This is a genomic window from Bacillus sp. FSL R5-0439, from assembly GCF_038008805.1.
GTDB classification, from domain to species: domain Bacteria; phylum Bacillota; class Bacilli; order Bacillales; family Bacillaceae; genus Bacillus; species Bacillus safensis.
Window position 1 is genome coordinate 1 of record NZ_JBBOZW010000001.1, and the last position, 57671, is coordinate 57671.

Sequence of the window (57671 nt, forward strand, 5' to 3'; positions counted from 1 at the left end):
ATGGAAAATATTTTGGATCTGTGGAATAAAGCACTTCAGAAAATAGAGACAAAATTGAGCAAACCCAGTTTTGAGACATGGATGAAATCGACAAAAGCCCATTCTCTTCAGGGAGATACGCTTACAATTACGGCACCAAATGAATTTGCTAGAGATTGGCTCGAGTCAAGATATCTTCACTTAATTGCTGATACCATCTATGAACTAACAGGTGAAGAGCTCAGCATTAAATTTATTATTCCTCAAAATCAGGACGAAGAGGAAGCCATGCCAAAGTCTCCAATCAAAAAAATGTCTAAAGAAGAGCCTGTTGACATTCCACAAAATATGCTGAATCCAAAATATACATTTGATACTTTTGTTATTGGTTCAGGCAACCGTTTTGCTCATGCCGCTTCACTTGCAGTCGCGGAAGCACCAGCAAAAGCATATAACCCGCTTTTTATTTATGGGGGCGTTGGTTTAGGAAAGACTCACTTGATGCATGCGATTGGTCATTATGTGATCGACCATAATCCATCAGCCAAAGTGGTCTATCTATCATCTGAAAAATTTACTAATGAATTTATCAACTCAATCCGAGATAACAAAGCTGTCGACTTCCGTAACCGTTATCGGAATGTAGACGTGCTTTTGATAGATGATATTCAATTTTTAGCAGGAAAAGAACAAACTCAAGAAGAGTTTTTCCATACATTCAACACACTTCACGAAGAAAGTAAGCAAATCGTCATTTCTAGTGATCGGCCTCCGAAAGAAATTCCGACACTTGAAGACAGATTGCGCTCTCGATTTGAATGGGGCTTAATTACAGACATTACCCCGCCAGATCTAGAAACACGTATCGCAATTCTGCGCAAAAAAGCAAAAGCAGAAGGCTTAGATATTCCAAATGAAGTCATGCTTTATATTGCCAATCAAATCGACAGCAATATTCGTGAGCTGGAGGGTGCTTTAATTCGTGTCGTTGCTTACTCATCTTTAATTAATAAAGACATTAATGCAGATCTAGCAGCTGAGGCACTAAAGGACATCATTCCTTCATCGAAGCCAAAGGTCATTACAATTAAAGATATTCAAAGAATCGTAGGGCAGCAATTTAATATTCGATTAGAGGATTTCAAAGCGAAGAAACGTACGAAGTCAGTTGCTTATCCAAGACAAATTGCCATGTACCTCTCTAGAGAAATGACCGATTCCTCTCTGCCTAAAATCGGAGAAGAATTTGGCGGTCGTGATCATACGACTGTCATTCATGCTCATGAGAAGATTTCGAAATTAATCGTTGAAGATGAACAGCTTCAGCAGCATGTCAAAGAGATCAAAGAACAATTAAAATAACCAAGCTGATATAATGAGTACGGGAAAATGTGAATAACTAGAGCATAGTCATACACAGTCTGTCCACATGTGGATAGGCTGTCTTTCCTTTCTTTTTCTTGACTTATCCACATATTCACAAGCCCTACTATTACTTCTACGATTTTTATTAATAAAATATATATACATGTCATTAAGAAAATTTAGGAGGACCACTATGAAATTCACGATTCAGAAAGATCGTCTTGTCCAAAGTGTCCAAGATGTATTAAAGGCCGTATCCTCTAGAACAACGATTCCTATTTTGACAGGGATTAAAATTGTTGCGTCTGATGAAGGGGTTTCTCTAACAGGAAGCGATTCTGATATCTCAATTGAATCTTTCATTCCTCAAAGAGATGGAGATTTAGAGGTTATCACCATCGATCGTCCGGGAAGTATTGTACTTCAAGCCCGCTTCTTTAGTGAAATTGTAAAGAAACTACCTATGGCTACTGTCGAAATTGAAGTAGAACAAAATCACCTGACCATCATCCGCTCTGGTTCAGCAGAATTTAACTTAAACGGCTTAGATGCTGAAGAATATCCGCATCTTCCACAAATTGAAGAGCATCATGCATTTCAAATTCCGACAGATCTGCTTAAAAACTTGATTCGTCAAACTGTTTTTGCAGTGTCCACCTCAGAAACACGACCTATCTTGACAGGTGTAAACTGGAAAGTTGAAAAAGGTGAATTAATATGCACGGCGACGGATAGCCACCGTCTTGCTTTAAGAAAAGCGAAGTTAGATATTAACGAGGAAAGTTCGTATAATGTCGTGATTCCAGGGAAGAGTTTAACAGAGCTAAGTAAAATTCTTGATGATGGACAAGATCTTGTGAGCATCGTCATTACAGAAACACAAGTTCTTTTTAAAGCACAAAACGTCTTGTTCTTCTCAAGATTGCTGGATGGTAATTATCCAGATACAGCTCGTCTGATCCCGCAAGAAAGTAAAACAGATGTCGTGGTCAACACGAAAGAGTTCCTTCAAGCCATTGATCGTGCATCACTTTTGGCAAGAGAAGGACGTAATAATGTCGTGAAACTGTCAGCTGACCCTGAACAAAGCCTTGAAATCTCTTCTAATTCGCCTGAGATCGGTAAAGTGGTGGAGACGGTTCAAGCAGATGATATTAAAGGGGAAGATCTTAAAATCTCCTTCAGTCCAAAATATATGCTGGATGCGTTAAAAGTATTAGAGGGAACCGATATTCATGTAAGCTTCACTGGTGCAATGAGACCGTTCCTGCTGCGTACGCCGAATGATGATTCTATCTTGCAATTGATTCTTCCGGTAAGAACGTATTAATTCAATCTAAAATGGCTGCTGTGTGAGTGCACAGCAGCTTTTCTTCTCGTTTTCCATGCTTTCTTTTATCCCAGTTCGCTTTCCCCCTTTCCTTCTTGTCTTGTTTTTTAGTACAATTAGATATTAGTGATATTGAAAGAGGTCGATACAATGCCTAATCTTATAACCATTGAAACAGAAATGATTACATTAGGGCAGTTTTTGAAATTAGCCGAAGTCATCCAATCTGGCGGAATGGCGAAATGGTTTTTAAGTGAACATGAGGTGTTCATTAATCAAGAGCCAGATAATAGACGGGGACGCAAACTATACCCAGGAGATGTTGTCGAGATAGAAGGTTACGGCACATTTCAAGTTGTGAATTAGAAACGGGTGACAATACATGTACATTCAAAGTCTGGCGTTAACTTCATACCGAAATTATGAACACACCGAGCTTCAATTCGACAATAAGGTGAATGTCATGATCGGTGAGAATGCCCAAGGTAAAACGAACTTGATGGAAGCGATCTATGTATTGTCGATGGCAAAGTCTCATCGTACGTCAAATGATAAAGAACTTATCCGATGGGACCAAGACTATGCTAAAATAGAAGGTAGAGTCATTAAAAAAAATGGTCCACTCCCAATGCAGCTCGTGATCTCAAAAAAAGGGAAAAAGGGTAAGGTCAATCACATTGAACAACAGAAGCTCAGTCATTATGTTGGTGCGTTAAACACCATCATGTTTGCGCCAGAGGACTTAAGTCTTGTGAAGGGCAGCCCGCAAATCCGCAGAAGATTCCTCGACATGGAGATTGGACAAGTTTCTGCTGTCTACTTGCATGATTTATCGCTCTATCAAAAAATCCTCTCTCAGCGTAATCATTACTTGAAACAATTGCAGACAAGAAAGCAAACTGATCAAGCGATGCTGGAGATTTTAACAGAGCAGTTGATTGATGCGGCAGCGAAAGTTGTCAAAAGACGACTGACTTTTACGAAACAGCTCGAAAAATGGGCGCAGCCGCTGCATTTTGGGATTTCTAGAGAGCTAGAAACACTCACGCTCCAATACCAGACGGCAATAGAGGTATCAGAAGCGTCAGACTTGTCGAAAATAAAGAATAGCTATGAAGAATCGTTTCAGAAACTAAGAGAGAGAGAAATAGACCGAGGGGTGACACTGTGGGGACCTCACAGAGATGACCTGCTTTTCTTTGTAAATGGTCGGGATGTTCAGACATATGGCTCTCAAGGGCAGCAAAGAACAACAGCTCTTTCACTAAAGCTGGCAGAAATTGATCTGATACATGAAGAAATCGGAGAATATCCTATTCTTCTACTTGATGATGTGTTATCTGAACTTGATGATTACAGACAGTCTCATTTGCTCCATACCATTCAAGGACGTGTCCAGACCTTCGTCACCACAACAAGTGTTGAAGGTATCGATCACGCCACCCTGAAAGAAGCGGAAATTTTCAGAGTAGCCAGTGGAAAAGTAATTGACTGATAAATGAGGTGTGAGTCTTGTATATTCATTTAGGTGATGATTGTGTTGTTTCTACACGAGAGATTGTCGCAATTGTTGATTACAAAATGAGGTCGTCTTCTGTTGTAGAAGAGTTTCTACAAAAACAAGAGAAACAGATCATTTCGTTATCCCAAGGGACACCCAAATCCATTGTCGTCACAACTGAATCTGTTTATTACTCTCCTCTTTCCTCAAGCACGCTCAAAAAACGTGCTTCGTTTGTGATTGAAATTGAAGTCTAAAAGCTCAATTCATATAAATATATCGTTTAAGAAAAGTGTAGGTGAATGTACGTGGCAATGGAACAGCAACATAATAGTTATGATGAAAATCAGATACAGGTGCTTGAAGGACTAGAAGCTGTTAGAAAACGTCCAGGAATGTACATTGGGTCAACCAATGCAAAAGGACTTCACCATCTTGTATGGGAAATTGTCGACAACAGTATTGATGAGGCATTAGCTGGTTATTGTACAGACATTACAGTGCAAATTGAAAAAGATAACAGCATTACAGTAAAAGATAATGGCCGCGGGATTCCTGTTGGGATTCATGAGAAAATGGGGCGTCCTGCCGTAGAGGTCATTATGACTGTTCTTCACGCTGGTGGTAAATTCGACGGCAGCGGTTATAAAGTATCAGGCGGTCTGCATGGTGTAGGGGCATCTGTTGTAAATGCATTATCTACTACCTTAGACGTGACTGTATACCGTGACGGGAAAATTCATTATCAGCAGTTCAAACGCGGCGTTCCAGTGGGAGATTTAGAGGTTATTGGTGAAACAGATGTAACCGGGACAACCACTCACTTTGTGCCAGATCCAGAAATTTTCACGGAAACCATTGAATTTGATTACGATACACTTGCCAACCGTGTTCGTGAGTTGGCTTTCTTAACAAAAGGTGTAAACATCATCATTGAAGACTTGCGTGAAGGCAAAGAGCGGAGAAATGAATACTGCTACGAAGGCGGTATTAAGAGTTATGTAGAACATTTAAACCGCTCAAAAGAAGTTGTTCACGAAGAACCTGTTTATATCGAAGGTGAGAAAGACGGAATCACGGTGGAAGTGGCATTACAATACAACGATTCCTATACAAGCAATATCTATTCCTTCGCCAACAATATCAATACGTATGAAGGCGGAACACACGAAGCTGGCTTTAAAACCGGTCTAACGCGTGTCATCAATGATTATGCTCGTAAAAATGGCGTATTCAAAGATGGGGATGCGAATTTGAGCGGTGAAGATGTGCGAGAAGGCTTAACAGCCATTATCTCCATCAAACATCCAGACCCTCAATTCGAAGGACAAACGAAGACGAAGCTTGGGAACTCAGAAGCGAGAACCATCACTGACTCCCTCTTCTCTGAAGCACTTGAGAAATTCTTGCTTGAAAATCCTGATTCTGCGAAAAAAATTGTGGAAAAGGGACTGATGGCGGCTCGTGCAAGAATGGCGGCCAAAAAGGCTCGTGAGCTGACAAGACGTAAAAGTGCGCTGGAAGTCTCCAGCTTACCTGGGAAACTGGCAGACTGTTCTTCTAAAGATCCTTCCATCTCTGAACTCTATATTGTAGAGGGAGATTCTGCGGGCGGGTCTGCTAAACAAGGACGTGATCGTCACTTCCAAGCGATTTTACCGTTAAGAGGGAAAATCCTAAACGTAGAAAAAGCTCGTCTAGATAAAATTTTATCGAACAACGAGGTTCGTTCAATGATTACAGCGTTAGGAACTGGAATCGGAGAAGACTTTACTTTAGAGAAAGCACGCTATCACAAAATTGTGATCATGACAGATGCCGATGTGGATGGTGCACATATTCGAACGCTGCTCTTAACATTCTTCTATCGCTACATGCGTGAAATTATTGAAAACGGTTATGTGTATATTGCGCAGCCGCCTTTATATAAAGTGCAGCAAGGAAAACGTGTGGAGTACGTGTATAACGATAAACAGCTGGATGAGCTGTTAAAATCACTTCCTCAAACACCAAAGCCTGGACTTCAGCGTTATAAAGGTCTTGGAGAAATGAATGCTGCTCAGCTTTGGGAAACAACAATGGACCCTGATGCGAGAACACTTCTTCAAGTCACACTTGAGGATGCGATCGATGCTGATGAGACATTTGAAATGCTGATGGGAGATAAAGTAGAGCCGAGACGAAACTTTATCGAAGAAAATGCACAATACGTGAAAAACCTTGATATTTAGATAGATCCCTCCTGAGAACAACCTTATTTCTTGTTTGGAATAAGGTTGTTTTTCAAGAAATAGGGGCGTGTAACGAATGTCCTGGTTTTCCGTGTTTTCGTTGATTTTCTAGTAAATAAATGTGTATAAAGCCGAGATTATTGATATAATGGAGAATAGTCTTGTGAAGATAAATACATATTTTACTCCCACATAATTTATTTCATGTGATACGTAAAGGGAGGTTCTTATAGTGAGTGAACAACATACACCAAATGTACGCGAAGTAAATATTAGTCAAGAAATGCGTACGTCCTTTTTAGATTATGCAATGAGTGTTATTGTTTCGCGTGCATTACCAGATGTGCGAGATGGATTGAAGCCCGTGCATCGAAGAATTTTGTATGCGATGAATGACCTAGGTATGACAAGTGATAAACCATTTAAGAAATCTGCACGTATCGTTGGGGAAGTTATCGGTAAGTACCACCCTCACGGTGACAGCGCTGTATACGAAGCGATGGTTCGGATGGCGCAAGATTTCAACTATCGTAATATGCTGGTTGAAGGTCATGGAAACTTTGGTTCTGTCGATGGAGACGGTGCAGCGGCAATGCGTTATACTGAGGCGCGTCTATCTAAAATTTCAATGGAAATCCTGCGTGATATCACCAAGGATACGATTGATTATCAAGATAACTACGATGGCAGTGAAAGAGAACCAATCGTTATGCCAGCTCGATTCCCGAACTTATTAGTCAACGGGGCAACAGGTATCGCTGTAGGGATGGCCACCAACATTCCCCCTCACCAGCTAGGTGAAGTGATTGATGGGGTACTTGCGATTAGTCAAAACCCAGAAATGACAACACAGGAACTAATGGAGATCATTCCAGGACCAGATTTCCCAACTGCGGGACAAATCATAGGCCGAAGCGGAATTCGCAAAGCATATGAAACAGGCCGGGGCTCTATTACATTACGTGCAAATTCTATTATCGAAGAAACATCCAGCGGTAAGCAGCGGATTGTCATCAATGAAATTCCATATCAGGTCAACAAAGCCCGTTTGATCGAAAAAATCGCTGATCTTGTGCGCGATAAAAAGATTGATGGCATTACAGATCTGCGTGACGAGTCTGATCGTAATGGAATGCGGATTGTAATTGAACTGCGAAGAGACGCGAACGCCCACGTTCTATTAAACAATCTTTATAAACAAACGACACTCCAAACGTCATTTGGGATCAACTTATTGGCACTAGTTGATGGACAGCCGAAAGTCTTGTCCCTCAAACAATGTCTTGAATATTATCTAGAGCATCAAAAAGTGATCATTCGCAGAAGAACAGCATATGAACTTCGTAAAGCTGAAGCAAGAGCTCATATTCTAGAAGGTTTAAGAATCGCTCTTGACCATTTAGATGAAGTCATTGCATTAATTAGAAGCTCTCAAACTGCTGAAATTGCGAGAAATGGCTTAATGGAGAACTATAGCTTGTCCGAAAAACAAGCACAGGCCATTCTTGATATGCGTCTTCAGCGCTTAACTGGTTTGGAAAGAGAAAAGATAGAAGAAGAATACAAAGGACTTGTTGATTTGATTGCTGAGTTGAAAGCCATTTTAGCAGACAATGAGAAAGTTCTTGAAATCATTAGAGAAGAATTAACAGAAATCAAAGAACGTTTCAATGATACGCGCCGTACTGAAATTGTGACGGCAGGTATTGAAACAATTGAAGACGAAGATTTGATCCCTGTTGAGAATATTGTGATTACGCTGACTCATAATGGTTATATCAAGCGTCTGCCTGCATCAACATACCGCAGCCAAAAAAGAGGCGGTAAAGGTGTTCAGGGCATGGGAACCAATGAGGATGATTTCGTAGAACAGCTGATTTCAACATCTACCCATGATACGATCCTCTTCTTCTCTAATAAAGGGAAGGTCTATCGTGCGAAGGGATATGAAATTCCTGAATTCGGACGAACGGCGAAAGGGATTCCGATTATTAACCTGCTTGAAGTAGAAAAGGGAGAGTGGATTAATGCCATTATTCCAGTAAGCGAATTTGATGAAGATTCGTATCTCTTCTTTACAACAAGACACGGCGTATCAAAACGAACATCATTATCTCAGTTTGCCAACATTCGAAACAATGGACTTATCGCATTAAGTCTTCGTGACGAAGATGAACTGATGGCTGTCCGTTTAACCAATGGAGAAAAACAAATCATCATTGGTACGAAAAAAGGTATGCTGATTCGTTTTGACGAGACAGACGTTCGTGAAATGGGACGTACGGCGGCTGGCGTGAAAGGAATTACGCTTTCAGAGGATGACATCGTCGTTGGGATGGAAATCCTTGAGCCAGATGCAAACGTATTGATCGTAACCGAAAAAGGATATGGTAAGTTAACACCTGAAAAAGAATACCGTGTTCAAAGCCGGGGCGGTAAAGGTCTTAAAACATGTAAAATCACTGATAACAATGGTCCGCTTGTCGCAGTGAAGGCAACAAATGCTGAAGCTGAAGAGGACTTGATGATTATTACAGGAAGCGGCGTGATCATTCGTATGGCCGTTTCAGACATTTCAACAACAGGTCGAGTCACTCAAGGTGTCCGCCTGATTCGTCTTGGTGATGATGAACATGTCGCTACAGTGGCATTAGTTGAACAATCACAAGAAGATGATGAAGAGAATAGTGAAGAAAACGTAGAAACTATAGAGTCAGATCAAGAGCAATCTGAGTAAAAATAAAGCCGGTTCTTCACCGGCTTTATTTTTTTCTAAAAAAACATGAGTTTTTTTGAAATTTATAATGCTTTTTTCATAGATATGTGTTAATCTTTCAAAGGAGCAAAAAGAGGCTCTATTTTTTATCTCTTCTACAGTGGAAACTTCTTAAAAAAATAAAATGTTTTTTAAGAAAAATGTTGACTGTTGATAGAGATATATGATATATTTAAGTGGTCGCTTTGAGAGAGTGACACACAAGTTCTTTGAAAACTAAACAAGACAAAACGTACCTGTTAATTCGAGTTTTTATAAAAAAATCCTATGATACTTCATAGGTAGTCAGTCAAACGCTGACGAAAAACAAAACTTCGGTTTTGTACTTTTTCGGAGAGTTTGATCCTGGCTCAGGACGAACGCTGGCGGCGTGCCTAATACATGCAAGTCGAGCGGACAGAAGGGAGCTTGCTCCCGGATGTTAGCGGCGGACGGGTGAGTAACACGTGGGTAACCTGCCTGTAAGACTGGGATAACTCCGGGAAACCGGAGCTAATACCGGATAGTTCCTTGAACCGCATGGTTCAAGGATGAAAGACGGTTTCGGCTGTCACTTACAGATGGACCCGCGGCGCATTAGCTAGTTGGTGGGGTAATGGCTCACCAAGGCGACGATGCGTAGCCGACCTGAGAGGGTGATCGGCCACACTGGGACTGAGACACGGCCCAGACTCCTACGGGAGGCAGCAGTAGGGAATCTTCCGCAATGGACGAAAGTCTGACGGAGCAACGCCGCGTGAGTGATGAAGGTTTTCGGATCGTAAAGCTCTGTTGTTAGGGAAGAACAAGTGCGAGAGTAACTGCTCGCACCTTGACGGTACCTAACCAGAAAGCCACGGCTAACTACGTGCCAGCAGCCGCGGTAATACGTAGGTGGCAAGCGTTGTCCGGAATTATTGGGCGTAAAGGGCTCGCAGGCGGTTTCTTAAGTCTGATGTGAAAGCCCCCGGCTCAACCGGGGAGGGTCATTGGAAACTGGGAAACTTGAGTGCAGAAGAGGAGAGTGGAATTCCACGTGTAGCGGTGAAATGCGTAGAGATGTGGAGGAACACCAGTGGCGAAGGCGACTCTCTGGTCTGTAACTGACGCTGAGGAGCGAAAGCGTGGGGAGCGAACAGGATTAGATACCCTGGTAGTCCACGCCGTAAACGATGAGTGCTAAGTGTTAGGGGGTTTCCGCCCCTTAGTGCTGCAGCTAACGCATTAAGCACTCCGCCTGGGGAGTACGGTCGCAAGACTGAAACTCAAAGGAATTGACGGGGGCCCGCACAAGCGGTGGAGCATGTGGTTTAATTCGAAGCAACGCGAAGAACCTTACCAGGTCTTGACATCCTCTGACAACCCTAGAGATAGGGCTTTCCCTTCGGGGACAGAGTGACAGGTGGTGCATGGTTGTCGTCAGCTCGTGTCGTGAGATGTTGGGTTAAGTCCCGCAACGAGCGCAACCCTTGATCTTAGTTGCCAGCATTCAGTTGGGCACTCTAAGGTGACTGCCGGTGACAAACCGGAGGAAGGTGGGGATGACGTCAAATCATCATGCCCCTTATGACCTGGGCTACACACGTGCTACAATGGACAGAACAAAGGGCTGCAAGACCGCAAGGTTTAGCCAATCCCATAAATCTGTTCTCAGTTCGGATCGCAGTCTGCAACTCGACTGCGTGAAGCTGGAATCGCTAGTAATCGCGGATCAGCATGCCGCGGTGAATACGTTCCCGGGCCTTGTACACACCGCCCGTCACACCACGAGAGTTTGCAACACCCGAAGTCGGTGAGGTAACCTTTATGGAGCCAGCCGCCGAAGGTGGGGCAGATGATTGGGGTGAAGTCGTAACAAGGTAGCCGTATCGGAAGGTGCGGCTGGATCACCTCCTTTCTAAGGATATATGGAGCAGCGTGCGTTTTCGTCTTGTTTAGTTTTGAAGGAACTTGCAAAAGATCCTACAACATCATATCTTCGATATGAAAGATGGGCCTGTAGCTCAGCTGGTTAGAGCGCACGCCTGATAAGCGTGAGGTCGGTGGTTCGAGTCCACTCAGGCCCACCATCTTCTATTAAATCGGGGCCTTAGCTCAGCTGGGAGAGCGCCTGCCTTGCACGCAGGAGGTCAGCGGTTCGATCCCGCTAGGCTCCACCAACGTGTTCTTTGAAAACTAGATAACAATAAGTAATACATTCACATTGAATGCAATGCAAAGTTCATCACACATAGTGATTCTTTCTAAAGTAAGAAATGGTTAAGTTAGAAAGGGCGCACGGTGGATGCCTTGGCACTAGGAGCCGATGAAGGACGGGACGAACACCGATATGCTTCGGGGAGCTGTAAGCAAGCTTTGATCCGGAGATTTCCGAATGGGGAAACCCACTGCTCGTAATGGAGTAGTATCCATACTTGAATACATAGAGTATGAGAAGGCATACCCGGGGAACTGAAACATCTAAGTACCCGGAGGAAGAGAAAGCAAATGCGATTCCCTGAGTAGCGGCGAGCGAAACGGGAACAGCCCAAACCAAGAGGCTTGCCTCTTGGGGTTGTAGGACACTCTATACGGAGTTACAAAGGAACGATATAAGCGAAGAGGTCTGGAAAGGCCCGCCAAAGAAGGTAACAGCCCTGTAACTGAAATGTTGTTCTCTCCAGAGTGGATCCTGAGTACGGCGGAACACGTGAAATTCCGTCGGAATCCGGGAGGACCATCTCCCAAGGCTAAATACTCCCTAGTGACCGATAGTGAACCAGTACCGTGAGGGAAAGGTGAAAAGCACCCCGGAAGGGGAGTGAAATAGATCCTGAAACCGTGTGCCTACAAGTAGTCAGAGCCCGTTAACGGGTGATGGCGTGCCTTTTGTAGAATGAACCGGCGAGTTACGATCCCGTGCAAGGTTAAGCAGAAGATGCGGAGCCGCAGCGAAAGCGAGTCTGAATAGGGCGCATGAGTACGTGGTCGTAGACCCGAAACCAGGTGATCTACCCATGTCCAGGGTGAAGTTCAGGTAACACTGAATGGAGGCCCGAACCCACGCACGTTGAAAAGTGCGGGGATGAGGTGTGGGTAGGGGTGAAATGCCAATCGAACCTGGAGATAGCTGGTTCTCTCCGAAATAGCTTTAGGGCTAGCCTCAAGGTAAGAGTCTCGGAGGTAGAGCACTGATTGGACTAGGGGCCCCTACCGGGTTACCGAATTCAGTCAAACTCCGAATGCCGATGACTTATCCTTGGGAGTCAGACTGCGAGTGATAAGATCCGTAGTCGAAAGGGAAACAGCCCAGACCGCCAGCTAAGGTCCCAAAGTATACGTTAAGTGGAAAAGGATGTGGAGTTGCTTAGACAACCAGGATGTTGGCTTAGAAGCAGCCACCATTTAAAGAGTGCGTAATAGCTCACTGGTCGAGTGACTCTGCGCCGAAAATGTACCGGGGCTAAACGTATCACCGAAGCTGCGGACTGTTCTTACGAACAGTGGTAGGAGAGCGTTCTAAGGGCTGTGAAGCCAGACCGGAAGGACTGGTGGAGCGCTTAGAAGTGAGAATGCCGGTATGAGTAGCGAAAGACGGGTGAGAATCCCGTCCACCGAATGCCTAAGGTTTCCTGAGGAAGGCTCGTCCGCTCAGGGTTAGTCGGGACCTAAGCCGAGGCCGAAAGGCGTAGGCGATGGACAACAGGTTGATATTCCTGTACCACCTCCTCACCATTTGAGCAATGGGGGGACGCAGGAGGATAGGGTAAGCGCGGTATTGGATATCCGCGTCCAAGCAGTTAGGCTGGGAAATAGGCAAATCCGTTTCCCATAAAGGCTGAGCTGTGATGGCGAGCGAAATTTAGTAGCGAAGTTCCTGATTCCACACTGCCAAGAAAAGCCTCTAGCGAGGTGAGAGGTGCCCGTACCGCAAACCGACACAGGTAGGCGAGGAGAGAATCCTAAGGTGATCGAGAGAACTCTCGTTAAGGAACTCGGCAAAATGACCCCGTAACTTCGGGAGAAGGGGTGCTTCTTAGGGTGTTAAAGCCCCGAGAAGCCGCAGTGAATAGGCCCAGGCGACTGTTTAGCAAAAACACAGGTCTCTGCGAAGCCGTAAGGCGAAGTATAGGGGCTGACGCCTGCCCGGTGCTGGAAGGTTAAGAGGAGCGCTTAGCGTAAGCGAAGGTGCGAATTGAAGCCCCAGTAAACGGCGGCCGTAACTATAACGGTCCTAAGGTAGCGAAATTCCTTGTCGGGTAAGTTCCGACCCGCACGAAAGGCGCAACGATCTGGGCACTGTCTCAACGAGAGACTCGGTGAAATTATAGTACCTGTGAAGATGCAGGTTACCCGCGACAGGACGGAAAGACCCCGTGGAGCTTTACTGCAGCCTGATATTGAATGTTGGTACAGCTTGTACAGGATAGGTAGGAGCCTTGGAAACCGGAGCGCTAGCTTCGGTGGAGGCATCGGTGGGATACTACCCTGGCTGTATTGACCTTCTAACCCGCTGCCCTTATCGGGCAGGGAGACAGTGTCAGGTGGGCAGTTTGACTGGGGCGGTCGCCTCCTAAAATGTAACGGAGGCGCCCAAAGGTTCCCTCAGAATGGTTGGAAATCATTCGCAGAGTGTAAAGGCACAAGGGAGCTTGACTGCGAGACCTACAAGTCGAGCAGGGACGAAAGTCGGGCTTAGTGATCCGGTGGTTCCGCATGGAAGGGCCATCGCTCAACGGATAAAAGCTACCCCGGGGATAACAGGCTTATCTCCCCCAAGAGTCCACATCGACGGGGAGGTTTGGCACCTCGATGTCGGCTCATCGCATCCTGGGGCTGTAGTCGGTCCCAAGGGTTGGGCTGTTCGCCCATTAAAGCGGTACGCGAGCTGGGTTCAGAACGTCGTGAGACAGTTCGGTCCCTATCCGTCGCGGGCGCAGGAAATTTGAGAGGAGCTGTCCTTAGTACGAGAGGACCGGGATGGACGCACCGCTGGTGTACCAGTTGTTCTGCCAAGGGCATCGCTGGGTAGCTATGTGCGGACGGGATAAGTGCTGAAAGCATCTAAGCATGAAGCCCCCCTCAAGATGAGATTTCCCATTCCGCAAGGAAGTAAGATCCCTGAAAGATGATCAGGTTGATAGGTCTGAGGTGGAAGCGTGGTGACACGTGGAGCTGACAGATACTAATAGATCGAGGACTTAACCTATATTCTATTGTGAAGCATGAACATTGTTATCTAGTTTTGAGAGAACATTCTCTCCATCAGGTTTGGTGGCGATAGCGAAGAGGTCACACCCGTTCCCATACCGAACACGGAAGTTAAGCTCTTCAGCGCCGATGGTAGTTGGGGGTTTCCCCCTGTGAGAGTAGGACGCCGCCAAGCTTCTATCAGGATCAGTTCCATTTGGAACTGGTCTTTTTTGTTTTTTCTTCTAACAGCATCATGATGTAAGCTGGGAACTTCTCTTCTGCAATCTCCATGTAGCGTTCAATCATGACGTAATCGTCGCTAATGTATTGAGACAGCAGCTCGTACCACCATTCTGTTTCGTAGCGGGCAATCATACTAAGGTTATACATCAATAAGTAATGGCTGATGATCTCAGGAATCCCTAGAAAAGCATCTCGTGTTGACGGTATAAACCATTGATCCATTTCTAAATCATAATGAAGATGAGTAGCGAGTGCTGGGTTTTCTTCAAGAAATACATCAAACGTCAATTTCTTAGCCTCTCTCTGTTTGAGTTTCCAGCTTGTATGGAACTCAAAGTATTCAATAAAGCGTTCAGCAGACATGTTATAAAGTAATGGAATATGATCTTGAATCATCATTCCATTCGCCTTTTCCACTTTAACTAATGTCGCGGGCTGCTTTTGAAACTCAAGAATATGACTCATTTCAGGTATTTTGGACAGGAGATGGATCATTGTAAATCGCTCATCTTCAAGACCCTTTAAATGAAATAGATGCTTTAACACATGCATACATAGCCCGTTTCTTTGGATTTTCACTTCATCTTCGCTAAAGCGGTAATGCTGTTTCTTTCTCTTTCTCGATGTTACGCCATGGGCTAAAACAGAGGTTTGAGAAGGATAATGGGGATCAACTGTCAGCAAACATGCTTTTAATAGCTGTGCCATTCCATAAAACAATAAAATGGGTTTAAGTTCTAAAGGTGCATTCGCAGCCTGTTCATAAAACGTATGGCCATGTTTTAGAAAGTAAATAAATCGTTCACAGTTTTTATAGGCTTGCTGATTTGCATCTGGAATGTTCCGTTTCTCATATTGTTGAAATAGAAACTTTTGGGAAGTTTCTAGCGAGTAAAAACGTTTTAAATCCTTCCATCCTGAACTTTTCATCTTCTTCCTCAACTCTCTTTATATTTTCTAAAAATTGCAACTGTTTGTTGCTTCCTTGACATGCTGTTTGCTAGTTGATAATCTACATATAATATTTTGCCGAAAAGAGGGGGATTTACTAATGTGGGAAAGTAAATTTTCAAAAGAAGGTTTGACGTTTGACGATGTTTTGCTTGTTCCAGCAAAGTCTGAAGTACTTCCGCGTGATGTCGATTTATCAGTGGAGCTAACAAGTACATTAAAGCTAAACATTCCAATTATCAGTGCTGGAATGGATACAGTGACGGAATCACAAATGGCGATTGCAATGGCACGTCAAGGTGGTCTTGGTATTATTCATAAGAACATGTCCATTGAACAGCAAGCAGAACAGGTGGATAAAGTAAAACGTTCAGAGCGCGGCGTTATTACAAATCCATTCTTCTTAACACCAGAGCATCAAGTATTTGATGCAGAGCATTTAATGGGTAAATACCGTATTTCAGGTGTGCCGATTGTCAACAACGAACAAGACCAAAAGCTTGTTGGTATTATTACGAACCGTGACCTTCGTTTTATTTCGGATTATTCAATGAAGATTAGCGACGTGATGACAAAAGAGGAACTTGTGACAGCTTCTGTTGGTACAACGTTAGAAGAAGCTGAAAAAATCCTACAGCAATACAAGATTGAAAAATTACCTCTTTTAGATGACGAAGGAACGTTAAAAGGTCTTATCACAATCAAAGATATTGAAAAAGTGATTGAATTCCCTAACTCCTCTAAAGATGCACATGGCCGTTTAATTGTTGGTGCCGCTGTTGGTGTCACTGGCGATACAATGACACGTGTGAAAAAATTAGTCGAAGCCAATGTGGATGTTATTGTCATTGATACAGCACACGGTCATTCTCAAGGTGTTCTAAACACTGTATCGAAAATCCGTGAAACGTATCCTTCTCTTAACATCATTGCTGGTAATGTTGCAACGGCTGAAGCAACAAAAGCATTGTTTGAAGCAGGAGCAGATATTGTGAAAGTCGGTATCGGACCAGGATCTATTTGTACAACACGTGTTGTTGCAGGTGTTGGTGTACCACAAATCACAGCGATCTATGACTGTGCAACAGAAGCAAGAAAACATGGTAAAGCTATTATTGCAGATGGTGGAATTAAATATTCAGGTGATATCGTGAAAGCACTAGCATCTGGCGGACATGCTGTTATGCTGGGAAGCCTTCTAGCTGGTACATCTGAAAGCCCAGGAGAAACAGAAATTTTCCAAGGTAGACGCTTCAAAGTTTATCGTGGTATGGGTTCTGTTGCTGCAATGGAAAAAGGAAGTAAAGATCGTTACTTCCAAGAAGATAATAAAAAATTCGTTCCTGAAGGAATCGAAGGTCGTACACCATACAAAGGGCCAGTCGTTGATACAGTGTATCAACTAGTTGGTGGTATCCGTTCTGGTATGGGCTATTGTGGAACACAGGATTTACGCACTCTTAGAGAAGAAGCACAGTTTATTCGTATGACAGGTGCAGGACTTCGTGAGAGTCATCCACATGATGTACAAATTACGAAAGAATCACCAAACTACACAATTTCTTGATAAATTGTGACAATCAAATTACATTTGACAGGGTCTATGACTCTGTCTATTTTTTTTGTCTTTATTGTGATAAAATTTATACTGTTGTGTTGAAATAAGCCCTTGTGGATTACATATATATGAAAAACGTCGAAAAAAGATGAATACGGAGGTATGACGATTGAACAGCAAGATGTTGAAACAGCTTATGGTCTCTATCCTTGCATTGGCATTGATTGTTACAGCATTTACACCAATGTCCAAAGCAAAGGCTGCTGAAGATCCATTCAGTGTGAATGCGAAAGCAGCGATCCTTATTGAAGCTTCTACAGGTAAAATTCTTTATAGTAAAAACGCAGATCAAAGACTGCCTATTGCAAGTATGGCAAAAATGATGACCGAGTATCTATTACTAGAGGCGATTGCTGAAGGTAAAGTGAAATGGGATCAAAAGTATACGCCAGATGATTATGTATACGAAATTTCTCAGGACCGCAGTTTATCTAACGTTCCTTTGAGAAAAGATGGTTCGTATACAGTAAAAGAACTTTATCAAGCAACGGCTATTTATTCGGCAAATGCAGCAGCGATCGGTTTAGCAGAAGTGATCGCTGGATCAGAATCGAAGTTTGTTGAAAAAATGAACGCAAAAGCAAAAGAACTTGGTTTAACAAACTACAAATTCGTGAATGCAACTGGTCTTGAAAATAAAGACTTACATGGGCAACAGCCAAAAGGTACAGGTCCTGATGAAGAAAGTGAAGTATCGGCAAAAGATATGGCATTGCTTGCACAGCATCTCATCAAAGACCATCCAGAAATTCTTGAAACAGCAAGTATTGCGAAAACGAAGTTCAGAGAAGGCACTGACGATGAAATGGACATGCCTAACTGGAACTTCATGCTTAAAGGACTTGTGAAGGAATATAAAGGTGTAGACGGTCTGAAAACAGGATCAACAGATTCAGCCGGTTCTAGCTTCACAGGTACGGCAAAACAAGGTGACATGCGCGTCATTGCCGTCATCCTAAATGCAAAAGGTAATCTTCATACAGCACGTTTCGACGTGGCGAAAAAACTGTTCGACTATGCGTTTAAAAACTTCACGATGAAAGAAATGTACAAAAAAGGTCAACAAATCAAAGGACATGAAAACATCGCAGTTGATAAAGGCAAAGATAAAGAAGTACCTGTTGTGACGAAAGAAGCATTTTCTGTGCCAGTAAAAAATGGTGACGAAAAGAGCTATAAAGCAAAAGTAAATATTGAGAAAAAGAACCTAGAAGCTCCTATTAAAAAAGGAACGAAGGTTGGCATGCTGACGACTTCTTATTCTGGTGATGAGAAGGACTACGGCTATTTAAATAAAGACCAATCAGGTGTTGAGCTTGTGACGAAAACAGGCGATGAAAAAGCAAACTGGTTCATCCTAGCAATGCGCGGTGTAGGTGGATTCTTCGCTGGCATTTGGGGCGGAATCGTTGACACAGTAAAAGGTTGGTTCTAATAAAAAACTGCTCTCTATACATGAGAGCAGTTTTTTTATCGTTAAAAGAAGAGCGATTGCTTCTGATTTTGAGGAGTGGATAAAGCTTGCTGGAAAATATCACATAACTTTTTCACGCCTTCGGTCAGTGCTTTTTCATTCACATAGGAAAAGCTGAGGCGGATATAATTCTGCTTCGGCTCACCAGGGTAGCAGACAGAGCCAGGCAGAAAGGTGATTTGCTGCTTACGTGCCTCATGCAACAGTGCTCGTGTATCGACCCAGGAAGGAAAGCTAAGCCATAAATTGAGCCCGCCCTGTGGAATTTGCCACGTTACATCTTTCGGTGCGTGTTTCGTTAACACATCCATCATCAAATCGCGTCTCACTTTCAAGGCGGTTCTTAGCTTCTTCGTATGATCAATCATTTTCTTCGATGTCAGAAACGGCAATATGGCCTTTTGTGTGAGGAGAGGGCTGCCTAAGTCATTATTGGCCTTTGCAGCTAATAAACGGTTAAATATCGAGCCTGAGGCTGTGATAATCCCGATTCTGCATCCTGGCGCCAGTGTTTTACTTAATCCTCGCAAATAAATGACGTGTCCATCATGATCCAAGCTTTTAATAGGTGCTGGTGGCTTTTTTTCAAAATAAAGCTCGCGATAAGGGTCATCTTCTACAATGAGACAATCAATGCTTTGAGCCAGTAAGAGAAGCTGTTTTCTACGCTTCATCGACATACTGGCCCCTGTTGGACTGTGGAAAGTAGGAATCGTATAGATGAGTTTCGGTTTATATTTATCACAAATGCTTTGAAGCTGTTTCATGTTCATCCCTTCATGATCGACAGGGACAGTAATGATTCTTGCTCCTCTGCCCATAAAGACATCAATGGCCCCGGGGTATGTGGGTGCTTCCATGACCACCACATCATCCGGCCCAATAAACGTACGTGCCACCAAATCAAGCCCTTGCTGAGAACCACTTGTTACAAGGATATTTTCAGGTGTAGACGGCACATCCAACTTTTCTAAAAAAGACTGAATGACTTGTCGCAGCTGAAGGTCACCTTGTATCTCACCATACTTCGACATGATTTGGGGATGCCTGGCTAGTACATGCTGCATCTCTTTTTCTAAATACCGGTTGGGCAAAAGCCCTGGATCGATCATAGAGGAAGAAAGGTTAATGGCTTCTTCGACATAGTGATACTGAGCGAATTGAGACCGTGGTAAATAATCTGGAATCGACAACTGCCAATCGAAAGAGGTAGATGATGGAACTGGAATCTCTGCCTGCTCTTGCTGCTCATCCACAAAAGTTCCTTTACCTTGCACCGTCTTTAAATATCCGTCATCCTTTAATCGGGTGTATGCCTTTGCTGCCGTGACAAGACTCACATTGAGCTGCTTAGCTAAATCACGTACAGTTGGCAGCTTTTCTCCTTGCTGAAGCAAACCTGATTGAATGTGGTCAATGATTGAAAAGTAAATTTGATTTGAAAGAGATGTATCAGAGTGTCGATGGATATCAATATGCATGAAACCCCTCCATAGAATGCAACATTGTTATACATGAATTTTAATTGTTATAGTTGCATTATAGCATGTAAATCACACTTGAAAGAGAAAATGACATGTTTTTAGCTGGAAACCCTTTATATACAAGGGTTTATTCTTTTTTATCGGCTGTTTGAATTGTTATACTATTCTCTTTATTGTTATACTTTCTCGCTTGTATGATAAAGATGTTGAATTAATCGAATAGACAAATGGGAGGAAACTATTGTGAGCAATAAGGGAACTGAACGAGTGAAACGTGGAATGGCAGAAATGCAAAAGGGTGGCGTCATTATGGATGTCGTCAATGCGGAGCAGGCAAAAATTGCAGAAGAAGCAGGTGCGGTGGCAGTCATGGCACTAGAACGAGTACCAGCTGATATCCGTGCAGCAGGCGGTGTTGCCCGTATGGCAGACCCAAGAATCGTAGAGGAAGTACAAAATGCCGTAACGATTCCAGTCATGGCAAAAGCACGTATCGGCCACATCGTCGAGGCTCGTGTTCTTGAAGCACTTGGTGTTGATTATATCGATGAGAGTGAAGTGCTGACGCCCGCAGATGAAGAATTCCATTTAAATAAAAATGAATACACAGTACCTTTTGTCTGTGGATGCCGCGACTTAGGTGAGGCAACCCGCCGTATCGCAGAAGGCGCTTCTATGCTTCGTACAAAAGGAGAGCCAGGGACAGGCAACATTGTAGAAGCTGTTCGTCATATGAGAAAGGTCAATGCTCAGATTCGTAAAGTATCAGCCATGAGTGAAGATGAACTGATGACAGAAGCCAAAAACCTTGGCGCGCCTTATGAATTATTGCTGCAAATCAAAAGAGATGGCAAGCTGCCAGTTGTGAACTTTGCAGCTGGAGGCGTTGCAACACCAGCAGATGCTGCGTTAATGATGCAGCTTGGAGCAGACGGTGTATTTGTCGGATCTGGTATCTTCAAATCAGACAATCCAGCTAAATTCGCCAAAGCGATTGTTGAAGCAACAACTCATTACACTGATTATCGTCTCATTGCAGAACTTTCAAAAGAGCTTGGAACAGCTATGAAAGGAATTGAAATTTCAAATCTACTGCCAGAAGAACGTATGCAAGAGCGTGGCTGGTAATTAAGGGAGCGCAAACGAACATGCTGACAATTGGTGTACTAGGGCTTCAAGGAGCGGTGAGAGAGCATATTCAATCAATTGAAGCCTGCGGAGCAGAAGGAAAGATCATCAAACGAGTAGAAGAGCTAGAATCCGTTGACGGTTTGATTATCCCTGGTGGAGAAAGTACGACGATGAGAAGACTCATGGATACGTACCAATTCATTGATCCGATCAAAGCGTTCGCTGCTCAAGGGAAACCGATTTTCGGTACATGTGCCGGTTTGATTATGCTGGCAAAGCATATCGAGGATCGAGAAGATGCTCATCTTGGAGTGTTAAATGTATCTGTTGCACGGAACTCTTTTGGCAGACAGGTAGACAGCTTTGAAGCAGATTTAGAAGTAAAAGGACTGGATGCGCCGTTTACAGGGGTGTTCATCCGTGCGCCTCATATCATCAGCGCAGATGATAGCGTAGAAATCATGGCCGAATATGATGGCAGGATTGTGATGGCGAAGGAAAACAATATCCTAGGCTGCTCTTTTCATCCAGAGCTGACAGACGATCACCGGTTAACGCAGCTGTTTGTTGATATGGTGAAGTCCTACAAAACGAAGCTTGCTGTATAAAACGGTTGAAAAGAGATAAAACTTATAGTACATTAAAAACACAATCAAAGATCGAAAAAGCGTTGACGGGAAATAGTAAGAAGCCCCTCTTTCTCAGAGAGCCGATGGTTGGTGAGAATCGGTGAAAGATGCATTCTGAATCCATCCTTGAGCGAAATGCTGAAACAAGAGAAGTAAGCATTTACGGTGATACCGTTACAGAGGAAAGAGGGAAGCATGCTTCTGCATGTTTTCAATCAGGGTGGCAACGCGAGAGCTCTCGTCCCTTTCATGGGATGAGGGCTCTTTTTATTTTTCGATAAAAAAGGAGTGTTATACATGCTGGATATTAAACAACTGCGCACGGACTTTGATCAAATCAAAGAAAAATTAGCACACCGAGGCGAAGATTTAGCGGATTTTGATAAGTTTGGTGAGCTAGATCAAAAAAGAAGAGAATTAATCGGGAAAACAGAAGAATTAAAGAGCCGAAGAAATGAAGTATCACAGCAAGTAGCCGTTCTAAAAAGAGAAAAGAAAGATGCCGATCACATTATTCAAGAAATGCGAGAGGTAGGAGATGAGATCAAGAAGCTGGATGATGAGCTAAGAACAGTAGAAGAAAGCCTGCAGCACATCCTGTTCTCAATTCCAAATATCCCTCATGACTCTGTACCAGTTGGTGAAACAGAAGACGACAACGTGGAAGTGAGAAAATGGGGCGAACAGCCAGCTTTCTCATTTGAACCAAAACCACATTGGGACGTAGCTGATGAGCTCAACATCCTTGATTTTGAACGTGCAGGAAAAGTGACAGGAAGCCGTTTCGTTTTTTATAAAGGGCTTGGCGCACGCTTAGAGCGCGCATTGTATAATTTTATGCTTGATTTACATGTGGATGAGTTTGGTTTTACTGAAGTGCTTCCACCTTATATGGTCAACAGAGCGAGCATGACAGGAACTGGTCAGCTTCCAAAATTCGAAGAGGATGCCTTTAAAATTCGCGAAGAAGATTACTTCCTCATTCCAACAGCTGAAGTGCCGATTACCAACATGCATCGTGATGAAATCCTCGATGGTGAACAGCTGCCAATCAACTATGCAGCATTCAGTGCTTGCTTCAGATCAGAAGCTGGATCTGCCGGCAGAGATACACGAGGACTCATCCGTCAGCATCAATTTAACAAGGTAGAGCTCGTGAAATTTGTCAGACCAGAAGATTCTTATGAAGAATTAGAGAAACTAACAAATCAAGCAGAAAAAGTGCTTCAGCTATTGAACCTGCCATACCGTGTCATGAGCATGTGTACGGGAGATTTAGGCTTCACAGCTGCGAAAAAATACGATATCGAAGTATGGATTCCGAGCCAGAATACGTACCGTGAAATTTCTTCTTGCAGTAACTTCGAAGCATTCCAGGCAAGACGTGCAAACATTCGTTTCCGTCCGGAGCCTAAAGCGAAGCCAGAACATGTCCACACATTAAATGGATCTGGATTAGCGGTAGGAAGAACCGTAGCGGCTATTTTAGAAAACTATCAACAAGAGGATGGAACAGTAATCATTCCTGAAGTGCTGCGTCCTTACATGGGAAATAAAGAAGTGATGAAATAAGATGCCATCAAGGCATCTTATTCTTTTTACCAAAAGTCCTACAGTTTTCCTGAATTTAGCCGATAAAAAGAGTAAAAGCTTCTAGGAAAGAAGGAATAATCTTGAATAGGCTTGACTATTATGTTGAAATGGCTCAATTACTTAGAAAGGTACTAGATGAAAGTATTCTTTTCGGTATCACGGATACAGAGAAGGTACTTTGTTATTACCCGTCTAACACAATAGATTTTGGTATGAAAGTTGGGGACCCATTGAACCCAGAAGACCAAAATGTGGCGACGACATTAAGAGGACAAGAATATGACGGTTACTTACCAGAATCACTATATGGTTATGAAGTTGCTGTAAAAGGTTACCCGATTTTTGATGAAGATAGAAAAGTAATTGGCTCTTTTTTAGTGGCATTTACATATCATCGTGAAAAAAAATTAAGCGGTTATATGGAGCAAATCAATAAAGTAGCGAAAGAACTCCAAGGTGGAATTGAGCAAATTGCTGCACATTCACAAGAGCTGGCTGCCACAAGTTTAGAAATAAGCGAACAGGCAGGAAGAGCAGAAGAGAAATCTGCGAATATTGAAGAAGTCGTCAAAACCATTGGCGGGATTGCTAGACAAACAAATCTGCTAGGTTTAAATGCTGCAATTGAAGCCGCAAGAGCAGGTGAGAATGGAAAAGGGTTCGCTGTCGTGGCTGATGAAGTGCGTAAATTATCAGATGGCTCGAAGGAAGCGGCTGAAACCATTAATACATTTTTAAAAGAAATCCAAGACAGCATTGGCACTTTGTCTGAAAACATCTCACAAATCAGCAGCTCAACAAATGAACAAGCCGAACAAGTGACAGACTTTACGAAGATTATTGAATCATTAAATGAGTTTAAAGTAGAGATGAATCAGTTTATTGAAGAAATGAGACAGGATACGAAATAGATCAAGAGCAGCCATCAATGGCTGCTTCAGCGTGTAGACAAACCCTCGCATTCGGTGTCAGGTCTGCGCTTCGGTGCTCACGAATGTCAAATTCGCTCCGCTCCGGTGCTCGCCCTTCCTAGACTGCAAAGGTTTTCTATCACGCTGAAAAGAAGACAAAGGGCTAAAATCAAAATCATTTTAGCCCTTTGTCAACAATCTGGAGCAGCCATCAATGGCTGCTTTTTTATAGGCAAATATCATGCCGAAATCACAAATTGAAATTTTTTTTCGAAAAGATGTTGACTTCAAATAAAATGATATGGTATATTAATTCTTGTCGATACGGAGGAATACCCAAGTCCGGCTGAAGGGATCGGTCTTGAAAACCGACAGGGGTGTCAAAGCCCGCGGGGGTTCGAATCCCTCTTCCTCCGCCATATTGATTTTTTACCTTAGTTGAATTAAACGCAAGCATAAAAATTGGAAATTGTCAAACCGCTGCATTTCGCGAATGCAGCGGTTTTTTTTATTTTGTTTTAGAGCGATTTTTTTGAATAACAGAAGCTATTTCATGAAGAATGGGATCAAGTGAACTTTCATCATGAAGTAGGTCGTAATCTTCAATATTAATTTTAATCACTGGGCATAAATCAAATTGTTCGATCCACTCTGTGTATCGAGTGTACATTTCTTCCCAATAAGCCCGGTCAGTTTGAGTTTCCATTTCTCTGCCGCGTTCTTCAATACGATGTAAAATATGATCTAAATCCCCGTGCAGATAGATGAGGACATCAGGGTGAGGGAAGTAAGGTGTCATCACCATCGCCTCAAATAGGCTTGTATATGTTTCATAATCGACCTCAGACATCGTACCTTTGTCCGCATGCATTTTTGCAAAAATGCCAGTGTCCTCATAAATGGAACGATCTTGTACATATCCTCCGCCAGATTCAAAAATCCGCTTTTGCTCCTTAAAACGCTCAGCCAGGAAATAGACCTGTAAGTGGAAGCTCCATCTTTGGAAATCTGAATAAAAAGGCTCTAAATATGGGTTATCATCTACTTTTTCAAGAGACGTTTGAAACCCTAGCTTGTCTGCTATTGTTTTGGTCATAGTGGATTTGCCGACACCAACAGTCCCGGCAATTGTGATGACTGCGTCCTTTGGTATTTCGATCTTGTTCATAGCACTTGCTCCTTTATGTTCTGTACAATTTGCTGGTAATCTTGCTGTGAGGAAACGAAGTCTGTATGATCTCCTTCAATTGTAATGATAGGAAGCCCTGGCTCAGTCTGTTTTAAATGTTCAATGGCCAGCTCATAATCTTCAATGAGTGTTTTTAAATAAGCTGGGTCAATGTCTTCTTCAAAAGAGCGTCCTCTCATCTGTATTCTTTCAAGTAAGGTTGGAAGGCTGGCTTTTATATAGATCATGGCATTTGGTTTAGGAAGATCATCTGTTAGCAGGTGATAGATCTTTCTGTATTTATCCATGTGCTTTTTTGATAATGTTCTTTCTGCAAATATCATATTTTTATAGACATGATAATCAGTGACAACCGGCTGCTGTTTATTCACATAGTTTTCTTCAATTAATTCTAACTGTTTGAACCGATTGCATAAAAAGAACATCTCAAGCTGAAAGCTCCATTGTTCCATATCTTCATAAAATTTATCTAAGAATGGATTTTCTTCTACAATCTCTTTTACTAAAGGAAATTGAAATTCCTTTGCAAGCATTGTAGCCAAAGTTGTTTTTCCGGCTCCAATTGGGCCTTCCACTGCAATAAAAGGGGCAGGATACATAGGCGTTCTCCTCTATCTATAAAGTTAAAGTTGTCAAACCAATGTATATTGTACCATACCCCTTCTAATAGATAGAGTGAATGGATTACGATGTCGTTCTTTTTTCAATATTAAATTGATCTGATAATAAGAGCCAATTTTGTGGGAAAGATAGACCTAATTTCCAATAAGCGATTCCGTTCAAATTTAGCTCTTTAATGAGGTTGAATTTTGCTTGAATCGACCTAGCGTCTTCGAACCAGACTTCATGATCTTTGTTATTGGCATCTGTATAACGAAAATGAGGTGCTTGTGCTGTTTCGTCGTATAGGATAGAGACATTGTGCTGTCTAGCAAGTGCAATTGCTTGTTGAGGACTGACGGCTTTGGCGATCGGGCCGCCCTGGACGAAAGGAAGTGTCCAATCATAGCCATATAAATTCTGTCCCATTACAATTTTATTGGCTGGTATGACAGTTAGTGCATATTCAATGACTTGGCGGACAGGTCCAATTGGAGAGACAGCTTGTGCAGGGCCGCCGCTGTATCCCCATTCATAGGTCATCAACACAACATGATCGACGATCTTACCGATCGCTTCATAGTCATGGGCTTCATACCATTTGCCCTTTTGCTGACTACTTGTTTTTGGTGCAAGTGCAACAGATATTGTCCATCCTTCTTGATGGAAACGAGCTGTTGCCTCTCTTAAAAATTGAATATAAGCATCTTTATCAACAGGGCGTAAATATTCAAAATCAAAATGGATTTCCTTGAATTGATACTTCTTGGCAACACGAACAATTTCATTTAAAAATGCCGTTTTGACAGATTGATTAGTTAAAAGAATACGGCCAAGTTCATCACTGAATTTTTCATTCTCTAGATTCGTCACCACCATGGTTAATACAGTTCTGTTCTGAGCGGCAATCTGGGGTAGTTGGTCTAAAGGTGATTCTCGTAGCGTCCCATCTCTTTGTGCTTGAAAACTAAAGACGTCTAAATGGGTTAAGTATGGGGAGGCCTCTCTGGCTGCCTGCTTTAAGTTTTCACTGACTTGATTTCCACGTGGTTCAATATAAGCATTGGAATTAATGTTCCTTTTCGGTCTTTGTGGAATATAGAGCAAGAAGCGAATAGGTAGTATCGCTTCAGGTCGAATTCTGTTCACACGTGCCAACTCTTCCACTGAGATTTGAAACCGTCTACCAATTTGATATAGTGTGTCATTTTGTTTGACCTCATAAAATTGACCTCTAATTGGAATGACAATTGTTTGTCCAATGACGAGTTGATTTGGTGTTTCGATTTCGTTAGTACGGATGATTTCATTGACTGTCGTTTTAAAACGCATGGCAATATCGTTTAAAGTATCTCCTCTTTTGACAACATAAATTTGAATAGTCAACGCCCCCTTTGTTATTGCTAACAATTTATGAGGGTTATGGCTAAATCATGTTTGATTTTCATTCGTGATTTCCTTAGCGGTGGTGATTTTTGCTAGAAGGACGTTCTCCATCATCGTTAAAGCGTAGTCGTTATCCCTGTCGTCGTTTGAAGCGATACAATCTTTAGGTACAATTAGATTGTATTCTCGCATGTACGCGTCATTTGCAGTGAACAAAACGCATATGTTCCCGGCAATTCCAGTTAGAATAATGTCCTCAACACCTAATTCATTTAAGAGTGTCTCTAGTGCAGTACCGTAGAAGGCAGAATGCTTAGGTTTAATTAAGAAGTAATTATCTTTAGATGGTGTCATTTTCTCTAAAATAGGAGCGCTTCTTTCGTTTTTGCATGTTTCCAGAACAGCTTGGATATCAGCCTTCCAAAGTCCGTAGTGATCGTTGATATAAATGATTGGCCAATTTTCCTTGAAAGCATGTTCTTTAAGAGCTAAAATTTTATTGGTCATTTGCTCTGTTTTTTCTGCAAGCACATGTCCCATTTCAAAATCAAAATTATTAATCATATCGATAATAAGCAGCGCCTTTTGGTGCTTTGACAAATTAAGACCCCCTTTAAAAGATTGTGATAATATGTTAACCTCAATTTCCTTTTAAAAAACATGAAAAGAGAGCCGTGCCATGACGAAAGATGAACAGTTTATGCAAGAAGCCATTTCCGAAGCCTTAAAAGCAGAACAAATAGGAGAAGTGCCGATTGGTGCCATCATAGTTGTTGATGACCAAATCGTGAGCCGGGCTCATAATTTAAGGGAAAGTGAGCAGCGTTCAATTGCACATGCAGAATTACTTGCTATTGATGAAGCATGTAAAGCGACAGGGAGCTGGCGTTTAGAAGATGCTGTTCTTTACGTTACGCTTGAACCATGCCCAATGTGTGCAGGTGCTATTGTTCTTTCTAGAGTGAAAAAGGTTGTTTTTGGTGCATACGATCCAAAAGGTGGATGTGCAGGTACTTTAATGAATTTATTGGATGATGAACGGTTTAATCATCAGTCTGAGGTCATCGGTGGTGTACTTGAAAATGAGTGTGGTGAGCTGTTAAGTCAGTTCTTCCGAAACCTCCGTCAGCGAAAGAAACAAGCCAAAAGTAAATGAATGGATGTCGTTTGCAATTTGAGCTATAAGAAGGTATACTTATGTCTGCGTCACTAACAATTTAATATTCATTTTGCCGTGCTAAGCGGGGAGGTAGCGGTGCCCTGTACTCGCAATCCGCTCTAGCGAGGCCGAATCCCTTCTCGAGGTTCGTTTACTTCAAGGTCTGCCTTAAATAAGTGGTGTTGACGTCTGGGTCCTGCGCAATGGGAATTCATGAACCATGTCAGGTCCGGAAGGAAGCAGCATTAAGTGAAACCTCTCATGTGCCGCAGGGTTGCCTGGGCCGAGCTAACTGTTTAAGTAACGCTTGGGGTAGCGAATCGACAGAAGGTGCACGGTAAATCAATATTAAATGTAACTCATCTAGTTTATCTAGGTGAGTTTTTTGTTGCTGTTCAAAGGATAGCTCAACTGCTTTAGTTATACAAATAGATAAAAAGTCTTTTTGGCGCCATTTGTTTTTTTCACTAATTGTAACAGGAACTGGTGTTCTTTTTGGGGTTTCAGGTCTTTTCACAAAGCTAGAAAATACGTTTTTAATGCATGAAAAGTAGAAACTCTATAATTGAAATCATCTTTTTGGCATATTAGAAAATAAAGGTGTGCTTTTGAATTGATCGGTGCATCATGTATAATGAAAAGGATGATAAATGGAGGAGGGCGTATTTGTGAGTTATCAAGCTTTATATCGAGTGTTCAGACCTCAAGTTTTTGAGGATGTTGTTGGACAAGAACACATCACAAAAACGTTGCAAAATGCCCTTTTGCAGAAAAAGTTTTCTCATGCTTACTTATTTTCAGGTCCTAGAGGAACAGGTAAAACAAGTGCTGCCAAAATCTTTGCAAAGGCAGTGAACTGTGAAAAGTCACCTGTTAGTGAGCCGTGTAATGAATGTGATGCCTGTAAAGGAATTACAAATGGTTCAATTTCAGACGTGATTGAAATAGATGCTGCCTCGAATAACGGGGTAGATGAAATCCGAGATATACGTGATAAAGTGAAATTTGCTCCTTCGGCGGTTACATATAAGGTTTATATTATAGACGAAGTACATATGCTCTCTATCGGTGCATTTAATGCCCTCCTTAAAACGCTGGAAGAACCGCCTGCTCATTGTATCTTTATTTTGGCTACCACAGAGCCTCATAAGATTCCTCTTACCATCATATCTCGTTGTCAGCGATTTGATTTTAAACGAATCACGACCAAAGATATTGTTGGAAGAATGGAGAAAATTGTAGATGCAGAAGGCCTAAACGTACAGGAGGGCTCGCTCGAGATTATTGCTAGTGCAGCTGATGGCGGTATGCGTGATGCACTAAGTCTCTTAGATCAAGCGATCTCATTTAGTGGTGAACAATTGACAATTGATGATGCGCTGCTCATTACAGGTGCTGTATCTCAGCATTTCATTAGTCAGCTTGCTGAAGCAATTTTTGATCAAAATATTGCCACAGCGTTAGATACATTAAATGAATTGCTTCAGCAGGGGAAAGATGCTGCTAAATTAATAGAGGATATGATTTTTTACTTTAGAGATATGCTGCTTTATAAAACGGCACCAGATCTCGAGGGTGTCCTTGAAAAGGTAAAGGTCGACGAAAGTTTCGTGGCACTGTCAGATCGTGTGACACCTCAGTTTCTGTATGAAACAATTGAAGTCCTGAATAAAAGCCACCAAGAAATGAAATGGACAAATCATCCTAGGATTTTCTTTGAGGTAGCGGTTGTAAAGCTGTGTCAGTCAACAGCAGGATTGACACAAGGTCATGCTGACGCTGATTTAACGGCGCTAACAGATAAAATAAACAGGCTGGAACAGGAACTCTCAAGGCTAAGAGCCGAAGGGGTACCAATGTCTCCATCTCATAGCCCTCAAGAAAAAAAGGAAGCGCCTCGACCACAAACGAGTAACAAAAATGGCTATCGTGCTCCTGTCGGCCGAATTCATGAGATTCTAAAAGAAGCGAAACGGCCTGAGTTAGAAAAAATTAAAGGCAAATGGGGAGAGCTCCTTGCCCAGTTGAAACAGCAGAATAAAGTGTCTCACGCTGCGTTATTAACGGACAGTGAGCCAGTTGCGGCTGCTTCGCATGCCTTTGTTTTAAAATTCAAGTTTGAAATACATTGTAAAATGGTTGCTGAAGATAAAAGCGGTGTTCGAACCAATCTTGAACAACTGCTAGAGTCTATGTTAGGAAAAAGAGTGGAATTAGTTGGCGTTCCTGACGCTCAATGGGGTAAAATAAGAGAAGAATTTTTAAGAGATCATCAGCCGGATGAACAAGCAGATGGTCAGGGAACTTCTACTGAAGAGGATCCATTGATTGCGGAAGCAAAGAAATTAGTAGGAACCGATTTAATTGAAATTAAAGATTAATAAAAATGAAAGAGAGTGGTGTTCATATGCGCGGTGGAATGGGAAATATGCAAAAAATGATGAAACAAATGCAAAAAATGCAAAAGGATATGGCAAAGGCTCAAGAAGAGCTTGCAGAAAAAGTTCTTGAAGGTACAGCTGGTGGCGGTATGGTCACTGTAAAAGTAAATGGACAAAAAGAAGTCGTTGATGTAGCAATTAATGAAGAAGTTGTTGATCCAGAAGATATCGATATGCTTCAAGATCTTGTTCTTGCTGCGACAAACGATGCATTGAAAAAAGTCGATGAGCTAACGAATGAAACGATGGGTCAATTCACAAAAGGAATGAACATGCCAGGTTTATTCTAGGAGGAATAACTGAAGATGCAATATCCTGAACCAATATCAAAGCTGATTGACAGCTTTATGAAATTGCCAGGAATCGGACCAAAAACTGCGGTCCGTCTGGCTTTTTTTGTTCTTAGTATGCAGGAAGATGTCGTACTAGATTTTGCGAAGGCGCTTGTAAATGCAAAGCGTAATTTAACTTATTGTTCTGTATGCGGTCATATTACAGACCAAGATCCTTGCTATATTTGTGAAGATACAAGAAGAGATCAATCTGTTATCTGTGTAGTGCAGGATCCAAAAGATGTAATCGCAATGGAAAAAATGAAAGAATACAACGGCTTATATCATGTGCTTCATGGTGCCATTTCGCCAATGGACGGAATTGGTCCAGAGGATATTAAAATTCCTGACCTATTAAAAAGACTGCAAGACGATCAAGTGACAGAGGTGATCCTTGCAACCAATCCAAACATTGAAGGAGAAGCAACAGCCATGTATATCTCCAGATTGTTAAAACCATCAGGAATTAAACTCTCTCGCATTGCTCACGGACTTCCAGTAGGCGGAGATTTAGAGTATGCGGATGAAGTCACACTGTCTAAGGCTCTAGAAGGCAGACGTGAGATGTAGGAAGGAGAAGTACGGTACATGGGTTTTCTTCGCAGAAAATCAATTCGAAAAGAATTCGATGAGAAATTAATTCAACAGCTTTTTAAGCAAAAAGAAGAATGGAACAGACAAAAAAAGCTTGTCGCAAATAGCGTTGAGCCTTCACCGGACATTCTATTCGAATTAAAGCTTGCTCAAGCGAAGTACTTTTTCTATCTGAGAGAAGCGAAAAAGAGGAATTTACGTCTAAACAACTGGAAATAGCAGGTCTATTGTACATAATCTTCTCATATGCTTGTACTATTCATATGAAGAGGGGATGAGAGGATTATGGAACCTGTTATTGTGATTGGGTCAATTTTGCTGGCTGTGCTATTGTTGTTTATGTCAGGTGTGCAGGCGAATCCATTCAAATGGTTAGGGCTTATCGGAGTGAAGTTTGTGGCAGGCGCTCTTTTTTTATTTTGCCTCAACCTATTTGGCGAGAGTCTAGGATTACATGTCTCTATTAATCCTGTAACGAGTGGAATTAGTGGTTTATTGGGTATTCCAGGCGTAGCAGCTTTAATTGTAATTGAAAAGTTTATTATTTAATGAAAAATATTGTTGACTTTGATTCGGTAGGATGGTAAATTAGTATACGTCGCTGATGACGAAGAAACGAAAAAACATACTAACAAAAAAGTTGTTGACACTAACAACTTTGATGTGATAAGATGTTCTAGTCGCTTCTGAAGCGGTAAACAAGTTCTTTGAAAACTAAACAAGACAAAACGTACCTGTTAATTCGAGTTTTTATAAAAAAATCCTATGATACTTCATAGGTAGTCAGTCAAACGCTGACGAAAAACAAAACTTCGGTTTTGTACTTTTTCGGAGAGTTTGATCCTGGCTCAGGACGAACGCTGGCGGCGTGCCTAATACATGCAAGTCGAGCGGACAGAAGGGAGCTTGCTCCCGGATGTTAGCGGCGGACGGGTGAGTAACACGTGGGTAACCTGCCTGTAAGACTGGGATAACTCCGGGAAACCGGAGCTAATACCGGATAGTTCCTTGAACCGCATGGTTCAAGGATGAAAGACGGTTTCGGCTGTCACTTACAGATGGACCCGCGGCGCATTAGCTAGTTGGTGGGGTAATGGCTCACCAAGGCGACGATGCGTAGCCGACCTGAGAGGGTGATCGGCCACACTGGGACTGAGACACGGCCCAGACTCCTACGGGAGGCAGCAGTAGGGAATCTTCCGCAATGGACGAAAGTCTGACGGAGCAACGCCGCGTGAGTGATGAAGGTTTTCGGATCGTAAAGCTCTGTTGTTAGGGAAGAACAAGTGCGAGAGTAACTGCTCGCACCTTGACGGTACCTAACCAGAAAGCCACGGCTAACTACGTGCCAGCAGCCGCGGTAATACGTAGGTGGCAAGCGTTGTCCGGAATTATTGGGCGTAAAGGGCTCGCAGGCGGTTTCTTAAGTCTGATGTGAAAGCCCCCGGCTCAACCGGGGAGGGTCATTGGAAACTGGGAAACTTGAGTGCAGAAGAGGAGAGTGGAATTCCACGTGTAGCGGTGAAATGCGTAGAGATGTGGAGGAACACCAGTGGCGAAGGCGACTCTCTGGTCTGTAACTGACGCTGAGGAGCGAAAGCGTGGGGAGCGAACAGGATTAGATACCCTGGTAGTCCACGCCGTAAACGATGAGTGCTAAGTGTTAGGGGGTTTCCGCCCCTTAGTGCTGCAGCTAACGCATTAAGCACTCCGCCTGGGGAGTACGGTCGCAAGACTGAAACTCAAAGGAATTGACGGGGGCCCGCACAAGCGGTGGAGCATGTGGTTTAATTCGAAGCAACGCGAAGAACCTTACCAGGTCTTGACATCCTCTGACAACCCTAGAGATAGGGCTTTCCCTTCGGGGACAGAGTGACAGGTGGTGCATGGTTGTCGTCAGCTCGTGTCGTGAGATGTTGGGTTAAGTCCCGCAACGAGCGCAACCCTTGATCTTAGTTGCCAGCATTCAGTTGGGCACTCTAAGGTGACTGCCGGTGACAAACCGGAGGAAGGTGGGGATGACGTCAAATCATCATGCCCCTTATGACCTGGGCTACACACGTGCTACAATGGACAGAACAAAGGGCTGCAAGACCGCAAGGTTTAGCCAATCCCATAAATCTGTTCTCAGTTCGGATCGCAGTCTGCAACTCGACTGCGTGAAGCTGGAATCGCTAGTAATCGCGGATCAGCATGCCGCGGTGAATACGTTCCCGGGCCTTGTACACACCGCCCGTCACACCACGAGAGTTTGCAACACCCGAAGTCGGTGAGGTAACCTTTATGGAGCCAGCCGCCGAAGGTGGGGCAGATGATTGGGGTGAAGTCGTAACAAGGTAGCCGTATCGGAAGGTGCGGCTGGATCACCTCCTTTCTAAGGATATATGGAGCAGCGTGCGTTTTCGTCTTGTTTAGTTTTGAAGGAACTTGCAAAAGATCCTACAACATCATATCTTCGATATGAAAGATGGGCCTGTAGCTCAGCTGGTTAGAGCGCACGCCTGATAAGCGTGAGGTCGGTGGTTCGAGTCCACTCAGGCCCACCATCTTCTATTAAATCGGGGCCTTAGCTCAGCTGGGAGAGCGCCTGCCTTGCACGCAGGAGGTCAGCGGTTCGATCCCGCTAGGCTCCACCAACGTGTTCTTTGAAAACTAGATAACAATAAGTAATACATTCACATTGAATGCAATGCAAAGTTCATCACACATAGTGATTCTTTCTAAAGTAAGAAATGGTTAAGTTAGAAAGGGCGCACGGTGGATGCCTTGGCACTAGGAGCCGATGAAGGACGGGACGAACACCGATATGCTTCGGGGAGCTGTAAGCAAGCTTTGATCCGGAGATTTCCGAATGGGGAAACCCACTGCTCGTAATGGAGTAGTATCCATACTTGAATACATAGAGTATGAGAAGGCATACCCGGGGAACTGAAACATCTAAGTACCCGGAGGAAGAGAAAGCAAATGCGATTCCCTGAGTAGCGGCGAGCGAAACGGGAACAGCCCAAACCAAGAGGCTTGCCTCTTGGGGTTGTAGGACACTCTATACGGAGTTACAAAGGAACGATATAAGCGAAGAGGTCTGGAAAGGCCCGCCAAAGAAGGTAACAGCCCTGTAACTGAAATGTTGTTCTCTCCAGAGTGGATCCTGAGTACGGCGGAACACGTGAAATTCCGTCGGAATCCGGGAGGACCATCTCCCAAGGCTAAATACTCCCTAGTGACCGATAGTGAACCAGTACCGTGAGGGAAAGGTGAAAAGCACCCCGGAAGGGGAGTGAAATAGATCCTGAAACCGTGTGCCTACAAGTAGTCAGAGCCCGTTAACGGGTGATGGCGTGCCTTTTGTAGAATGAACCGGCGAGTTACGATCCCGTGCAAGGTTAAGCAGAAGATGCGGAGCCGCAGCGAAAGCGAGTCTGAATAGGGCGCATGAGTACGTGGTCGTAGACCCGAAACCAGGTGATCTACCCATGTCCAGGGTGAAGTTCAGGTAACACTGAATGGAGGCCCGAACCCACGCACGTTGAAAAGTGCGGGGATGAGGTGTGGGTAGGGGTGAAATGCCAATCGAACCTGGAGATAGCTGGTTCTCTCCGAAATAGCTTTAGGGCTAGCCTCAAGGTAAGAGTCTCGGAGGTAGAGCACTGATTGGACTAGGGGCCCCTACCGGGTTACCGAATTCAGTCAAACTCCGAATGCCGATGACTTATCCTTGGGAGTCAGACTGCGAGTGATAAGATCCGTAGTCGAAAGGGAAACAGCCCAGACCGCCAGCTAAGGTCCCAAAGTATACGTTAAGTGGAAAAGGATGTGGAGTTGCTTAGACAACCAGGATGTTGGCTTAGAAGCAGCCACCATTTAAAGAGTGCGTAATAGCTCACTGGTCGAGTGACTCTGCGCCGAAAATGTACCGGGGCTAAACGTATCACCGAAGCTGCGGACTGTTCTTACGAACAGTGGTAGGAGAGCGTTCTAAGGGCTGTGAAGCCAGACCGGAAGGACTGGTGGAGCGCTTAGAAGTGAGAATGCCGGTATGAGTAGCGAAAGACGGGTGAGAATCCCGTCCACCGAATGCCTAAGGTTTCCTGAGGAAGGCTCGTCCGCTCAGGGTTAGTCGGGACCTAAGCCGAGGCCGAAAGGCGTAGGCGATGGACAACAGGTTGATATTCCTGTACCACCTCCTCACCATTTGAGCAATGGGGGGACGCAGGAGGATAGGGTAAGCGCGGTATTGGATATCCGCGTCCAAGCAGTTAGGCTGGGAAATAGGCAAATCCGTTTCCCGTAAAGGCTGAGCTGTGATGGCGAGCGAAATTTAGTAGCGAAGTTCCTGATTCCACACTGCCAAGAAAAGCCTCTAGCGAGGTGAGAGGTGCCCGTACCGCAAACCGACACAGGTAGGCGAGGAGAGAATCCTAAGGTGATCGAGAGAACTCTCGTTAAGGAACTCGGCAAAATGACCCCGTAACTTCGGGAGAAGGGGTGCTTCTTAGGGTGTTAAAGCCCCGAGAAGCCGCAGTGAATAGGCCCAGGCGACTGTTTAGCAAAAACACAGGTCTCTGCGAAGCCGTAAGGCGAAGTATAGGGGCTGACGCCTGCCCGGTGCTGGAAGGTTAAGAGGAGCGCTTAGCGTAAGCGAAGGTGCGAATTGAAGCCCCAGTAAACGGCGGCCGTAACTATAACGGTCCTAAGGTAGCGAAATTCCTTGTCGGGTAAGTTCCGACCCGCACGAAAGGCGCAACGATCTGGGCACTGTCTCAACGAGAGACTCGGTGAAATTATAGTACCTGTGAAGATGCAGGTTACCCGCGACAGGACGGAAAGACCCCGTGGAGCTTTACTGCAGCCTGATATTGAATGTTGGTACAGCTTGTACAGGATAGGTAGGAGCCTTGGAAACCGGAGCGCTAGCTTCGGTGGAGGCATCGGTGGGATACTACCCTGGCTGTATTGACCTTCTAACCCGCTGCCCTTATCGGGCAGGGAGACAGTGTCAGGTGGGCAGTTTGACTGGGGCGGTCGCCTCCTAAAATGTAACGGAGGCGCCCAAAGGTTCCCTCAGAATGGTTGGAAATCATTCGCAGAGTGTAAAGGCACAAGGGAGCTTGACTGCGAGACCTACAAGTCGAGCAGGGACGAAAGTCGGGCTTAGTGATCCGGTGGTTCCGCATGGAAGGGCCATCGCTCAACGGATAAAAGCTACCCCGGGGATAACAGGCTTATCTCCCCCAAGAGTCCACATCGACGGGGAGGTTTGGCACCTCGATGTCGGCTCATCGCATCCTGGGGCTGTAGTCGGTCCCAAGGGTTGGGCTGTTCGCCCATTAAAGCGGTACGCGAGCTGGGTTCAGAACGTCGTGAGACAGTTCGGTCCCTATCCGTCGCGGGCGCAGGAAATTTGAGAGGAGCTGTCCTTAGTACGAGAGGACCGGGATGGACGCACCGCTGGTGTACCAGTTGTTCTGCCAAGGGCATCGCTGGGTAGCTATGTGCGGACGGGATAAGTGCTGAAAGCATCTAAGCATGAAGCCCCCCTCAAGATGAGATTTCCCATTCCGCAAGGAAGTAAGATCCCTGAAAGATGATCAGGTTGATAGGTCTGAGGTGGAAGCGTGGTGACACGTGGAGCTGACAGATACTAATAGATCGAGGACTTAACCTATATTCTAATGTGAAACATGAACATTGTTATCTAGTTTTGAGAGAACATTCTCTCCATCAGGTTTGGTGGCGATAGCGAAGAGGTCACACCCGTTCCCATACCGAACACGGAAGTTAAGCTCTTCAGCGCCGATGGTAGTTGGGGGGTTTCCCCCTGTGAGAGTAGGACGCCGCCAAGCTTCTATCAGGATCAGTTCCATTTGGAACTGGTCTTTTTTGTTTTTTAAGAAAAGGAACAAACACTCGATCTGACATGGATACATATACTAAACTACCATCTAAAACATTCTTAATTTTGTATACAATTGAAAGCGCTAGGGCATACTGAAGCTATAAGTGGAGGTGTCACAATGAGCAAAAAAGAGCGAGAAGCGATTTGTTTGATTTGTGAAGAGAAAAAAACAAAGGGAATTTATTTATATCATCAGTTTTTGTGCCGAGAATGTGAGCGAAAGTTAATTTCTACATCGACCTCGGATCCCAGCTATGCCGATTATGTTAGAAAGCTTAAAAATCTTCATACGCCGCCTTTGTATTCATAGACCATTAGATGGTCTTTTTTTATGAGCCATGAAGGATTGGGCCTGTTTTTTGGAACTTAGTTTGGACATCATCCGTAATTAATAATAAGATAAACAGAGAGCCTGATTATTCATAGGAGTCGATGAACATGAAATCAATTTTTTATACATTTATATGGGCCATCCTCTCTACTTTTTTTTCGCTTGTGATTTTAACCGTCAGTATTGGGGTTTTCCATCATCATGTTGGATTATCGATACTGTATGCGATGATAGGGTGGGGCGTGATGTTTGCAGGGAGCAGATGGGTTGCTTTCCAGTTGTTTTTAAAGAAACACGGACTGTCTCGTAGTGATTATGTATATATCAAACAGCATTTAAAAGAAGCAGGACAAAAGCTTGTACGTTTAAAGAAAGCTTTATTTGCTGTGAAAAACGTACAAACGATCAAACATAATTATGAAATTCTCAGACTTGCACGACGAATCTATACGATTACAAAAAAAGAGCCGAACCGGTTTTATGATGCACAGCGTTTTTATTTCGAAAGCTTGGATTCTGTTGTTGAACTAACTGAAAAATATGCACTATTGTATAATCAGCCTGATCGCAGTCATGAGCTGGAAATGACACTTAGCCAAACTCGAGTGACGCTGACAGAGCTGCAAAAGCAATTGACGAATGATTTGCAGCAAGTATTAGGAAGAGACATAGAAGCTCTTCATATTGAGCTTGAAGTGGCAGATAAAATGATAAAGAAATAATGAAAGGAGTCAAACGCAATGAAACCAGAAGATCACATCCGATCATCAACTGCTTCCACTACAGATCTTCAGTTTCGGGTGTTTGATACCTTATCTGATGAGGAGAAACAAGAAGCCATACAGCGTGCCGAGCAGATCCCTGACAATCCGCAAAAGCTGCTTTTCTATGGTACACGTGTTCAGGAACGATTATTGGAACAATCACAACAAATGATGAAATATGTTGAGAAAAAAGATATCGATCAAATAGGAGATGTGCTTGAGGCCTTTTTGCACCAGCTGCATATAGTAGAACCTGAGGATTTACTGCCAAAGAAGCAGGGCTTTTTTTTGAAATTGTTTCAGCGGGAGAAGCGTTCTACTCAGGAAATCATATCGCGTTTTCAACATGCAAAATCACAGATCGAGAGATTATCAGCAAGACTTCGTTATGCAAAAGGCGGATTAATCTCGGATCATATGTTATTAGAGCGTTTATTTGAAGAAAATCAAACTTATTTCCAAGAGATGACGATGCAGGTTGCAGCAGTTGAAGCGAAAATGACAACTTTAGAAAAGCAGATCATATCAGAAACGCAGCATATTGGTAATCGGACTATAGAGGAGAAATTGATGAGTCAGGAATTCAATGCAGAAGAGTATATGGAGAGGTTGAAGGAACGGAAATATGATTTGCTGTTAAGCCGGCAAATTGCGTTGCAATGTAATGCCCAAATTCGAATGATCCAGCATACGAATCATACATTGGCCAATCACATTCAATCAACTGTTTCTGCATCCATTCCTCTATGGATCAACCAAATGTCGATTGCGTTAACGCTTATTCAGCAGCGTGCCAATTCAGCTCTTCAGAATCGTATCCAAAAAACATACGAAAAGGTATCAAAGCAACAGGGAGAACTTCTTGAAGAAGCAGCTTTTGCACCTATAGATACGTTGAAAAAGGTTCAACGCCAATTAGCAGAAACCTTACAGGAAACGTTACAGGTGAAAGAGCATGGAAGCCAAGAGCGTGCTCAATTGAAAAACAGCATGTATGAGGCAGAACAGAAGCTGACAAATCACCAGCCAATAAAGGAATGAGAATCCATCTTTCGGTTCCCTTGTATGAACGTTATAATAGACATAAGATATCGAAAGTGAAAAGGATCGATTTGTTTGAAAACACCTTTATATACAGCATTAGTACAACATGCGGAAAAGAAACCTTATTCTTTCCACGTTCCAGGACATCACAATGGAGATGTCTTTTTTGATGAGGCACGGACTTATTATGACTCAATTCTTCAGCTGGATGTAACAGAGCTTGAAGGATTAGATGATCTTCATCATCCAACTGGTGTGATTCAAGAGGCTGAACATTTATTGGCAAAGCTATATGGATCAGATCAAAGCTTTTTCCTTGTGAATGGGACAACTGTCGGAAATTTAGCGATGGTGATGACAGCCTGTCGTGCGGGAGATGAGATTTTCGTCCAGCGAAATTGTCATAAGTCTGTTTACCATGCGATTGAGCTTGCAGGAGCAAGACCTATTATGGTAGAAGCTGAGATAGATCAACACCTGCATGTTCCAACACATGTGACGGATGAAACAGTCAAAAAAGCCATAGCCAAACATCCTAATTGCCGGGCGATCGTTTTGACTTATCCGAACTACTATGGTCATGCAGCTGATTTATCAAAACTGATTCACATGTGCCACGAAGCAGGCATGATCGTTTTGGTTGATGAGGCACATGGTGCACATTTTGTATTAGGCGGCGCTTTTCCTCCATCTGCTCTTTCCTATGGAGCTGACGTGGTGGTACAATCAGCACATAAAACCCTTCCAGCCATGACGATGGGTTCCTACCTTCATCTGCAGGGGGGACGAATGGATGCAAAACGTTTGAAAACATTCCTCACGATGCTTCAAAGCAGTTCTCCATCCTATCCAATTATGGCCTCATTAGATGTGGCAAGGGCCTATGTCGAGGAGATCAAGAAAAAAGGGATCTTGGATGGAATGATGAAAGGGCTGGCAGAGCTGAAAAATGAGTTCAACCGTATACCTCAGCTTGAAGTAGTCGAGTCTGAATTGCTTTCTAACGATCCATTAAAATGTGTGATTCGATCAACAAAAGGGCTGACGGGTTATGAACTGAAACGAGTGCTTGAATCAGTGGAGGTTCACCCAGAGCTTGCGGACGAACATCAGGTTTTACTTGTCTTTGGTTTAGGACAGAAGAAGGATATTTCTTTTAACCGAATAGAGCAGGCCCTTAATCAAAGCGATTCATTTCTCAAAGGAAAAGGTCATATCCAAAGAGAGGCACTGGCTATTGAGAACAATGAGCATAGACAGGATATAGAAGCCGTCCCATTTGAACATGCAGCAGGCCGGATTAGTGCAGAATCGGTTATACCATATCCACCGGGTATTCCTTTGATCGTTAAGGGAGAACGTATTGAAATCGATCAAATCGCGGCTTTAAGCCGTTTACTTGGACATCAGGTTCATGTTCAAGCGAGTCAGGTGATTCATCAGAGAAAATTATATGTTTATATAGAAGAGGAGACACTATGAGCGGTATGTTTATTACGTTTGAAGGGCCAGAGGGTGCCGGAAAAACGACAGTGATTCGAAAAGTGTATGAAGAAATGGAACGCCAAGGATATGCAGTGATGGCGACACGTGAGCCTGGCGGCATTGACATTGCAGAGCAGATTCGTGAAGTCATTTTAAATGAAAAAAACACAAAAATGGACGCGAAAACAGAAGCTTTGCTATATGCAGCGGCGAGAAGGCAGCATTTGGCTGAGAAGGTAGAACCGGCATTACAGCGCGGGCAGACAGTTTTATGTGATCGTTTTGTTGATAGCTCCCTTGCTTATCAAGGCTATGCGAGAGGGCTTGGGATTGAAGCAGTAAAATCAATTAATGATTTTGCTATCAATGGCACGATGCCACAAATGACCATTTATTTTTCTATTACACCTGAGGAAGGGCTAAAGCGAATTGATGCCAACCAGGGAAGAGAAAAGAATCGATTAGACATGGAGACGCTGAATTTCCACCAGCTGGTCAGAGAAGGCTATGAACTGCTTATTGCACAATCACCAGAACGATTCCGTGTAGTGGATGCATCTCAGCCGATGCAGGCTGTCTATGAAGAAGTCATTCAATTGATTCAGGACACATTAAAGCAAAATCAAATATGACCTAATTCCCAATCGTTGTTATAATATAGAGGAAGACATCGGCATGTCATCTGTGCCTAAAATAAAGGAGGCCAATCAAATGAAATTAATTGTTGCCGTTGTACAGGACCAAGATAGCAGCAAGTTGTTGAAAATATTGACTGAACATCATTTCGGCGTGACAAAATTAGCTTCAACTGGTGGGTTTTTAAAGTCTGGGAATACGACTTTTATTATTGGTTGTGATGATGTCCGAGTGGATAAAGCATTACAGCTTATAAAAGAAAATTGCCGTAAACGTGATCAAATGATTGCGCCTGTATCCCCAATGGGTGGAAATGCAGATTCATACGTACCATACCCTGTTGAGGTTGAAGTTGGCGGAGCTACTGTTTTTATTCTGCCAGTTGAACAATTTCATCAATTTTAAGGATGGGTTGCTGTGAAAATTAATCAAGATATGCGGCTGCGTCTAGAAAAGCGTGAACTTCAAGCATTGAAAGGAAACCAAACATCTGCTTCCTTTAAAGCTTCGATGGAGACGCAAAGCGGCAAACTGCGCTTAGAACAGCTGACGGTCATGCTCAGTGATATCGAAGTGTTCGGTAAAAAGCTAGCGAAGTCACGAAACCTAAAGGATTTGGCTAGGTTTAAAGGACTGGTGAAGCGCTTTGTGAAAGAGACAGTCGATAATGGATTAAATATAGAAACATCAAGGAGCTTTGACATTTATGGCAACACACGTACACTTGCTTTAGTCAAAGCCTTAGATGAGAAGCTGATTGAATTAACCGAGGAAATGATGGACCAAGAGAAACCATCTATTGATTTGCTTGAACGTATTGGAGAAATAAAAGGTTTATTGATTAACCTTTACACATAGAGAGTGATAACATGGCAATTAGCTGGGATGACATGAATGATTTGCAGCCGCGCGTCATGCGGCTGATTTTTAATAGTATTGAAAAAGACCGACTTGCGCATGCCTACTTATTTGAAGGGAAAAAAGGAACCGGTAAGCTGGATGCAGCGATGCTGATGGCTAAGAGCTTTTTTTGTTTGGAATCAGGAGTGAAACCATGTGAATCCTGTCAAAACTGCAAAAGGATTGCATCAGGAAACCATCCCGATTTACATCTTGTGCAGCCTGACGGACAATCAATTAAGAAGGCACAAGTGCAGGCACTGCAGGAGGAATTTACAAAAGCGGGTGTAGAATCTCACCGGAAAATGTATATTATTCTTCATGCGGACAAAATGACGGTCAATGCCGCGAACAGTTTATTGAAGTTCCTAGAGGAGCCCAATCGGGAAACGATGGCGGTTTTAATCACTGAGCAATCGCATAAAATGCTGGATACGATTATTTCAAGATGTCAGATGCTCAGCTTTCAGCCGCTGCAGCCACAATCCTTGGAGCAGCAGCTTTTACAAGAAGGCGTATCTCAGCATCTCGCAAGGCTTTTGTCGAATTTAACCAATAATTTAGCAGAAGCACTCGAATTAAGTCGAAATGATCAGTTTGCAGAGTCTAGAGCGAAAGTGATAAAATTGTATGAAGTCTTACACCAGCGAAAAGAACATGCATTTTTTTATATACAGGATCAATGGATGCCTTTTTTCAAAGAGAAAGACCTTCAAGAAACAGGTCTGGATATGCTTTTATTTATATATCGTGATGTATTGTCGATTCAAATAGGAAATGAAGATAAAGTCATTTATCAAGACTTATTCCAGACAATGAAGCAGCATGCGCTGCATTCCACACAGCAGATGGTGACCAGCCAGATCCTTGCTGTATTAGAAGCGAAAAAGAGACTTCAATCCAACGTGAATGCCCAAGGGCTGATGGAGCAATTGGTGTTGATGTTGCAGGAGGGATAAGCTTGTACAACGTAATTGGTGTTCGCTTTAAAAAAGCGGGCAAAATCTATTATTTCGATCCTAATGGATTTCATATAGAAAATGATAGTTGTGTCATTGTAGAAACAGTCAGAGGGGTTGAGTACGGACAAGTGGTCATCGCCAACAAAAAAGTAGATGAACACGATGTGGTTCTCCCTCTGCGTAAAGTCATTCGTGTAGCAGACGAACGAGACCGGCTCATCGTTGAGGAAAACAAAGAAGCAGCGATGACAGCCTTTGATACATGTCTTCAGAAGGTAAGTGAACATGGGCTGGAAATGAAACTGGTCGATGTTGAGTTTACATTTGACCGCAACAAGGTCATCTTCTACTTCACAGCAGATGGCAGAGTTGATTTCCGTGAGCTAGTGAAGGATCTTGCATCAATCTTCAAAACGAGAATTGAACTTCGCCAGATTGGTGTAAGAGACGAGGCAAAAATGCTTGGAGGCATTGGTCCTTGCGGGCGAATGCTCTGCTGTTCGACATTCTTAGGAGATTTTGAACCAGTGTCGATTAAGATGGCAAAGGATCAAAATCTATCGTTAAATCCTACAAAAATTTCAGGACTATGCGGCCGCTTGATGTGCTGCTTGAAATATGAGAATGATGAGTATGAAACAGCGAAGGAACAATTACCGGATATCGGCGAAACGATTCAGACGTCTAATGGCTCTGCAAAGGTAGTGGGGCTCAATATTTTAGAACGAATTTTGCAAGTTGAATTAACCGGGCAAGAAAAAGTGATAGAATATACATGGGAAGAATTATTACAAGAAGGCGTTGTATCTGCACAAACAACTGAGTAACGAGGTGTGCCACCTTGGATAAAAAGGAACTATTTGATACGGTGATTAATTTAGAAGAACAAATCGGTTCTCTTTATCGCCAGTTAGGTGATTTGAAAAATCATATCGGTGAAGTGATTGAAGAAAATCATCAGCTGCAGATGGAGAATCAGCACTTGCGTGAACGTCTGGATCAGTCCGATCGAGACAAATCGTCTGAGGCAGAGAATGATTCTGCCCAGAAGGCAAGTCATTCTGATATAGGAGAAGGTCATGATAACCTGGCCCGATTATATCAGGAGGGCTTCCATATTTGTAATGTACATTATGGGAGCATTCGTAAAGAGGGAGACTGTTTGTTCTGTCTGTCATTTTTAAATAAAAAATGAGAAAAGGCTTCCGCTGAATCGGAAGCCTTTTTCACAGGAAAAGAAAGGATACATCATGGTTTCGTTAAGAGAAGATGAACGTTTAGATTACCTGCTCGCCGAAGATATGAAGATTATTCAAAGTAAAACTGTGTTTGCCTTTTCATTGGACGCAGTGTTATTAGCTAAATTTGCTTATGTGCCAATCCAAAAAGGGGAAATCATTGACCTTTGTACCGGAAATGGCATTGTGCCATTGCTGCTTTCGACTCGATCTAAGGCCTCGATTACGGGTGTTGAAATTCAAGAACGGTTGTTTGATATGGCCAAAAGAAGTGTGGAGTATAATCAACTTGCGCACCAGATCGAATTGATTCATGGTGACTTGAATGATATGCCGGAACGCTACGGCAACCATAAAGTTGATGTGATTACATGTAACCCGCCATATTTTAAAACACCTTCTAAGGATGAAATCAATGAAAATGAATACTTGGCGATTGCCCGGCATGAAATTCATTGTACATTAGAAGATGTTATTCGTGTTTCTTCCACGCTGCTAAAGCAAGGGGGGAAACTGGCGATGGTTCATCGACCAGGACGGCTGCTTGAGATTGTGGAATTAATGAAGAAATACCGAATTGAGCCAAAACGTATTCAATTTGTTTATCCCAAACAAGGGAAAGAAGCCAATACCATCTTGGTAGAGGGCATAAAAGATGGAAAACCAGATCTGAAAATTCTCCCGCCTCTTTTTGTTTATAGAGAAGACCAGGAGTATACAGATGAAATCAGGACGATACTGTATGGAGAAGCATAATCATTACTTCTATGTATTAAAATGTGCAGATGGCAGCCTGTATGCGGGTTATACAAATGATTTACAAAAAAGATTGATGACCCACAATAGTGGAAAAGGAGCAAAGTATACAAGAGCGAGACGGCCGGTTGAGCTTTTTTATCATGAATGTTTTGCAACCAAAAGAGAAGCCATGCAGCAAGAATATCGTTTCAAAACGTGGACACGGAAAAAGAAAGACATGTATATAGAAGAAATGCGAATGGAAAAGGAGGCGGCACATGAAAAAGACACAGAAAAGCTTTGATGGTCAATCTGACATGGGCATTCTTTATCTCGTCCCAACCCCGATTGGAAATCTAGAAGATATGACGTTCCGAGCGATACAAACGTTAAAAGATGTAGACTATATTGCCGCAGAAGATACAAGGCAAACGAAAAAGCTTTGTCATGTATACGAAATTGATACACCCTTAACGAGTTATCATGAGCATAACAAAGACAGCAGTGGCCACAAGTTAATCGAATGGCTAAAAGAAGGAAAAAGTATCGCGCTCGTGAGTGATGCTGGTTTACCGACGATTTCAGATCCAGGGGCTGAAGTGGTACGAGATTTTACTAGCATCGGAGGCTATGTCATTCCGTTACCTGGCGCAAATGCTGCACTAACGGCACTCATTGCATCAGGAATCGCGCCTCAGCCATTTTTCTTTTATGGTTTTCTCGACCGTCAAAAAAAAGAAAAGAAAAAGCAGCTTGAAGCCTTGAAGAAACGCCAAGAAACGATCATTTTCTATGAAGCGCCTCATCGGTTAAAAGAAACGCTGACTTTGATGAAGGAAGTGTGGGGAAATCGGAACATCGCCATTACGAGAGAACTAACGAAAAAATTCGAAGAGTTTATTCGTGGGGATTTAGAATCTGTGCTGACATGGGCTGCGGAGAATCAAATTCGAGGTGAGTTCTGTCTTGTAGTGCAAGGAAATGATCAAGCTGAAGAAGAGCTGAATGAAGAAGCATGGTGGACGTCCTTATCTGAAAAAGAACATGTGATCCATTACATAGAGGAAGGATTAACGTCGAAGGAAGCCATTAAACGTACAGCTGTCGAACGTGGTGTGCCAAAGCGCACGATATACGATGCCTATCATATTGAACAATAAAGAAAGGTTCTTGCAAACGGTGCAAGAACCTTTTTATATGAAACTTATTTTTGTGATTGAAGTTGGTTTTGGATTTCGTTAATGATTTGCTCTGCACCTTCACGGCTAAGAACTAATTTACCATTAGCAAGTTTAAGGTTATCGTCTGATACTTCACCTGTTACTTGGCAAGTCATGTTTGGTTTATATTTTTTTAGGATAATTTTTTCATCATCAACATAAATTTCCAAAGCGTCTTTTTCAGCAATTCCTAGCGTACGGCGAAGTTCGATTGGAATCACCACGCGTCCTAATTCGTCAACTTTACGTACAATACCTGTAGATTTCATCTTCATTCTCCTCCCAAAAAGTTCTTATTACTAAAATAATATTATCTTCGTCATTATTCGACAAATTCCTTACATTCCTAGCATAACAAGGTTTCCATAAATCGTCAATCATTTTGTTTACTATTGTTTGTAAAATATGACTCTTAAAGTCAAAAGACCTTGAAACTACTGATGTATAAGGATTTTGTAGGCTTTTTCTATGAAAATATAAGAAATGACGAGTTCAGATTAACAAGACTTTTGCCCTAATTTAGCCAATTGTAAATCTGGAAATAGATTTCATACGACAATATTCGACAAAATGTCGACGGGTTTGTCGTTTTTTTCGAAAAACTCATCTTTTTCGATCATTTCATCTTGTTCTATGTATATATGCTTGATCTTAAAGGCTAAGATGGTATCATAGAGAAAGCACAAGTGCAAAATTAAATGAATTGATCTGACACATTTTCATGTAATGATGATAACCGCTCTCGTCCATTGGGCGGGAGTTTTTGACATTTACACACACGCAGGAGGTTCCGACATGCCAGAAAAGAAAAAAACGTTTTATCTGACAACACCTATTTACTATCCGAGCGGAAAATTACATATTGGACATGCTTATACGACAGTAGCAGGAGATGCTATGGCTCGTTATAAACGTCTTCAAGGCTATGATGTGATGTATTTAACGGGTACAGATGAGCACGGACAAAAAATTCAGCAAAAAGCTGAAGAACAAAATATCACACCAATCGAGTATTTAGATCCAGTCGTTGAAGACATTAAATCATTATGGAAGAAACTCGACATTTCGAATGATGACTTCATCCGTACAACAGAAAAAAGACATACGAAAATCATCGAGCAGGTATTCCAAAAACTTCTTGATCAAGGCGATATTTATTTAGATCAATATGAGGGCTGGTACAGTATTCCTGATGAGACATTCTATACGGAAACACAGCTTGTTGATGTTGAGCGTAATGAGAAAGGGGAAGTCATTGGCGGAAAAAGCCCTGACAGCGGACACCCTGTTGAATTAATTAAAGAGGAATCATATTTCTTCCGTATGAGTAAGTATGCGGATCGTTTGCTCGATTATTACGAAAAGAATCCATCGTTTATTCAGCCTGAATCAAGAAAGAATGAAATGATTAATAACTTCATTAAACCAGGTTTAGAGGATTTAGCCGTATCAAGAACAACCTTTGATTGGGGAATTAAAGTTCCTAACAATCCAAAACACGTCATTTATGTATGGATTGATGCGTTATTCAACTATTTAACTGCGATTGGCTATGGAACAGATCAAGATGAGAAATATAAAAAATATTGGCCTGCCAACGTACATCTCGTAGGAAAAGAAATTGTACGCTTCCATACGATTTATTGGCCGATTATGTTGATGGCATTAGATCTGCCTCTACCGAAGCAAATTTTCGCACACGGCTGGCTGCTCATGAAAGATGGCAAAATGTCTAAATCAAAAGGGAATGTGGTAGATCCGGTCACATTAATTGATCGCTATGGCCTCGATGCCCTCCGTTATTATCTGCTTCGCGAAGTACCATTTGGTGCGGATGGTGTGTTTACACCAGAAGGATTCGTGGAACGTGTAAACTATGACCTTGCCAATGATTTAGGTAACTTGCTTAATCGTACAGTTGCGATGGTCCAAAAATATTTTGACGGCACTTTAAGCAGCTATAAGGGCCCTGTTAATGAGTTTGATGAAGAGCTGAAAGCAGTCGCTGAGCAAACCGTCAAAGCCTATGAAGAGGCGATGGAAAACCTTGAATTCTCTGTGGCTCTTTCAAATGTTTGGACATTAATCAGCAGAACCAATAAATATATTGATCAAACAGCTCCATGGGTGCTGGCAAAGGATGAAACAAAACGAAAAGAATTGCATTCTGTTATGTATCATTTAGCAGAATCACTTCGAATCACAGCAGTCCTCTTAACGCCATTCCTAACGAAAACACCTGAGAAAATCTTCTTCCAGCTTGGAATTGAAGAAGAGAAGCTCAAAAGCTGGGATAGTATCCTATCATTTGGTGCAATTCAACATGCGACGGTACAAAAAGGCGAGCCTTTGTTCCCGCGTTTAGAGGTTGAAGAAGAAGTAGCCTACATTAAAGAAAAAATGCAGGGAAGTACACCTAAGGTAGAAGAAGAGAAAGTGGAAAGCGAAGAAACGGAATTACCTGAGCTGGAAGCTGAAATTGCATTTGATGATTTCTCGAAAGTCGATCTTCGAGTCGCACAGGTTTTGGAAGCAGCCCCAGTGAAAAAAGCGGATCGTCTTTTAAAGCTTCAGCTTGATTTTGGATTTGAAAAAAGACAAATCGTCTCAGGGATTGCCAAACACTATCAACCAGAAGAATTAGTAGGGAAAAAGCTCGTTTGCGTAGCGAATCTTACACCAGTTAAACTCAGAGGGGAAATTTCCCAGGGAATGATTTTAACTGGGGAAACAGGCGGGAAATTGCAGGTTCTTGAAGTAGATCAATCTCTAGCAAATGGAACAAAAATTTTATAAATCAACAAAGGTGTTCCACGTGTAACATTTCGTCGAACACCTTTTGTTTTTTAGGAGAATTGTCGAAAGGAGCAATCAACAATGTTATTTGATACACATGCCCACTTGAATGCAGAACAATATAAGGAAGACTTAGAGCAGGTGATCGAAAGAGCGAAAAGCGAAAAAGTTGAGAAAATCGTGGTGGTGGGGTTTGACCGTCCGACAATTACGAGAGCGATGGAATTAATTGAAGAGTATGATTTCATATATGCAGCTATTGGCTGGCATCCAGTCGATGCTATTGATATGACAGATGAGGATTTGGCTTGGATTAAAGATTTATCTCAACACGAAAAAGTGGTTGCGATTGGAGAAATGGGTCTGGATTACTATTGGGACAAGTCACCAAAAGATGTACAAAAGGAAGTCTTTAGACGCCAAATTGCTCTTGCGAAGGAAGTGAATCTTCCAATCGTTATTCATAACCGTGACGCAACGGAAGATGTCGTGACGATTTTAAAGGAAGAGGGAGCAGCTGAGGTCGGAGGTATTATGCACTGCTTTACGGGCAGCTTAGAAACTGCAAAAGCGTGTATGGATATGAATTTTTACATCTCATTCGGTGGACCCGTGACATTTAAAAATGCCAAAAAGCCAAAGGAAGTTGTAAAAGAGATACCAAGTGACCGGCTTTTGATTGAAACAGACTGCCCATACTTAACGCCAGTGCCATTTAGGGGGAAACGTAACGAGCCAAGTTATGTCAAATATATCGCAGAACAGATTGCGGAGCTGAGAGAAATCAGCTTTGAAGAGCTTGCCGAATTGACAACAAAAAATGCAAAAAAAGTTTTCCGTATAAACTGACAGTATATGATGTCAATCCTTGTTTAAGCTTGTCCAATTGTGAAACATAACGAAAAAGTTCTACACGTTTGCGCCTCCTCATAGGATAAGTTGTCGATAAGTCTTTCTTCCCTTCTTTCCATAAATCTCCCATAATAGGTTTACAATCGAGCATTTTTGTACAGTGGGTGGAAGGGTTGACAGGTTTTGAGATACTCTATATAATCTCTCCGAGGAGAAGGAGGCGTTTTTCATCGTACAAAAAATGAAAAATCTGTTTTCTGTTAAGCTAGGAAAAGGCAAGGTTTTATTACTAGTTGTTTGCTTGCTTTTAGCTGGAACTGGGACGGCTTACGGTGCGCATGAGCTCACTAAGCAGTCTATTACCATTTCAATCAATGGTAAAGAGAAGACAATTCGTACACATGAAGAGACAGTAGCACAGCTGCTTTCAGACCTTGGCATAAGGACCAAGGCGGAGGATCATATCTCTCCAAGTCTAAATACAAAGATTCAAGACAATATGAACATTGTGTATGATGCGGCTATACCGGTTCATCTGACCCTAGATGGGAAAGAGAAAACGATATGGACAACAGATCAGACGGTTGGAGCATTATTGAAGAATGAGAAGATAGATATCGGGAAGCACGATCAAGTCACTCCAGGAAAGAATGACAAGTTAACAAAGGATATGAAGCTTGTGGTTCAGCAGGCCTTCCAGGTCAGCTTAAATGATGGAGGAAAAGATAAAAAAGTGTGGACCACTTCGACTACGGTCGCTGACTTTTTAAAGCAACAAGAGCTGAAGCTCAAGAAGCACGATAAGATCAAGCCTGCGTTACATAGTAACCTTTCTAAAAAGAGCGCAGATATAAAGATCACTCGGGTGGAAAAAGTCACCGATGTAGTGGAAGAGAAAATTGCTTTTGATACCAAACATAAAAAGGACCATTCTCTTGAAAAAGGGAAAGAGAAGGTACTTAAAAAAGGTGAAGAAGGTAAATTGAAGAAGCACTATGCCATTGTGAAAGAAAACGGCAAAGTGGTGTCTAAAGAATTGATTAAAGAAGTGACCGAAAAAGATAGTAAGGACCGATTAGTGGCTATTGGTACACAAGTGACCAAAAAGGAGCCTACAGCGTCCCCTGTGGTTTCACGAAGCAATGAGTCTTCAGGAAAAGAATTTTATGTGGCGTCAACAGCCTATACAGCGAGCTGTGCTGGATGTACGGGCAGAACGTCTACAGGTTTTGATTTAAAAGCGAATCCGGGTGCAAAGGTCATAGCAGTTGATCCGAGTGTCATTCCGCTGGGCTCAAAAGTGTATGTGGAAGGCTATGGTTATGCCGTTGCATCAGACACTGGATCTGCTATAAAAGGGAATAAAATTGATGTGTTCGTCCCAAGTAAGTCGGCAGCTTATCAATGGGGAAATAAACGAGTGAAAATTAGAGTGCTCAAATAAACACATCAAATCATTTATATGAACAGAGGGCTTTGCGCACCCTCTGTTTTTTTGGTTATAATAGAAGCACTGTTTTCTAATTAATTAGACGCAAAAACAGCATGAAAGGTTTCGTTTTTTTAACCAAAAAATGTAGATTGTTTTTGCAAGCGGAGGAATACATGAAAATCAAAGAAATCATTGTGGTGGAGGGTCGTGATGACACTGCCAGAGTGAAGATGGCTGTGGATGCAGATACGATCGAAACAAACGGATCTGCCATTGGCGATACAGTCATTCAACAAGTGCGTCTTGCTCAGGAGACGAGAGGGGTCATTATTTTAACAGATCCTGATTTTCCTGGTGAGAAGATCCGTAAAACCATCGCAGAGGCGGTTCCTGGCTGTAAGCACGCTTTTTTGCCAAAGCATCTTGCGAAGGCGAAGCGGGATAAAGGAATTGGGGTCGAGCATGCTTCCTTGGACAGTATTCGGGAATGTCTTGCCCATGTCCATGAAGAAATGGAAGAATCGGAAAGTGACATTACATTAGACGACTTATTTGACGCAGGCCTTATCGGAGGCGAAGCATCGAAACGCCGCCGCGAACGACTAGGAGTGCTTTTAAATATAGGATATACCAATGCGAAGCAGCTGCAAAAGCGCCTTCACATGTTCCAAATAACCAAACATGATTTTATTGCGGCCTTAAAGACCGTCATGCAGGAGGAAGCCGATGAATAAAGATATTGCGACACCCGTCAGAACGAAGGAAATACTGAAGAAGTACGGTTTCTCTTTTAAAAAGAGCTTAGGGCAGAACTTCTTAATTGATACAAATATTTTAGATCGCATTGTCGATCACGCAGAGGTTACAGATGAGACCGGCGTCATTGAAATTGGGCCTGGTATCGGCGCATTGACAGAGCAGCTCGCTAAACGTGCAAAGAAAGTCACCGCTTTTGAAATTGATCAGCGTTTATTGCCTATTTTAAACGATACGCTTTCTCCATATGATAATGTCACGATTATTCATCAAGATGTATTAAAGGCGGATGTGAGAAAGGTCATCGAAGAAAATTTTGCTGACTGTAAAGAAGTGATGGTCGTAGCCAACCTTCCGTATTACGTGACAACACCGATTATTATGAAATTGCTTGAAGAAAACCTTCCATTGAAAGGGATCGTGGTCATGCTGCAAAAAGAAGTAGCAGATCGTATGGCAGCTATCCCTTCATCAAAGGAATACAATTCATTGTCTATCGCAGTTCAATTTTATACGGAAGCAAAAACGGTGATGGTTGTGCCTAAAACGGTTTTTGTTCCTCAGCCAAATGTTGATTCGGCTGTGATTAAGCTGACTGTTCGTGAAACGCCTGCTGTCTCAGTAGAAAATGATGCGTTTTTCTTTCAATTGATCCGAGCGAGCTTTGGCCAGCGCCGGAAAACATTGATGAATAATTTGATGAACAATTTTCCTGATGGAAAAAAACATAAAGCGATCATCGAGGAAGCTCTTCAAACAGCAGATATTGATGGAAAGCGCCGCGGAGAATCATTATCCATTGAGGAATTTGCCAGATTGTCGAATGTTTTACAAAAAGCCCTATCGTAAGGGCTTTTTTCTTTTGTTCTTCACCACTTCAACTGTTCGGGCATAGGCTAGAAAGAACAGCACATATGAAAGATGAATATGTTTAGGGCAAGACGATACCAACAGGATATGAGCCTGATTGTGGAGTGAAAAGCATGCAATTTCAAATAGGAGATATGGTGACGAGGGCATCCTATCAAATGGATATTATGTTTCGAATCATTCGAATTGATGAGACAGATCAGCACGAAGCCACTGCCATATTGCATGGGAATGAAGTGAGGCTGATTGCTGATGCTAAGATGTCGGATCTCGTCTTGATTCAAAAAGAGGAGCAGCTGACAAGGGAGAAGGACGACGAACGGAAGATTAATGAATCGCTCGACTTACTAAGACAGGATTATCAGCTGCTGCGTGAAAAACAAGAGTATTATACTTCTGGACAATATCAGCATCAGGAGCAGTATTTTCACATGCCTGGAAAGGTCCTTCATTTAGATGGAGATGCTTCATACTTAAAGAAATGCTTAGATGTATATGAACGAATTGGTGTGCCTGTATACGGAGTGCATTGTCATGAGAAGAAAATGCCAAGCGTGATCGACTCGTTACTTGATCAATATCGGCCTGATATTTTGGTCATTACAGGGCATGATGCGTATTCCAAGCAAAAGGGCGGCGTAAATGATATTGGTGCTTATCGCCATTCTCGTCATTTCGTTGAAACGGTTCAAAAAGCAAGAAAGAAAATTCCTCATTTAGATCAGCTTGTGATCTTTGCTGGTGCCTGTCAATCTCATTTCGAATCATTGATCCAAGCAGGTGCCAATTTTGCAAGCTCACCTTCACGTGTGAACATCCATGCGCTCGACCCCGTCTATATCGTTGCGAAGATCAGCTTCACTCCATTTGTAGATCGAATCAATGTGTGGGATGTGCTTCGTAATACATTAACAAGAGAAAAAGGTCTCGGAGGCATCGAGACGAAGGGTGTTTTAAGGGTAGGTATGCCATATAAAAAAGACCATGAATCGACATAACCCGACTGATTTCAGTCTGGTTTTTTTTATGTTCAAAAAGAAATTTCAAATGGATACATAATTCACCGGAATTTGAGAAAAATAGGGGGGAGAAAAGGTAGAAGTTTGTCAAAATTATTTTGTTGACAATGGCTCGTGTTGGTTGATATAATTTAATTTTTATTTGACAAAAATGGGCCGTTGTTGTATAATTATCTCAGTGAGGTGGATGCAATGGCGAAGACTTTGTCCGACATCAAAAGATCGCTTGATGGTAACTTAGGTAAACGTTTGACGTTAAAGGCTAACGGAGGCCGCCGTAAAACAATTGAGCGTTCGGGCATTTTAGCTGAAACGTACCCTTCTGTATTTGTGATTCAATTAGATCAAGATGAGAATTCGTTTGAAAGAGTTTCTTACAGTTATGCAGATATACTGACTGAGACGGTCGAATTAACGTTCGATGATGCCGCTAGCTCAGTCGCCTATTAATGGGCAGTGAACTTTTTGTTTACTGCTTTTTGTTTTGCCTTTTTTTCTGAATGGGAGTCTGACCATTTTTTGAAAGGGGTAAAAGAAAGGATTCGATACAAAATAAGAAAGCCACAAAAGCAGTGGCACTGATTCGAATTCTCGACTAAAGGGGCTGTTTCGTTTGGGTAGACGCCGAGGCATTATGTCAGATGAGTTCAAATACGAGCTGGCGAAGGATCTTGGATTTTATGATACCGTCAAAAATGGAGGCTGGGGAGAAATTCGTGCACGTGACGCAGGTAATATGGTCAAACGTGCCATCGAATTAGCTCAGCAGCACATGGCTCAGGATGAGAATCAACGATAGAAAAATGGTCAGGGATACCTCGGGTGTCTCTGGCTTTTTTTGTTGAAAAAGTCAGTGTGCTGGGCGTAAAAGCCAATATTCATCAGATCCATCAAATGTGATACAATATTGATACTTATGTTTAGATGGAGAAGTAGGTGAAATGTTTGCGTATTTTAGAAAAAGCACCGGCAAAAATTAATCTCTCACTTGATGTTCATGGAAAAAGACCGGATGGATATCACGAAGTGGAGATGGTGATGACAACAATAGACCTTGCAGATCGACTTGAGCTGACGGAGCTGGACAAAGATGAAATCCGTGTATCATCTCATAATCGATTTGTGCCAGATGATCAGCGTAACTTGGCTTATCAGGCGGCTAAATTACTCAAAACAAGGTTCGGTATTCAAAAAGGAGTATCGATTGTCATCACAAAAGCAATTCCTGTGGCAGCAGGTTTAGCTGGAGGCAGCAGTGATGCTGCAGCAGCGCTTCGCGGTTTAAACCGTTTGTGGAAGTTAAATCTCACGTTAGATGAACTAGCTGAGCTTGGAGCGGAGATCGGCTCAGATGTGTCTTTTTGTGTACACGGAGGCACAGCACTAGCGACAGGACGTGGAGAAAAACTGAAGCATATCGCGACACCGCCGCATTGCTGGGTGATTTTAGCGAAGCCGGTGATTGGGGTATCTACAGCTGAAGTTTATAGACAATATGACGCAAGCAAAGTAGAACACCCAAATGTACAGCGTATGATTGAAGCCATTGAAGCGAAAGATTATAAAGAGATGTGCGGCTCACTCGGTAACGTGCTGGAGTCTGTGACATTAAAGATGTATCCGGAAGTAGATATGATCAAAAGACAGATGAAGCGTTTCGGTGCTGATGCTGTATTAATGAGTGGAAGCGGCCCAACTGTATTTGGCCTGATTCAATATGAATCGAAGGTACAAAGAATATATAACGGACTGAGAGGATTTTGTGATCAAGTATACGCTGTCCGCATGATCGGCGAACAAAATGCCCTTGATTAAATCCGTATATTAAGTTATATTATTCATAAATTATTCGGGTTCTGGGGGTAAGTTCATGAAGTTTCGTCGAAGCGGCAGATTGGTGGACTTAACAAATTATTTGTTAGCCCACCCGCACGTACTAGTACCTTTAACTTTTTTTGCAGAACGATATCAATCTGCAAAGTCCTCCATTAGTGAAGACTTAACGATTATCAAACAGACCTTCGAACAGCAGGGAATCGGCACATTGCTTACTGTACCTGGCGCTGCTGGCGGAGTGAAATATATTCCAAAAATTCACCTAAAAGAAGCAGATGACGTAGTAAACGATATCGGAGAGGCATTATCAACTCCTGAACGTGTACTTCCTGGCGGTTATTTATATTTAACCGATGTTTTAGGCAATCCATCGATTCTTGCGAAAATCGGTAAGCTGTTTGCGACTATCTTTGCGGACCGTGCGATTGATGTCGTCATGACCGTTGCGACAAAGGGGATTCCGATTGCCTATTCTGTTGCGGGTTATTTAAATGTGCCTGTTGTGATCGTTAGAAAAGATAATAAGGTAACCGAAGGATCAACTGTCAGTATTAATTATGCGTCAGGTTCTTCTAACCGAATTCAAACCATGTCCCTTGCAAAGCGCAGCTTAGATAAAGGCTCCAATGTGTTGATCATTGATGACTTTATGAAAGCGGGCGGAACCATTAACGGCATGATGAATTTGCTTGAGGAATTTAATGCAAATGTTGCAGGGATCGGTGTTCTTTTAGAAGATGAAGGCGTAGATGAACGTCTTGTCGATGAATATGTCTCGTTGTTAAAGCTTTCAACTATTGATATGAAACAAAAAATAATTGAGATCAA

48 protein-coding genes, 5 tRNA genes, 6 rRNA genes, 1 other RNA gene, 1 pseudogene and 1 other annotated feature (1 of these 62 running past the window's edge) are annotated in these 57671 nt (G+C 42.7%); of the genes and pseudogenes, 54 read left to right on the forward strand and 7 right to left on the reverse strand.

Features of this window, described 5'->3' with window-relative positions:
* The 12 genes from dnaA to rrf (NST59_RS00060) all read left to right on the forward strand — a co-directional run bounded on the left by dnaA (position 1) and on the right by rrf (NST59_RS00060) (position 14526).
* A complete protein-coding gene (gene dnaA, locus NST59_RS00005; RefSeq protein WP_024424073.1) occupies positions 1–1341 on the forward strand; it encodes a chromosomal replication initiator protein DnaA in 1341 nt (446 codons plus the stop codon).
* A 196-nt stretch (positions 1342–1537) separates the two neighbouring features.
* On the forward strand, positions 1538–2674 hold the full coding sequence (dnaN, locus tag NST59_RS00010) for a DNA polymerase III subunit beta (RefSeq protein ID WP_039175825.1): 1137 nt from the start codon (positions 1538–1540) through the stop codon (positions 2672–2674).
* Positions 2675–2824: 150 nt separating this feature from the next.
* A complete protein-coding gene (yaaA, locus tag NST59_RS00015) occupies positions 2825–3040 on the forward strand; it encodes a S4 domain-containing protein YaaA (protein WP_008360916.1) in 216 nt (71 codons plus the stop codon).
* 16 nt (positions 3041–3056) lie between these two features.
* Positions 3057–4169 (forward strand): DNA replication/repair protein RecF, encoded by a 1113-nt coding sequence (gene recF, locus NST59_RS00020; protein WP_024424075.1) that lies wholly within the window; start codon positions 3057–3059, stop codon positions 4167–4169.
* A gap of 17 nt (positions 4170–4186) precedes the next feature.
* Positions 4187–4432: an extracellular matrix regulator RemB gene (gene remB, locus NST59_RS00025; protein ID WP_039175827.1), complete on the forward strand. Its 246-nt coding sequence runs from the start codon at positions 4187–4189 to the stop codon at positions 4430–4432.
* Between the two features lie 57 nt (positions 4433–4489).
* Positions 4490–6406 carry a DNA topoisomerase (ATP-hydrolyzing) subunit B gene (gene gyrB / locus NST59_RS00030; RefSeq protein ID WP_024424077.1) on the forward strand — a complete coding sequence of 639 codons (1917 nt, stop codon included), beginning with the start codon at positions 4490–4492 and terminating at the stop codon, positions 6404–6406.
* 232 nt (positions 6407–6638) lie between these two features.
* Positions 6639–9143: a DNA gyrase subunit A gene (gyrA, locus tag NST59_RS00035; protein WP_039175829.1), complete on the forward strand. Its 2505-nt coding sequence runs from the start codon at positions 6639–6641 to the stop codon at positions 9141–9143.
* 366 nt (positions 9144–9509) lie between these two features.
* Positions 9510–11058: ribosomal RNA gene (locus NST59_RS00040) — 16S ribosomal RNA — on the forward strand.
* Between the two features lie 95 nt (positions 11059–11153).
* Positions 11154–11230: transfer RNA gene (locus tag NST59_RS00045), tRNA-Ile, on the forward strand.
* A gap of 14 nt (positions 11231–11244) precedes the next feature.
* A tRNA-Ala gene (locus NST59_RS00050) sits at positions 11245–11320 on the forward strand.
* A gap of 98 nt (positions 11321–11418) precedes the next feature.
* A 23S ribosomal RNA gene (locus NST59_RS00055) occupies positions 11419–14349 on the forward strand.
* 61 nt (positions 14350–14410) lie between these two features.
* Positions 14411–14526: ribosomal RNA gene (rrf, locus tag NST59_RS00060) — 5S ribosomal RNA — on the forward strand.
* The 16S, 23S and 5S rRNA genes sit together here with 2 tRNA genes alongside, the layout of an rRNA operon.
* Before the next feature lie 11 nt (positions 14527–14537).
* Here rrf (NST59_RS00060) and NST59_RS00065 read toward each other — a convergent pair.
* Positions 14538–15506 carry a YaaC family protein gene (locus NST59_RS00065; RefSeq protein WP_039175832.1) on the reverse strand — a complete coding sequence of 323 codons (969 nt, stop codon included), beginning with the start codon at positions 15504–15506 and terminating at the stop codon, positions 14538–14540.
* A 121-nt stretch (positions 15507–15627) separates the two neighbouring features.
* Between NST59_RS00065 and guaB the strand changes: the two genes are divergently transcribed.
* Positions 15628–17094 carry an IMP dehydrogenase gene (gene guaB / locus NST59_RS00070; protein ID WP_024426749.1) on the forward strand — a complete coding sequence of 489 codons (1467 nt, stop codon included), beginning with the start codon at positions 15628–15630 and terminating at the stop codon, positions 17092–17094.
* 160 nt (positions 17095–17254) lie between these two features.
* Positions 17255–18580, forward strand: a complete 1326-nt coding sequence (locus NST59_RS00075) for a D-alanyl-D-alanine carboxypeptidase family protein (protein WP_039175836.1) — start codon at positions 17255–17257, stop codon at positions 18578–18580.
* A 41-nt stretch (positions 18581–18621) separates the two neighbouring features.
* Here NST59_RS00075 and pdxR read toward each other — a convergent pair whose 3' ends face one another.
* A complete protein-coding gene (pdxR, locus tag NST59_RS00080; RefSeq protein WP_144495969.1) occupies positions 18622–20100 on the reverse strand; it encodes a MocR-like pyridoxine biosynthesis transcription factor PdxR in 1479 nt (492 codons plus the stop codon).
* A gap of 246 nt (positions 20101–20346) precedes the next feature.
* Between pdxR and pdxS the strand changes: the two genes are divergently transcribed.
* The 5 genes and pseudogenes from pdxS (at position 20347) to NST59_RS00105 (ending at position 24786) form a co-directional block, all read left to right on the forward strand.
* Positions 20347–21231, forward strand: a complete 885-nt coding sequence (gene pdxS / locus NST59_RS00085) for a pyridoxal 5'-phosphate synthase lyase subunit PdxS (RefSeq protein ID WP_039175840.1) — start codon at positions 20347–20349, stop codon at positions 21229–21231.
* A 20-nt stretch (positions 21232–21251) separates the two neighbouring features.
* Positions 21252–21842 carry a pyridoxal 5'-phosphate synthase glutaminase subunit PdxT gene (pdxT, locus tag NST59_RS00090; protein WP_059375792.1) on the forward strand — a complete coding sequence of 197 codons (591 nt, stop codon included), beginning with the start codon at positions 21252–21254 and terminating at the stop codon, positions 21840–21842.
* Positions 21843–21895: 53 nt separating this feature from the next.
* Positions 21896–22112: a binding site (T-box leader), on the forward strand.
* Positions 22113–22160: 48 nt separating this feature from the next.
* A complete protein-coding gene (serS, locus tag NST59_RS00095) occupies positions 22161–23435 on the forward strand; it encodes a serine--tRNA ligase (protein ID WP_039175845.1) in 1275 nt (424 codons plus the stop codon).
* A gap of 596 nt (positions 23436–24031) precedes the next feature.
* Positions 24032–24367 (forward strand): annotated as a pseudogene (locus NST59_RS19145) (methyl-accepting chemotaxis protein); the annotation flags it as partial.
* A 326-nt stretch (positions 24368–24693) separates the two neighbouring features.
* Positions 24694–24786, forward strand: a tRNA-Ser gene (locus NST59_RS00105).
* Positions 24787–24875: 89 nt separating this feature from the next.
* Here the strand turns inward: NST59_RS00105 and NST59_RS00110 are convergent.
* The 4 genes from NST59_RS00110 to NST59_RS00125 form a co-directional block, all read right to left on the reverse strand.
* Positions 24876–25535, reverse strand: coding sequence for a deoxynucleoside kinase (locus NST59_RS00110; RefSeq protein ID WP_039175851.1), 660 nt, complete (start codon positions 25533–25535; stop codon positions 24876–24878).
* Positions 25532–26155, reverse strand: a complete 624-nt coding sequence (locus NST59_RS00115) for a deoxynucleoside kinase (protein WP_039175853.1) — start codon at positions 26153–26155, stop codon at positions 25532–25534. The genes NST59_RS00110 and NST59_RS00115 overlap by 4 nt, the downstream gene beginning before the upstream one ends.
* 85 nt (positions 26156–26240) lie before the next feature.
* Complete coding sequence (locus NST59_RS00120; RefSeq protein WP_411210666.1) at positions 26241–27488, reverse strand: glycoside hydrolase family 18 protein; 1248 nt, start codon at positions 27486–27488, stop codon at positions 26241–26243.
* 99 nt (positions 27489–27587) lie between these two features.
* Positions 27588–28142, reverse strand: coding sequence for an isochorismatase family cysteine hydrolase (locus NST59_RS00125; protein ID WP_039175857.1), 555 nt, complete (start codon positions 28140–28142; stop codon positions 27588–27590).
* Positions 28143–28221: 79 nt separating this feature from the next.
* Between NST59_RS00125 and tadA the strand changes: the two genes are divergently transcribed.
* From tadA to rsmI, 25 genes are all read left to right on the forward strand, one after another.
* Positions 28222–28698: a tRNA adenosine(34) deaminase TadA gene (tadA, locus tag NST59_RS00130; RefSeq protein WP_034284264.1), complete on the forward strand. Its 477-nt coding sequence runs from the start codon at positions 28222–28224 to the stop codon at positions 28696–28698.
* 76 nt (positions 28699–28774) lie between these two features.
* Positions 28775–29039: signal recognition particle sRNA large type (ffs, locus tag NST59_RS00135), an RNA gene on the forward strand.
* Between the two features lie 330 nt (positions 29040–29369).
* Entirely contained in the window at positions 29370–31082 is a 1713-nt protein-coding gene (dnaX, locus tag NST59_RS00140) for a DNA polymerase III subunit gamma/tau (protein ID WP_064498738.1), read from the forward strand.
* A 26-nt stretch (positions 31083–31108) separates the two neighbouring features.
* Entirely contained in the window at positions 31109–31432 is a 324-nt protein-coding gene (locus NST59_RS00145) for a YbaB/EbfC family nucleoid-associated protein (protein ID WP_008342011.1), read from the forward strand.
* A gap of 15 nt (positions 31433–31447) precedes the next feature.
* Entirely contained in the window at positions 31448–32044 is a 597-nt protein-coding gene (gene recR, locus NST59_RS00150) for a recombination protein RecR (RefSeq protein WP_003218094.1), read from the forward strand.
* A gap of 18 nt (positions 32045–32062) precedes the next feature.
* Entirely contained in the window at positions 32063–32287 is a 225-nt protein-coding gene (locus tag NST59_RS00155; RefSeq protein ID WP_024425764.1) for a YaaL family protein, read from the forward strand.
* Positions 32288–32353: 66 nt separating this feature from the next.
* A complete protein-coding gene (locus tag NST59_RS00160) occupies positions 32354–32617 on the forward strand; it encodes a pro-sigmaK processing inhibitor BofA family protein (protein WP_034284261.1) in 264 nt (87 codons plus the stop codon).
* A 276-nt stretch (positions 32618–32893) separates the two neighbouring features.
* Positions 32894–34442, forward strand: a 16S ribosomal RNA gene (locus NST59_RS00165).
* Positions 34443–34537: 95 nt separating this feature from the next.
* Positions 34538–34614 (forward strand) — tRNA-Ile (locus tag NST59_RS00170).
* Positions 34615–34628: 14 nt separating this feature from the next.
* Positions 34629–34704 (forward strand) — tRNA-Ala (locus NST59_RS00175).
* 98 nt (positions 34705–34802) lie between these two features.
* Positions 34803–37733: ribosomal RNA gene (locus NST59_RS00180) — 23S ribosomal RNA — on the forward strand.
* Positions 37734–37794: 61 nt separating this feature from the next.
* Positions 37795–37911: ribosomal RNA gene (rrf, locus tag NST59_RS00185) — 5S ribosomal RNA — on the forward strand.
* Between the two features lie 171 nt (positions 37912–38082).
* Positions 38083–38274 carry a sigma factor G inhibitor Gin gene (locus NST59_RS00190; RefSeq protein ID WP_024425620.1) on the forward strand — a complete coding sequence of 64 codons (192 nt, stop codon included), beginning with the start codon at positions 38083–38085 and terminating at the stop codon, positions 38272–38274.
* Between the two features lie 128 nt (positions 38275–38402).
* Positions 38403–39017: a 5-bromo-4-chloroindolyl phosphate hydrolysis family protein gene (locus NST59_RS00195; protein ID WP_039175866.1), complete on the forward strand. Its 615-nt coding sequence runs from the start codon at positions 38403–38405 to the stop codon at positions 39015–39017.
* An 18-nt stretch (positions 39018–39035) separates the two neighbouring features.
* Positions 39036–40100: a toxic anion resistance protein gene (locus NST59_RS00200; RefSeq protein WP_341039566.1), complete on the forward strand. Its 1065-nt coding sequence runs from the start codon at positions 39036–39038 to the stop codon at positions 40098–40100.
* 75 nt (positions 40101–40175) lie between these two features.
* The gene (locus NST59_RS00205) at positions 40176–41585 is read left to right on the forward strand and encodes an aminotransferase class I/II-fold pyridoxal phosphate-dependent enzyme (RefSeq protein ID WP_341039573.1); all 1410 of its coding nucleotides are present in this window, start codon (positions 40176–40178) and stop codon (positions 41583–41585) included.
* On the forward strand, positions 41582–42220 hold the full coding sequence (tmk, locus tag NST59_RS00210) for a dTMP kinase (protein WP_341039576.1): 639 nt from the start codon (positions 41582–41584) through the stop codon (positions 42218–42220). Before NST59_RS00205 ends, tmk begins: the two co-directional genes overlap by 4 nt.
* A 79-nt stretch (positions 42221–42299) precedes the next feature.
* Positions 42300–42629, forward strand: coding sequence for a cyclic-di-AMP receptor (locus NST59_RS00215; protein WP_024425625.1), 330 nt, complete (start codon positions 42300–42302; stop codon positions 42627–42629).
* Between the two features lie 12 nt (positions 42630–42641).
* Entirely contained in the window at positions 42642–43082 is a 441-nt protein-coding gene (locus NST59_RS00220) for a YaaR family protein (protein WP_039175878.1), read from the forward strand.
* 11 nt (positions 43083–43093) lie between these two features.
* Positions 43094–44083, forward strand: a complete 990-nt coding sequence (gene holB, locus NST59_RS00225) for a DNA polymerase III subunit delta' (protein ID WP_039175879.1) — start codon at positions 43094–43096, stop codon at positions 44081–44083.
* A gap of 2 nt (positions 44084–44085) precedes the next feature.
* Positions 44086–44913: a PSP1 domain-containing protein gene (locus NST59_RS00230; RefSeq protein ID WP_024425628.1), complete on the forward strand. Its 828-nt coding sequence runs from the start codon at positions 44086–44088 to the stop codon at positions 44911–44913.
* A 14-nt stretch (positions 44914–44927) separates the two neighbouring features.
* Positions 44928–45281, forward strand: coding sequence for a DNA replication initiation control protein YabA (gene yabA / locus NST59_RS00235; protein WP_039175883.1), 354 nt, complete (start codon positions 44928–44930; stop codon positions 45279–45281).
* A 55-nt stretch (positions 45282–45336) separates the two neighbouring features.
* Positions 45337–46080, forward strand: coding sequence for a tRNA1(Val) (adenine(37)-N6)-methyltransferase (locus NST59_RS00240; RefSeq protein WP_039175886.1), 744 nt, complete (start codon positions 45337–45339; stop codon positions 46078–46080).
* Positions 46067–46366: a GIY-YIG nuclease family protein gene (locus NST59_RS00245; RefSeq protein ID WP_039175889.1), complete on the forward strand. Its 300-nt coding sequence runs from the start codon at positions 46067–46069 to the stop codon at positions 46364–46366. The genes NST59_RS00240 and NST59_RS00245 overlap by 14 nt, the downstream gene beginning before the upstream one ends.
* Positions 46341–47222, forward strand: a complete 882-nt coding sequence (gene rsmI, locus NST59_RS00250; protein ID WP_058838216.1) for a 16S rRNA (cytidine(1402)-2'-O)-methyltransferase — start codon at positions 46341–46343, stop codon at positions 47220–47222. Before NST59_RS00245 ends, rsmI begins: the two co-directional genes overlap by 26 nt.
* A 44-nt stretch (positions 47223–47266) precedes the next feature.
* Here rsmI and NST59_RS00255 read toward each other — a convergent pair whose 3' ends face one another.
* Positions 47267–47557 carry an AbrB/MazE/SpoVT family DNA-binding domain-containing protein gene (locus NST59_RS00255; protein WP_087975202.1) on the reverse strand — a complete coding sequence of 97 codons (291 nt, stop codon included), beginning with the start codon at positions 47555–47557 and terminating at the stop codon, positions 47267–47269.
* A 520-nt stretch (positions 47558–48077) separates the two neighbouring features.
* Between NST59_RS00255 and metG the strand changes: the two genes are divergently transcribed.
* The 10 genes from metG to purR form a co-directional block, all read left to right on the forward strand.
* Positions 48078–50078: a methionine--tRNA ligase gene (gene metG / locus NST59_RS00260; protein WP_341039587.1), complete on the forward strand. Its 2001-nt coding sequence runs from the start codon at positions 48078–48080 to the stop codon at positions 50076–50078.
* Between the two features lie 81 nt (positions 50079–50159).
* Positions 50160–50927, forward strand: coding sequence for a TatD family hydrolase (locus NST59_RS00265; RefSeq protein WP_058838218.1), 768 nt, complete (start codon positions 50160–50162; stop codon positions 50925–50927).
* 244 nt (positions 50928–51171) lie between these two features.
* Positions 51172–52374: a G5 and 3D domain-containing protein gene (locus NST59_RS00270; protein WP_039175900.1), complete on the forward strand. Its 1203-nt coding sequence runs from the start codon at positions 51172–51174 to the stop codon at positions 52372–52374.
* Between the two features lie 161 nt (positions 52375–52535).
* Complete coding sequence (gene rnmV, locus NST59_RS00275; RefSeq protein WP_017359323.1) at positions 52536–53096, forward strand: ribonuclease M5; 561 nt, start codon at positions 52536–52538, stop codon at positions 53094–53096.
* Positions 53089–53967 (forward strand): 16S rRNA (adenine(1518)-N(6)/adenine(1519)-N(6))-dimethyltransferase RsmA, encoded by an 879-nt coding sequence (gene rsmA, locus NST59_RS00280; protein WP_047203888.1) that lies wholly within the window; start codon positions 53089–53091, stop codon positions 53965–53967. Before rnmV ends, rsmA begins: the two co-directional genes overlap by 8 nt.
* Positions 53968–54101: 134 nt before the next feature.
* Positions 54102–54986: a sporulation peptidase YabG gene (gene yabG / locus NST59_RS00285; protein WP_024427198.1), complete on the forward strand. Its 885-nt coding sequence runs from the start codon at positions 54102–54104 to the stop codon at positions 54984–54986.
* Between the two features lie 213 nt (positions 54987–55199).
* Positions 55200–55457 carry a biofilm formation stimulator Veg gene (gene veg / locus NST59_RS00290; RefSeq protein ID WP_024425637.1) on the forward strand — a complete coding sequence of 86 codons (258 nt, stop codon included), beginning with the start codon at positions 55200–55202 and terminating at the stop codon, positions 55455–55457.
* 163 nt (positions 55458–55620) lie between these two features.
* Positions 55621–55806: a small, acid-soluble spore protein, alpha/beta type gene (locus NST59_RS00295; protein WP_012008653.1), complete on the forward strand. Its 186-nt coding sequence runs from the start codon at positions 55621–55623 to the stop codon at positions 55804–55806.
* Positions 55807–55952: 146 nt separating this feature from the next.
* Positions 55953–56822, forward strand: coding sequence for a 4-(cytidine 5'-diphospho)-2-C-methyl-D-erythritol kinase (gene ispE / locus NST59_RS00300; protein ID WP_019743558.1), 870 nt, complete (start codon positions 55953–55955; stop codon positions 56820–56822).
* Between the two features lie 55 nt (positions 56823–56877).
* A protein-coding gene (gene purR, locus NST59_RS00305) for a pur operon repressor (protein ID WP_024425638.1) crosses the window boundary here: on the forward strand, positions 56878–57671 show its 5' portion. The gene runs 40 nt beyond the window's last position; 794 of the gene's 834 nt are visible here — the first part of the coding sequence; its start codon is at positions 56878–56880; its stop codon lies beyond the right edge, outside the window.

Bases quoted from the DNA above. Each gene is read 5' to 3' on its own strand.
- dnaA (WP_024424073.1), top strand. From the start codon at position 1: ATGGAAAATATTTTGGATCTGTGGAATAAAGCACTTCAGAAAATAGAG.
- dnaN (WP_039175825.1), top strand. From the start codon at position 1,538: ATGAAATTCACGATTCAGAAAGATCGTCTTGTCCAAAGTGTCCAAGAT.
- yaaA (WP_008360916.1), top strand. From the start codon at position 2,825: ATGCCTAATCTTATAACCATTGAAACAGAAATGATTACATTAGGGCAG.
- recF (WP_024424075.1), top strand. From the start codon at position 3,057: ATGTACATTCAAAGTCTGGCGTTAACTTCATACCGAAATTATGAACAC.
- gyrB (WP_024424077.1), top strand. From the start codon at position 4,490: ATGGAACAGCAACATAATAGTTATGATGAAAATCAGATACAGGTGCTT.
- NST59_RS00065 (WP_039175832.1), bottom strand. From the start codon at position 15,506: ATGAAAAGTTCAGGATGGAAGGATTTAAAACGTTTTTACTCGCTAGAA.
- guaB (WP_024426749.1), top strand. From the start codon at position 15,628: ATGTGGGAAAGTAAATTTTCAAAAGAAGGTTTGACGTTTGACGATGTT.
- pdxR (WP_144495969.1), bottom strand. From the start codon at position 20,100: ATGCATATTGATATCCATCGACACTCTGATACATCTCTTTCAAATCAA.
- pdxT (WP_059375792.1), top strand. From the start codon at position 21,252: ATGCTGACAATTGGTGTACTAGGGCTTCAAGGAGCGGTGAGAGAGCAT.
- serS (WP_039175845.1), top strand. From the start codon at position 22,161: ATGCTGGATATTAAACAACTGCGCACGGACTTTGATCAAATCAAAGAA.
- NST59_RS00110 (WP_039175851.1), bottom strand. From the start codon at position 25,535: ATGAACAAGATCGAAATACCAAAGGACGCAGTCATCACAATTGCCGGG.
- NST59_RS00115 (WP_039175853.1), bottom strand. From the start codon at position 26,155: ATGTATCCTGCCCCTTTTATTGCAGTGGAAGGCCCAATTGGAGCCGGA.
- NST59_RS00120 (WP_411210666.1), bottom strand. From the start codon at position 27,488: ATGCGTTTTAAAACGACAGTCAATGAAATCATCCGTACTAACGAAATC.
- tadA (WP_034284264.1), top strand. From the start codon at position 28,222: ATGACGAAAGATGAACAGTTTATGCAAGAAGCCATTTCCGAAGCCTTA.
- NST59_RS00145 (WP_008342011.1), top strand. From the start codon at position 31,109: ATGCGCGGTGGAATGGGAAATATGCAAAAAATGATGAAACAAATGCAA.
- recR (WP_003218094.1), top strand. From the start codon at position 31,448: ATGCAATATCCTGAACCAATATCAAAGCTGATTGACAGCTTTATGAAA.
- NST59_RS00155 (WP_024425764.1), top strand. From the start codon at position 32,063: ATGGGTTTTCTTCGCAGAAAATCAATTCGAAAAGAATTCGATGAGAAA.
- NST59_RS00160 (WP_034284261.1), top strand. From the start codon at position 32,354: ATGGAACCTGTTATTGTGATTGGGTCAATTTTGCTGGCTGTGCTATTG.
- NST59_RS00190 (WP_024425620.1), top strand. From the start codon at position 38,083: ATGAGCAAAAAAGAGCGAGAAGCGATTTGTTTGATTTGTGAAGAGAAA.
- NST59_RS00195 (WP_039175866.1), top strand. From the start codon at position 38,403: ATGAAATCAATTTTTTATACATTTATATGGGCCATCCTCTCTACTTTT.
- NST59_RS00200 (WP_341039566.1), top strand. From the start codon at position 39,036: ATGAAACCAGAAGATCACATCCGATCATCAACTGCTTCCACTACAGAT.
- tmk (WP_341039576.1), top strand. From the start codon at position 41,582: ATGAGCGGTATGTTTATTACGTTTGAAGGGCCAGAGGGTGCCGGAAAA.
- NST59_RS00215 (WP_024425625.1), top strand. From the start codon at position 42,300: ATGAAATTAATTGTTGCCGTTGTACAGGACCAAGATAGCAGCAAGTTG.
- holB (WP_039175879.1), top strand. From the start codon at position 43,094: ATGGCAATTAGCTGGGATGACATGAATGATTTGCAGCCGCGCGTCATG.
- NST59_RS00240 (WP_039175886.1), top strand. From the start codon at position 45,337: ATGGTTTCGTTAAGAGAAGATGAACGTTTAGATTACCTGCTCGCCGAA.
- NST59_RS00245 (WP_039175889.1), top strand. From the start codon at position 46,067: ATGGAGAAGCATAATCATTACTTCTATGTATTAAAATGTGCAGATGGC.
- rsmI (WP_058838216.1), top strand. From the start codon at position 46,341: ATGAAAAAGACACAGAAAAGCTTTGATGGTCAATCTGACATGGGCATT.
- NST59_RS00255 (WP_087975202.1), bottom strand. From the start codon at position 47,557: ATGAAGATGAAATCTACAGGTATTGTACGTAAAGTTGACGAATTAGGA.
- metG (WP_341039587.1), top strand. From the start codon at position 48,078: ATGCCAGAAAAGAAAAAAACGTTTTATCTGACAACACCTATTTACTAT.
- NST59_RS00265 (WP_058838218.1), top strand. From the start codon at position 50,160: ATGTTATTTGATACACATGCCCACTTGAATGCAGAACAATATAAGGAA.
- NST59_RS00270 (WP_039175900.1), top strand. From the start codon at position 51,172: ATGAAAAATCTGTTTTCTGTTAAGCTAGGAAAAGGCAAGGTTTTATTA.
- rnmV (WP_017359323.1), top strand. From the start codon at position 52,536: ATGAAAATCAAAGAAATCATTGTGGTGGAGGGTCGTGATGACACTGCC.
- rsmA (WP_047203888.1), top strand. From the start codon at position 53,089: ATGAATAAAGATATTGCGACACCCGTCAGAACGAAGGAAATACTGAAG.
- yabG (WP_024427198.1), top strand. From the start codon at position 54,102: ATGCAATTTCAAATAGGAGATATGGTGACGAGGGCATCCTATCAAATG.
- veg (WP_024425637.1), top strand. From the start codon at position 55,200: ATGGCGAAGACTTTGTCCGACATCAAAAGATCGCTTGATGGTAACTTA.